Annotated in this window: 49 protein-coding genes and 1 pseudogene (1 of these 50 running past the window's edge); 29 read left to right on the forward strand and 21 right to left on the reverse strand. The window is 68.0% G+C overall.

Annotation, left to right across the window (positions count from 1 at the left end; genetic code table 11):
• Positions 1-1,365 (forward strand): replication initiation protein, encoded by a 1,365-nt coding sequence (locus WJ35_RS20065; RefSeq protein WP_010088935.1) that lies wholly within the window; start codon positions 1-3, stop codon positions 1,363-1,365.
• Between the two features lie 55 nt (positions 1,366-1,420).
• On the opposite strand, the gene WJ35_RS20070 is transcribed toward WJ35_RS20065, so the two are convergent.
• Together WJ35_RS20070 and parA are read right to left on the reverse strand one after the other, a co-directional pair.
• Positions 1,421-2,482 (reverse strand): ParB/RepB/Spo0J family partition protein, encoded by a 1,062-nt coding sequence (locus tag WJ35_RS20070; RefSeq protein WP_060231282.1) that lies wholly within the window; start codon positions 2,480-2,482, stop codon positions 1,421-1,423.
• Positions 2,483-2,505: 23 nt separating this feature from the next.
• Complete coding sequence (parA, locus tag WJ35_RS20075; RefSeq protein WP_010088933.1) at positions 2,506-3,168, reverse strand: ParA family partition ATPase; 663 nt, start codon at positions 3,166-3,168, stop codon at positions 2,506-2,508.
• Between the two features lie 1,064 nt (positions 3,169-4,232).
• Here parA and arsC point away from each other — a divergent pair.
• Positions 4,233-4,589 carry an arsenate reductase (glutaredoxin) gene (arsC, locus tag WJ35_RS20080; protein ID WP_069239828.1) on the forward strand — a complete coding sequence of 119 codons (357 nt, stop codon included), beginning with the start codon at positions 4,233-4,235 and terminating at the stop codon, positions 4,587-4,589.
• Positions 4,590-4,773: 184 nt separating this feature from the next.
• On the opposite strand, the gene WJ35_RS20085 is transcribed toward arsC, so the two are convergent.
• Positions 4,774-4,983, reverse strand: a complete 210-nt coding sequence (locus WJ35_RS20085; RefSeq protein WP_059476114.1) for a zf-HC2 domain-containing protein — start codon at positions 4,981-4,983, stop codon at positions 4,774-4,776.
• Positions 4,964-5,560, reverse strand: a complete 597-nt coding sequence (locus WJ35_RS20090) for an RNA polymerase factor sigma-70 (RefSeq protein WP_060231286.1) — start codon at positions 5,558-5,560, stop codon at positions 4,964-4,966. The genes WJ35_RS20085 and WJ35_RS20090 overlap by 20 nt, the downstream gene beginning before the upstream one ends.
• Before the next feature lie 358 nt (positions 5,561-5,918).
• Here WJ35_RS20090 and WJ35_RS20095 point away from each other — a divergent pair, with 358 nt between their 5' ends.
• Positions 5,919-6,473, forward strand: a complete 555-nt coding sequence (locus WJ35_RS20095) for an NADPH-dependent FMN reductase (protein WP_060231289.1) — start codon at positions 5,919-5,921, stop codon at positions 6,471-6,473.
• Between the two features lie 37 nt (positions 6,474-6,510).
• Here the strand turns inward: WJ35_RS20095 and WJ35_RS20100 are convergent, their stop codons facing one another.
• A complete protein-coding gene (locus tag WJ35_RS20100) occupies positions 6,511-8,766 on the reverse strand; it encodes a hybrid sensor histidine kinase/response regulator (RefSeq protein WP_069239829.1) in 2,256 nt (751 codons plus the stop codon).
• Positions 8,763-9,026 (reverse strand): hypothetical protein, encoded by a 264-nt coding sequence (locus WJ35_RS31445; RefSeq protein WP_155121950.1) that lies wholly within the window; start codon positions 9,024-9,026, stop codon positions 8,763-8,765. The genes WJ35_RS20100 and WJ35_RS31445 overlap by 4 nt, the downstream gene beginning before the upstream one ends.
• A gap of 219 nt (positions 9,027-9,245) precedes the next feature.
• Between WJ35_RS31445 and WJ35_RS20105 the strand changes: the two genes are divergently transcribed.
• From WJ35_RS20105 to WJ35_RS20115, 3 genes are read left to right on the forward strand one after another with little or no spacing between them, the layout of a single operon-like run.
• Positions 9,246-9,614 carry a response regulator gene (locus WJ35_RS20105; protein ID WP_042584733.1) on the forward strand — a complete coding sequence of 123 codons (369 nt, stop codon included), beginning with the start codon at positions 9,246-9,248 and terminating at the stop codon, positions 9,612-9,614.
• Entirely contained in the window at positions 9,607-10,296 is a 690-nt protein-coding gene (locus WJ35_RS20110) for a chemotaxis protein CheC (RefSeq protein WP_060231293.1), read from the forward strand. Before WJ35_RS20105 ends, WJ35_RS20110 begins: the two co-directional genes overlap by 8 nt.
• Positions 10,293-11,243 (forward strand): sensor domain-containing diguanylate cyclase, encoded by a 951-nt coding sequence (locus tag WJ35_RS20115; RefSeq protein ID WP_069239830.1) that lies wholly within the window; start codon positions 10,293-10,295, stop codon positions 11,241-11,243. The genes WJ35_RS20110 and WJ35_RS20115 overlap by 4 nt, the downstream gene beginning before the upstream one ends.
• A gap of 22 nt (positions 11,244-11,265) precedes the next feature.
• Here the strand turns inward: WJ35_RS20115 and WJ35_RS20120 are convergent, their stop codons facing one another.
• Positions 11,266-12,162 (reverse strand): alpha/beta fold hydrolase, encoded by an 897-nt coding sequence (locus tag WJ35_RS20120; RefSeq protein WP_060231295.1) that lies wholly within the window; start codon positions 12,160-12,162, stop codon positions 11,266-11,268.
• A gap of 196 nt (positions 12,163-12,358) precedes the next feature.
• On the opposite strand from WJ35_RS20120, the gene WJ35_RS20125 reads away from it, so the two are divergent.
• The 6 genes from WJ35_RS20125 (at position 12,359) to WJ35_RS20150 (ending at position 19,166) form a co-directional block, all read left to right on the forward strand.
• On the forward strand, positions 12,359-12,691 hold the full coding sequence (locus WJ35_RS20125; RefSeq protein ID WP_010088922.1) for a hypothetical protein: 333 nt from the start codon (positions 12,359-12,361) through the stop codon (positions 12,689-12,691).
• Between the two features lie 318 nt (positions 12,692-13,009).
• Positions 13,010-13,858: a presqualene diphosphate synthase HpnD gene (gene hpnD / locus WJ35_RS20130; protein WP_010090224.1), complete on the forward strand. Its 849-nt coding sequence runs from the start codon at positions 13,010-13,012 to the stop codon at positions 13,856-13,858.
• A gap of 4 nt (positions 13,859-13,862) precedes the next feature.
• Positions 13,863-15,119, forward strand: coding sequence for a hydroxysqualene dehydroxylase HpnE (hpnE, locus tag WJ35_RS20135; protein WP_059630196.1), 1,257 nt, complete (start codon positions 13,863-13,865; stop codon positions 15,117-15,119).
• A gap of 11 nt (positions 15,120-15,130) precedes the next feature.
• Complete coding sequence (shc, locus tag WJ35_RS20140; protein ID WP_060231297.1) at positions 15,131-17,104, forward strand: squalene--hopene cyclase; 1,974 nt, start codon at positions 15,131-15,133, stop codon at positions 17,102-17,104.
• Positions 17,105-17,158: 54 nt separating this feature from the next.
• Positions 17,159-17,815, forward strand: a complete 657-nt coding sequence (locus WJ35_RS20145) for a phosphorylase (protein ID WP_069240586.1) — start codon at positions 17,159-17,161, stop codon at positions 17,813-17,815.
• Between the two features lie 187 nt (positions 17,816-18,002).
• On the forward strand, positions 18,003-19,166 hold the full coding sequence (locus WJ35_RS20150) for a GGDEF domain-containing protein (protein WP_034193760.1): 1,164 nt from the start codon (positions 18,003-18,005) through the stop codon (positions 19,164-19,166).
• A 234-nt stretch (positions 19,167-19,400) separates the two neighbouring features.
• Here WJ35_RS20150 and WJ35_RS20155 read toward each other — a convergent pair whose 3' ends face one another.
• Together WJ35_RS20155 and WJ35_RS20160 are read right to left on the reverse strand one after the other, a co-directional pair.
• Positions 19,401-20,465 carry a VacJ family lipoprotein gene (locus WJ35_RS20155; protein ID WP_069239831.1) on the reverse strand — a complete coding sequence of 355 codons (1,065 nt, stop codon included), beginning with the start codon at positions 20,463-20,465 and terminating at the stop codon, positions 19,401-19,403.
• Positions 20,458-23,091, reverse strand: coding sequence for an MMPL family transporter (locus tag WJ35_RS20160; RefSeq protein ID WP_060231303.1), 2,634 nt, complete (start codon positions 23,089-23,091; stop codon positions 20,458-20,460). The genes WJ35_RS20155 and WJ35_RS20160 overlap by 8 nt, the downstream gene beginning before the upstream one ends.
• Positions 23,092-23,398: 307 nt before the next feature.
• Between WJ35_RS20160 and WJ35_RS20165 the strand changes: the two genes are divergently transcribed.
• Positions 23,399-23,995 (forward strand): MlaC/ttg2D family ABC transporter substrate-binding protein, encoded by a 597-nt coding sequence (locus WJ35_RS20165; RefSeq protein ID WP_010090215.1) that lies wholly within the window; start codon positions 23,399-23,401, stop codon positions 23,993-23,995.
• Positions 23,996-24,253: 258 nt separating this feature from the next.
• On the opposite strand, the gene WJ35_RS20170 is transcribed toward WJ35_RS20165, so the two are convergent.
• From WJ35_RS20170 to WJ35_RS30565, 5 genes are all read right to left on the reverse strand, one after another.
• Positions 24,254-24,937 carry a response regulator gene (locus tag WJ35_RS20170; protein ID WP_010090212.1) on the reverse strand — a complete coding sequence of 228 codons (684 nt, stop codon included), beginning with the start codon at positions 24,935-24,937 and terminating at the stop codon, positions 24,254-24,256.
• 40 nt (positions 24,938-24,977) lie between these two features.
• The gene (locus WJ35_RS20175) at positions 24,978-26,360 is read right to left on the reverse strand and encodes a cache domain-containing protein (RefSeq protein ID WP_060231393.1); all 1,383 of its coding nucleotides are present in this window, start codon (positions 26,358-26,360) and stop codon (positions 24,978-24,980) included.
• Between the two features lie 116 nt (positions 26,361-26,476).
• Entirely contained in the window at positions 26,477-28,039 is a 1,563-nt protein-coding gene (locus WJ35_RS20180) for a sensor domain-containing diguanylate cyclase (RefSeq protein WP_069239832.1), read from the reverse strand.
• A gap of 444 nt (positions 28,040-28,483) precedes the next feature.
• Positions 28,484-30,658, reverse strand: a complete 2,175-nt coding sequence (locus tag WJ35_RS20185; protein WP_069239833.1) for a malate synthase G — start codon at positions 30,656-30,658, stop codon at positions 28,484-28,486.
• Complete coding sequence (locus WJ35_RS30565) at positions 30,655-30,867, reverse strand: heme-binding protein (protein WP_080484398.1); 213 nt, start codon at positions 30,865-30,867, stop codon at positions 30,655-30,657. The genes WJ35_RS20185 and WJ35_RS30565 overlap by 4 nt, the downstream gene beginning before the upstream one ends.
• Positions 30,868-31,475: 608 nt before the next feature.
• Here WJ35_RS30565 and WJ35_RS20190 point away from each other — a divergent pair.
• The 4 genes from WJ35_RS20190 (at position 31,476) to WJ35_RS20205 (ending at position 35,926) form a co-directional block, all read left to right on the forward strand.
• Positions 31,476-32,957, forward strand: coding sequence for a nitronate monooxygenase (locus tag WJ35_RS20190; protein WP_069239834.1), 1,482 nt, complete (start codon positions 31,476-31,478; stop codon positions 32,955-32,957).
• A 68-nt stretch (positions 32,958-33,025) separates the two neighbouring features.
• Complete coding sequence (locus WJ35_RS20195) at positions 33,026-34,477, forward strand: DEAD/DEAH box helicase (RefSeq protein WP_069239835.1); 1,452 nt, start codon at positions 33,026-33,028, stop codon at positions 34,475-34,477.
• Positions 34,478-34,654: 177 nt separating this feature from the next.
• Positions 34,655-34,843 (forward strand): hypothetical protein, encoded by a 189-nt coding sequence (locus tag WJ35_RS20200; protein ID WP_014724274.1) that lies wholly within the window; start codon positions 34,655-34,657, stop codon positions 34,841-34,843.
• A gap of 402 nt (positions 34,844-35,245) precedes the next feature.
• Positions 35,246-35,926, forward strand: coding sequence for a hypothetical protein (locus WJ35_RS20205; RefSeq protein ID WP_155121951.1), 681 nt, complete (start codon positions 35,246-35,248; stop codon positions 35,924-35,926).
• A 262-nt stretch (positions 35,927-36,188) separates the two neighbouring features.
• Here WJ35_RS20205 and WJ35_RS20210 read toward each other — a convergent pair whose 3' ends face one another.
• Genes WJ35_RS20210 through WJ35_RS20230 form a run of 5 tightly spaced genes read right to left on the reverse strand, consistent with a single transcriptional unit; the run spans position 36,189 to position 42,531 of the window.
• Positions 36,189-37,040 (reverse strand): carbohydrate ABC transporter permease, encoded by an 852-nt coding sequence (locus WJ35_RS20210; protein WP_011881166.1) that lies wholly within the window; start codon positions 37,038-37,040, stop codon positions 36,189-36,191.
• Positions 37,041-37,060: 20 nt separating this feature from the next.
• Complete coding sequence (locus tag WJ35_RS20215) at positions 37,061-38,017, reverse strand: carbohydrate ABC transporter permease (RefSeq protein WP_059622416.1); 957 nt, start codon at positions 38,015-38,017, stop codon at positions 37,061-37,063.
• Between the two features lie 58 nt (positions 38,018-38,075).
• Entirely contained in the window at positions 38,076-39,335 is a 1,260-nt protein-coding gene (locus WJ35_RS20220) for an ABC transporter substrate-binding protein (protein ID WP_014724276.1), read from the reverse strand.
• A gap of 58 nt (positions 39,336-39,393) precedes the next feature.
• A complete protein-coding gene (locus WJ35_RS20225) occupies positions 39,394-41,373 on the reverse strand; it encodes a beta-galactosidase (protein WP_069239837.1) in 1,980 nt (659 codons plus the stop codon).
• A 9-nt stretch (positions 41,374-41,382) separates the two neighbouring features.
• The gene (locus WJ35_RS20230) at positions 41,383-42,531 is read right to left on the reverse strand and encodes an ABC transporter ATP-binding protein (protein WP_069239838.1); all 1,149 of its coding nucleotides are present in this window, start codon (positions 42,529-42,531) and stop codon (positions 41,383-41,385) included.
• A 190-nt stretch (positions 42,532-42,721) separates the two neighbouring features.
• On the opposite strand from WJ35_RS20230, the gene WJ35_RS20235 reads away from it, so the two are divergent.
• The 3 genes from WJ35_RS20235 to WJ35_RS20240 all read left to right on the forward strand — a co-directional run bounded on the left by WJ35_RS20235 (position 42,722) and on the right by WJ35_RS20240 (position 44,755).
• Complete coding sequence (locus WJ35_RS20235) at positions 42,722-43,756, forward strand: LacI family DNA-binding transcriptional regulator (protein ID WP_069239839.1); 1,035 nt, start codon at positions 42,722-42,724, stop codon at positions 43,754-43,756.
• A gap of 41 nt (positions 43,757-43,797) precedes the next feature.
• Positions 43,798-44,184, forward strand: coding sequence for a hypothetical protein (locus WJ35_RS31850; RefSeq protein WP_196222110.1), 387 nt, complete (start codon positions 43,798-43,800; stop codon positions 44,182-44,184).
• A 94-nt stretch (positions 44,185-44,278) separates the two neighbouring features.
• Positions 44,279-44,755, forward strand: coding sequence for an OsmC family protein (locus WJ35_RS20240; protein WP_034193745.1), 477 nt, complete (start codon positions 44,279-44,281; stop codon positions 44,753-44,755).
• A 92-nt stretch (positions 44,756-44,847) separates the two neighbouring features.
• On the opposite strand, the gene WJ35_RS20245 is transcribed toward WJ35_RS20240, so the two are convergent.
• Positions 44,848-45,798, reverse strand: a complete 951-nt coding sequence (locus WJ35_RS20245) for a LysR family transcriptional regulator (protein ID WP_069239840.1) — start codon at positions 45,796-45,798, stop codon at positions 44,848-44,850.
• 114 nt (positions 45,799-45,912) lie between these two features.
• Here WJ35_RS20245 and WJ35_RS20250 point away from each other — a divergent pair, with 114 nt between their 5' ends.
• The 8 genes and pseudogenes from WJ35_RS20250 (at position 45,913) to WJ35_RS20285 (ending at position 55,711) form a co-directional block, all read left to right on the forward strand.
• Positions 45,913-47,664, forward strand: a complete 1,752-nt coding sequence (locus WJ35_RS20250) for an IlvD/Edd family dehydratase (protein ID WP_060231318.1) — start codon at positions 45,913-45,915, stop codon at positions 47,662-47,664.
• A gap of 93 nt (positions 47,665-47,757) precedes the next feature.
• Positions 47,758-49,134: an MFS transporter gene (locus tag WJ35_RS20255; RefSeq protein ID WP_060231396.1), complete on the forward strand. Its 1,377-nt coding sequence runs from the start codon at positions 47,758-47,760 to the stop codon at positions 49,132-49,134.
• A gap of 28 nt (positions 49,135-49,162) precedes the next feature.
• Positions 49,163-50,092 carry a dihydrodipicolinate synthase family protein gene (locus tag WJ35_RS20260; protein ID WP_069239841.1) on the forward strand — a complete coding sequence of 310 codons (930 nt, stop codon included), beginning with the start codon at positions 49,163-49,165 and terminating at the stop codon, positions 50,090-50,092.
• Positions 50,093-50,116: 24 nt separating this feature from the next.
• Positions 50,117-51,046 (forward strand): Gfo/Idh/MocA family protein, encoded by a 930-nt coding sequence (locus WJ35_RS20265; protein WP_060231322.1) that lies wholly within the window; start codon positions 50,117-50,119, stop codon positions 51,044-51,046.
• 76 nt (positions 51,047-51,122) lie between these two features.
• Positions 51,123-52,127, forward strand: a complete 1,005-nt coding sequence (locus tag WJ35_RS20270) for an arabinose ABC transporter substrate-binding protein (RefSeq protein ID WP_060231324.1) — start codon at positions 51,123-51,125, stop codon at positions 52,125-52,127.
• 17 nt (positions 52,128-52,144) lie between these two features.
• A pseudogene (gene araG, locus WJ35_RS20275) lies at positions 52,145-53,678 on the forward strand (L-arabinose ABC transporter ATP-binding protein AraG).
• Positions 53,679-53,728: 50 nt separating this feature from the next.
• On the forward strand, positions 53,729-54,748 hold the full coding sequence (araH, locus tag WJ35_RS20280) for an L-arabinose ABC transporter permease AraH (RefSeq protein WP_060231329.1): 1,020 nt from the start codon (positions 53,729-53,731) through the stop codon (positions 54,746-54,748).
• Between the two features lie 63 nt (positions 54,749-54,811).
• Positions 54,812-55,711, forward strand: a complete 900-nt coding sequence (locus WJ35_RS20285) for an SMP-30/gluconolactonase/LRE family protein (RefSeq protein ID WP_069239842.1) — start codon at positions 54,812-54,814, stop codon at positions 55,709-55,711.
• A 25-nt stretch (positions 55,712-55,736) separates the two neighbouring features.
• Here WJ35_RS20285 and WJ35_RS20290 read toward each other — a convergent pair whose 3' ends face one another.
• The gene (locus WJ35_RS20290; protein WP_011881182.1) at positions 55,737-56,630 is read right to left on the reverse strand and encodes a 4-hydroxyphenyl-beta-ketoacyl-CoA hydrolase; all 894 of its coding nucleotides are present in this window, start codon (positions 56,628-56,630) and stop codon (positions 55,737-55,739) included.
• A 169-nt stretch (positions 56,631-56,799) separates the two neighbouring features.
• On the opposite strand from WJ35_RS20290, the gene WJ35_RS20295 reads away from it, so the two are divergent.
• Positions 56,800-56,834, forward strand: partial view of a p-hydroxycinnamoyl CoA hydratase/lyase gene (locus WJ35_RS20295; RefSeq protein WP_069239843.1) — the 5' portion only. 793 nt of this gene lie beyond the right edge of the window; the window shows 35 of its 828 coding nt (coding positions 1-35); it begins with the start codon at positions 56,800-56,802; its stop codon lies off the right edge, out of view.

Below are 56,834 nucleotides of genomic sequence, written 5' to 3' on the forward strand. Positions count from 1 at the left end.
ATGGCCACGAAGCGCGCCAAGAAAACCGATGTGGATGTGGTGAGTGCCAGCTCAGCCGAATTGCGAAAGGCCGTCGAGGCGATCGCCATTCAGCCGAAAAGCGGCAAGATCACCCTCCTGACTCGCAAGCTGTTCAATGTCCTGCTGGCCGTGGCCCAGCAAGCCGACGACTCGGGCGATACTTATCGCGCGCTGCTGTCGGATATCGTTGCCAACTCCGCATTCGATTCGAACGATACCGCGCTCGTGAAGGAACACCTGCGCCGCATGGTGTCGGTGCAGGTCGAGTGGAGCACCGGCACGTCGAGCCAGAAGCCCGGCCGCAAGTGGGGGATCTCGACGTTGATCGCGGATGCGGAAATTCTCGAAGACCCGGCCACGCGCCGCGTGTGGGTCGAATTCTCGTTCGCACCGAAGATCAAGAAGAAACTGCTCGATCCAGTCCAGTACGCGCGCCTGAGCCTCCAATTCCAGAGCCAGCTGCGCAGCAGCGCAGGCCTCGCGCTATACGAGATCTGCGTGCGCTACCTGACGAACCCGAGCCACCTGACGATGCGCGAGCCGTGGGAATGGTGGCGGCCGATCCTGTCGGGCACGCCGGACACCGAAGCCGGCGACGAAGCGAAGCGCGAATACAAGTACTTCAAGCGCGACTACCTGCGCCCCGCGATCGCGGAGGTCAACGCGGTCACGAACATCTTCGTCGAGCTGATCGAGCATCGTGAAGGGCGGCGGGTCGCGGAGATCCAGTTCCGCGTCACTGAACGCAAGCAACCGATGCTGGCGCTCGACGAGCATCCGAACGTGTTCGACAGCACGCTGGTCGACCGGATGGTGAAGCTCGGCATTCCGTTGAAGGAAGCGCAGACGCTGTACGCGGATAGCGAAGAAAACCGCATCCGTGCAGCGCTGCAGATGACCGAGCAGCGGATGCGCAGCACGTCGCTGCCGCCGGTGCGCAGCGCGGCTGCGCTGTTCAAGGATGCGCTGAAGAAGGGCTATGCGCCGCCGGTGGAGGCCGTCGACGCGTTGCCGGCCGGCACGACGCCGGGCAAGGCCGCCGCGGCGCAGCCGGACGATCTGAAGGCACGGCTGCTGAGCGAATATGCCGCGTATCGGCGCAAGGAGGCGAAGGCGCTGTACGACGAGCAGGGTGAAGCGGAGCGCGAGGTGGCGCGCGAGTCGTTCGAATCGGAAGCACTGCCGACGATGGGCTCGCATCTGCGCGACGATTGGCGCAAGCGCGGCCTCGACTCCAAGCTGACCGAGACCGCATTCTTCGACTGGCTGGCCCGGAAGACCTGGGGCGAGCCGACCGACGGCGACCTGCTTTCCTTTACGCTGAATCAATCCCGGGCAGCCTGAGCCGCCTGTCCTGCCTGCGGCGGCGCCGGCATCGCCGGGCGCCCGCCGCGTCTGATCAGTCCCACAACAGCATCCGCTCGAGCTGCTCGAGGATCGCGTCACGCTTTTCCTTCGGCAGCCCGCGCAGCCGCAATTCGATGCGGTCTTCCCCATACGACTTCAGATCACCCACCGACTTGCCGCCGAGCTTGATCTCGAGCCGTTGCGCATAGCGCTGACGGCTGGCGGGTTTCGGCGTCTCCTGAGCGGCCGCTCGGCCTTTCACGATGTCGGACACCTGGCGCGTGCTCAGGTCGTCCGACACGATCTTGTTGATCAGCCGCAGCGTCGCATCCGTGCCGCGCGCGTTGTGATAGCGCCCGACCTGATACGCCATGTTCGAACCGAAGCGATCGGGGCGTGCGACCATTTCCTGCATGATCGCTTCCGGCAGCTTGCCGATCGACAGCGCGACGGCGACCGTCGACTCGTCGAGCCCGAGATGTTCGGCCAGTTCCTTTTGACTCTGGAAGTGCTTGTCGTCGAGGAATCGGCGCCACACGACCGCGTTGTCGAACACGGTCTGCGAATCGCGCTGGACGTTCAGGTCGTAGCCGAGCTTGTAGCTCTGGATGCCGATCGGCAGATCAATCACGATCGCCTTGACCGATTCCTTGTTCGCTTCCTTCAGCGCACGCACGCGACGGCCGCCGTCGCTGACGAAATACATGCCCGGATTGTCGTAGTCGGGAATCACGTGAATTGCCTGCTGCTGCCCCTGCTTCGCGAGGTTGACCGCGAGTTCGGCAATCGACGATTTCAGATAGAAGTGCCGCGGGTTGAACGGGCTGTGCTTGATCGCCTTCAGCGAGAGTTCGATCACCTGTCCGGGCGCATAGCGATTCTCGAGACGCCACGCACGGTATTGGGACGATTCGTCCGTCGACGCATCGAGGGTGATGTCCGGCACCGGCGGTGTGACGCTGTCTTTCTTGGCTGATTTCGGTGCTGCAGGTGCGGGCGTTTCCGATTTGACGAGACCGTCGATCGCATTCAGCCGATCGAGGGCCGTGCGCTTTTCACTCGTCGTCATATCCGGTCGCGCCTGGAATCCTTTGGCGAATTGGGAAGGTTTCATGCGAGTCCTTTATGCGCATAAAGTCAGGGCAGCATCGCGACGATCTCGTCGGCGCATGCGCGAATTTCCGCGGCGGCGAGCTTCGCGCCGCGATCGTTCATCTGCAGGACGGTCTGACCGAGCGCCATCGCCTGCTTGTACGCTTCCCGCGTCGGGATTTGCGTCTTGAGCAACGGGAAGCCGAGCTCCTCGAGCGCCCGCTTGAGTTCGCGGGTCAGCATGCGCTTCTCTTCGGTCTTGTTCAGCAGGAATACGGCGCGCAGATCTTCGTTCATGACCTGCGCTTGCTGGATCAGCTTGACCAGGCCAACACTCGACCAGTAATCGGCCGGCGACGACGAAGTCGGGATGACGGCGATCGATGCTGCGAGCAGGACGACGCCGGAGACCTTCTCGGTGATCGACGGCGGGCAATCCACGACGATGATGTCGTAGTCGTTGATGAACTTCTTGATCTCGCGGTGGATCTGGCCGCCAGCTTCGGCAAGATTCACGACAGGGAAAGGGATGCCGGTTTCGCTGTCGCCCGATGCGCTGGACCAGTGGACCAGGGTGTTTTGACCATCGGCGTCGACGACGAGGACGCGCTTCCCTTTTTCGTGAAATGCAGCGCCGAGGTGCATGGCGATCGTGCTTTTGCCGACCCCGCCTTTTTGTTGAGTGACTGCAATGATTTCCGCGGCCAATTTTCACTCCTGTTTTTGGTCGTTGGAATTCTACAGGACGATACTTATATTTCAATGAAATTGTGGTTCCGAAGATGCGGGTTAGCCATTTGGCAGGTAGGTTTATGCGCATAAACGGCTGAGGCGACGGGCGGGTAGCCAAGAACGGAGGTTTGGGTCAACGATTCACGCGAATCGTGGGGTCGCCGGAGCGCATTTGGGAGGCGGGTTTATGCGCATAAACGGGCCGGGGCGACGGATGGATAGCCAAGGAGGATGTTCGCGCGCCAGCGATGCGAGCGAACGCTGCAGGTGCTGCGGGGTAGCGTGTTGCTGCCCGAATGGAGGGGGGCCGATTGCCGCCATCGGTACGGTGTTTCCGTAACTGCCAGGTTGCGTCCGGCGCCGCGCGCGAATGCGTGGGTTTGTGCGCATAAACTTCCGCGGCTCCTGGCGACGGCCGACGACGCGCCTTCGGTTCGAAGTAGGCAATGTACTGGCAAGTCATCGAGCCGCCCACGACGGCGGCTGCGGAACGACGACGACAGCAATGCTTGGATTGCTTTCACGGCTCGCCAAACCGCATACGCTTCCGGGCGTTTATGCGCATAAACCGGCGAGCGTGCTTGTCGTCAACGGTCGTTTCCCGGCGCGATATATAAATCGGCCGTCGCGTACGGCACTCCGGTCGCCGGGAGGACACGCTAGGCGGTTGCGCGTCACCCAATGGCTTGGATGACGTATCCGGCGAAGCGCCACACCTCGGCGCAGGGGCGCTCGATGCGCATAAGGCCGGCGTACGGCGCGCTGGCGCGTCATCGTTGGCACTCGCGCAATCATCGAGGCTCGTAGCAATTGCGCGCACCGTTCGCCACATTGGTCGCAACGACTAGGTGAGACACCCGCGGACAGCGCCCCCGCTTTCCGCTTTATGCGCATAAACCCATCGCACAAGCGCCCCCATCTCTCCAGGCAGACGTCTCGCCACGCGAAACGCGGCCTCCCATCCCCTACAGCCTGCCTGAAGCGCTTGCACCGAGACTAGCTACAATACGCCCCTTCCTCTCCCGCAGCCCTTCTGAACGATGATCACGATCTACCACAACCCCCGATGCTCGAAATCGCGCGAGACGCTGGCGCTTGTCGAGTCGTTGAATGTCGCTGGCATACCACTGAACGTCATCGAGTATCTGAAGACGCCGCCGACGGTCGAGGCATTGGAAACGCTGCATCGTCAGCTCGGCTGCGCCGTGCGCGACATGCTCCGCGACGGCGAGGAGCCGTACAAGACGTTGGACCTGGGCCGCGCAAACCTGACGGACGCGGAGGCTTATGAAGCCATCGCCGCGCATCCGGTGTTGCTGCAGCGGCCGATCGTCGTATATGGAGACAAGGCCGCCATTGGTCGTCCGCCCGAGTTGGTGCGCGCGCTTTTCGAATAATTTCTATAACGCATATTCGACATATCACATCAACCAGGCGCATAGACACCCGGTTGATGTGCAGCACGCACCGACTCCACCTGCTCGGGCACGGCACGGCCGCGACGCCTTCAACAACGGCGGCCACAACAGCCCCAAACCCACCACCACGTGCGCTTGTCGACAAAAACGACGACACGGCCCGTCACTCTTCCCCGCCATCCGGCGCACCGCCCTCGCCCCCCGCCGCCGCATGCGCGGCCACCCGCAGCACCGCGATCTGCCCGCGATAGGCCCTGCATCCGCTGCAGCCCGGCAGATGCATGCGCACGCGCATACGCTCATGAAGCGTCAACGGACGGTCGAGCGCATCCGACAACAGGCGCGTCACATCCTTACATTTCCCCGGTAGCATCTTCGGTCGTCAGCCCCTTTTCGCTCAGGCAGGTGCGCAAGCGCGTGCGCGCACGGTACAGCAGCACGCTGCAATGATTGGTCGTCAACGTCAACTCCGTGCAGATGTCGTCGATCTCGACATCGAGAAACTCGCGCATCATGAACACGCGTCCGATCTGCTCCGGAAGATGGTTCAGGCAGATCTCGAACAGCATCCAGAACTGCTGTTGCTGCAGCAGCGTCTCCGGTCGAGGCCACGGCCGCGGTTTCGCATGCGGGGCCCAGTGCCCGTTGTCCTTGAAGAGTTCGCGCTCGAGCACGGATTCGCCGTCGCGTTCCGCGTCGAGCGCGGACAGGTTCACCGTGCGCTGCCGCGCGCGCAGCACGTCGATCAGCTTGTTGCGCAGGATGCCGAACACCCAGGTCTTGTGCGCGGACAGGCCGGCGAAATCCCCCGCGTGCGTCCACGCGGCGGTCAGCGCTTCCTGCACCGCGTCCTCCGCCGCATCGGCGTCGCGCAGTTGCAGGCGCGCGAAACGCAGCAGGTCGTGCCGCAGTTGTGCAAGATAGGCGGGGTCGTCGTACGCGGACGGCATCGTCGGGAATCTCTCGGGAGGAAGCCGCGCGCGCCACAGGTCGCCGCGCCGCGCGGTGCGAGCAGCTTACTGGGCGTCGCGCCTGCCCGCAATGCGCAATATTGTTCATGAATTCGGCTGGCGGGCTGCGCTATGCTTGCCGACAGGTTGGCTTTGCGCAAACGTTGGTGCGCGACCGGTCATGTGTAACAGCCGCGCATGTCGACAAAGTTATCCACAATTTCTGTGGAAAACCTTGTGGAAAGTCGGCCGGATGGCCCCGTGGGGCGGCTCGCGGGCTGGCCTGCCTATAAACAGACCTTTGCTGCCCATCCTGAAGCAATCGATTCCATTCCACACCCACCGGAAGGAGATAGTCATGGCACATCGCATCGCGGTCATCGTCGGCAGCCTGCGACGCGGATCCTGGAACCGCGCGCTCGCACGCGCAGTGATCTCGCTCGCGCCGGCCGATCTTGCGTTCGAATTCGTCGAGATCGGCGAGTTGCCGCTGTACAGCCAGGACTACGACGCGGACTTCCCGGAAGTCGCCAAGCGTTTCAAGCAGGCGATCGAAGCGGCCGACGGCCTGCTGTTCGTCACGCCGGAATACAACCGGTCGATTCCCGGCGTGCTGAAGAACGCGCTCGACTGGGGCTCGCGCCCGTGGGGCGCGAACTCGTGGGCGGGCAAGCCGGGCGCGGTGCTCGGCACGTCGCCGGGCGCGACAGGCACGGCCCTGTCGCAGCAGCATCTGCGCAACGTGCTCGCGTATCTCGACGTCGCGACGCTCGGGCAGCCGGAAATGTTCATCAAGCACGACCCGACGCGCATCGATGACGAAGGCAGGATCGTCAGCGACGATACGCGCAAGTTCCTGCAGGGCTTCGTCGACCGCTACGCCGCGTGGGTGCGCCTGAACAAGGGGGCCTGAGGCCAGTGAAGCGCCGGCCGCGGGCCGGCGCGTTTCGTCAGGTGCCGGCCTCGTGCCGCGCATCGCGCGCGTCGCGGATGCCGTGCAGGATCTCGTCGAGCAGCGCGATGTCGAACGGCTTCGACAGCACGCGCACGTTCACGCCGCGCGTGCGGTCGAGTTCCTCCGCATACCCCGTCACGAGGATCACGGCCAGCTTCTCCGGCCGCCGCCCGATCGCTTCGGCGAGATCGATGCCATTCAGGCGGCCGGGCATGTGGATGTCCGAAATCACGAGATCGAAGCCGTCGTCCGCCGGCGCCGCTTCGACGAGACTCAGCGCGTCGTCGGCGGTCGCCGCGTAGGTCACGCGGTGACCCAGCAGCGTGAGCAGCGCCTCCGTTCCGGCGGCGACTTCGCTGTTGTCCTCGACGAGCAGCACGTGCAGGCCCGCCGGCGGGCTCGCGTCCTGCGCCGGCACGACGACGGGGGCCGGCGGCCGGGCGGCGGTCACTTCCAGCGGGTTCGCGCGCGGCAGATAGAGCCGCACCGAGGTGCCTGCGCCCACCGCGCTGTCGATCGTCGCGAGTCCGCCCGAACGCTCGCAGAACGCGAACACCTGCGGCAGCCCGAGCCCCGTGCCCATCCCGTGCGGCTTCGTCGTGAACAGCGGCTCGAACGCGCGCGCGAGCACGTCGGGCGCCATGCCCGAGCCCGTATCGTCGAGCGAGATCTGCACGAAATCGCCGGTCAGCGGAAAGCCGTCCTCGCGGCGCAGCGTCACGTTGCGCGCGCCGACGGTGAAGCGGCCGCCGATCGGCATCGCGTCGCGCGCATTGACGGCGAGGTTGATGACCGCGAGCTCGAGCTCCGCCACGTCCACGCGGATCGGCCATACGCCTGGCTCGATCGCGACGGTCAGCGACGACTTCGAGCCGAGCGACGTCTTCAGCAGTTCGCGGCAGGTGCCGACCCACTGCCCCACGTCGATCGTCTCGTTGTGCAGCGGCTGCTTGCGCGCGACGCCGAGCAGCTGGCGCGTCAGCGACTGCCCGTTCTTCAGCGCCCGCTCGATCGCGCCGAGTTCCGTGTCGAGCTGCTGGACGCCGCGGTGCCGCGCGATCTGCACGTTGGTCGAGATGATCATCAGCAGGTTGTTGAAGTCGTGCGCGACGCTGCCGACGAGGTTGCCGAGCGCCTGCATCTTGCGCGACTGCCGGTACGCGGATTCGATCGACCGCCGCATCGACGCTTCCGCCTGCCAGCGGTCCCACGCGGCCTCTTCCGCCTTGAGCCGCTTGAGCGACAGCCAGATCACGCACCACAGCGCGAACGACGGCGCGAACATCGACACGAACAGCACGGTGAGATGCTCGTACCACTCGCGCCAGATCGCCGACGTGCGATACGCGCACGACACGTATACCGGATAGCTGCCGACCTGCCGGTACGCGACGATCTCGCTGCCGGCGTCGTCGTGCCCGACCCGCACGACGCCCGCGCGCGGATCGTTGTGCGGATTGCCGAAGGTGGCCGTGCGATCGGTGTGCGCGAGCGACGGCGGCGGCGGATACGACGCGAGCACCGCGCCGTCGGCGCGCGCGAGCGCCATCGTCATCGGCGTCTTCGCGCCGCCGATCAGCTCGCGGTAGAACGCATTGAAATACGACGACTTCAGCGCGATCGACACCATCCCGGCGAACGAGCCGTCGCTGTGCCGCCGCGCGACGCCGGTGTTGAACACGGGCGTGTCCGCGAGCCGCCTCGGCCCCTGCATCACGCGCGAGATGTGCTCGATGACCTTGCCGTCGCGGATGCCGAGAAAGTCGTCGCGATTCGCGATCGACGTGTGCGGCGCCGGATAGTAAAGGCTGTTCGCGAGCAGCTTGCCGCTCGCGCCGAAGATCGACACGGCCGCGACCTGCGGGTAGCCGCCGCCGATCTCGTTGAGCGCGTCGTGGATGTCGGATTCGTCCTTGCGCACCGCCGCGTCGTCCATGTCCTGCACGAGATCGGCGATGCGCGCGTCGAGCGTCTCGCTCAGGTCGAACACCTTGAGCGCGTGCTCCTCGGCGACGCGCACGGTGCGCATCGTCACGTCGCTCGCGGCGGCTTCCCGCGACTTCAGGTCGTTGTACGCCATCACCGCGACGTAGATGCACGGCAGCACGATCGCGGCGATCAGCAGCACGATCAGCGTCACGCGGCGGACCGCGAAATCGTGTTCGGGCGCGCCGGACGGATAGGCCCCGTCGTCCTGCCAGTCGTCGGCGGAAGCGTGGTGGCGGGAATCGGCGGGCCGGTCGGACGTCATGGATGGGAACGGGTGAAGCTCAGGCGGAGTTGCCTGCCATCATAAACGAGTTGCGCCCAGGGCTCGCGCCGGGCGGCGCGCGCCGTCCTGACGTTTCCGACAGGGGGAATTTGTCGGATTGAAAACGCGACGAATCCGGAAGCGCAAACGTACACAAAGAAAAATTTTGCGTCCTTGGCGTAAAAATGGTCGAAGCTGTTTTCGGAATGCGGCGCGATCGGATCGATTTTGTCTGAATCAGCAAAAATGGCGAGTTGCACCGCCCCGGTTTTACCCAGAGAATCGCGCCTTGCTTTCCATGACAGATAGATACGCGCCTGCCGATGCCAGCGCGCAGCCCGCCGCGGGCGAGAGTTGCCGCGGCATCCGGCGCAGGGGTGCCCGGCGGCTGCACGCGTTCGCTCACACGGCGCCTAAAGAAACACGGCGCGCGGTCGTTAACGCGAGAGAGACCATTCCGTAATTCGCTCCGCCCCGCCATGTCCTTGCCGATTGTGATTGCCGACGATTCGCTACTCGCTCGCAAGCTGCTGACAAAGGCGCTGCCGGGGGACTGGGACGTGGACATCGCATATGCGGCGAACGGCCGAGAGGCACTTGCGCTCTATCGTGACGGCAAAGCTTCCGTGATGTTTCTCGACCTGACGATGCCGGACATGAACGGCTATCAGGTTCTCGAAACACTGCGTCACGAAGATCTGAATACGTTCGTGATCGTGGTATCGGCCGACATCCAGCCGCAGGCGCGCGAGCGCGTGCGCGAGCTGGGTGCGATCGCGTTCGTCGCGAAGCCCGTGACGTCGGAGGCGTTGCTGCCCATTCTCAGGGAGTATGGGTTGTATGCCTGACTCGGTGTTCACGGCGGAGCAACGCGACGCGTTGCAGGAAATCGCCAATCTTGCGATGGGCCGCGCTGCCGCACGGCTCGCGTCGCTGCTCGGCCGGTTCATCGAGCTGTCGGTGCCGCGCGTGCGCGTCGTGCATGCGTCCGATGCGGGCAAGGCGCTGCGCGAGATGACGGGCATTCACGACAACGTGACCGCCGTGCGCCAGGGGTTCCGCTCCGACATCAAGGGCGAGGCGCTCGTGCTGTGCCGCACCGCGAACGTCAACCGGCTCGCGGCGCTCGTCGACCACTCGTTCGGCGACGCCGCGGCGGGCGAGTGCGCACGCGACGATGACGACGAAGTTGACGCAGCCGGCGACGAGACTGCCGCGCGCGGCGAGACGTCATCCCAGGACGAACTCGTGTTCGACGTCGCGAACGTGCTGATGGGCGCGTGCGTGTCGTCGATCCTCGACGAGCTCGGCCGCACGCCGGTGTTCTTCCCGCCCGGGCTGCTGGGCGCGAACGTGTCGTTCGACGACGTGTTCCAGCCCACCGTGCTCGCGTGGAGCGTCGCGCTGCTGCTCGAAGTGAACCTCGGCCTCGAGGACGACGCCTTCCGCGCCCATTTCGTGATGCTGATGGCCGAGGATTCGATCCGCCTGATGGGCGATGCGCTCGACGCGTTGCTTTCCGCGCTATGACCGCCCCCGCTGCCCCGACCGCTTCGCTGAGCGACCTTGTAATCGAACGGGTCGGCTTCGGCCTGTTCGTGCTCGACCGCGCGATGAACGTGCTGATGTGGAACCGCTTCATGCAGGACCACAGCGGCGTGCCCCCCGCCGACGACGTGATCGGCCGCAACCTGTTCGACTGCTTTCCGGACCTGCCGCGCGCGTGGCTCGCGCGCAAGCTCGAGAGCGTGTTCCAGCTCGGCAGCTTTGCGTTCAGCTCGTGGGAGCAGCGGCCGTACCTGTTCCGCTTCGAGCATGACCGGCCGATCACGGGCGGCGTCGACTTCATGCAGCAGGACTGCACGTTCATGCCGCTCACGCGCGGGCGCGAAGTCGAGGCCGTGTGCGTGACGATATCGGACGTCACGCACGTGAGCGTGATGCAGCGCGAACGCGAGGAAGCGGTGGCGAAGCTGCGCGAGCACGCGAACTGCGACGGGCTGACCGGCATCGCGAACCGGCGCTTCTTCGAGGAGCGGCTGCGCGACGAGTTCGCGCGCTGGCAGCGCTATGGCGGCAACCTGTCGGTGCTGCTGTTCGATCTCGATCACTTCAAGACGATCAACGACCGGTTCGGCCACGCGGTCGGCGACGCCGTGCTGCGCGAGATGGCGCTGCGCGTCGCCGGGATCGTGCGCGCGCAGGATACCTTCTGCCGCTTCGGCGGCGAGGAATTCGCGCTGCTGCTGCCGTGCACGGATCTCGCCGAAGCGATGCTGGTGGCGGAGAAGGTGCGATGCGCGATCGGCGTCACGCCGGTCGATGCCGAGGGCGTGCGCGTGCCGGTGACGGCAAGCGTCGGCGGCGCGAGCGCGATGCCTGGGCGCGCATCCTGCGACGTGCTCGTCAACGAGGCCGACGCCGCGCTGTATCGCGCGAAGCGGCTCGGCCGCGACCGCTCGGTCGCGTTCGGCTGAGCGCGGCGGCGCTGCGCGCCGCTCAGCTTTTCGCGATGTCCGCCAGCACGCCGGCCAGCACCGCCGGCTGCGACACGAACGGCGAATGGCTGCTGTCGAGCTGATGCACGTGCGTCGGGTTGTCCGGCGTGAACGCATCGGCTTCGTCGATGAAGCGCTGCTGCAGCGCGGGCAGCATCACGTGGTCCTGCAGGCACTTGATGTAGTGGCGGTCGAGCGCGCCCCAGCGCGCGGCGGTCGTCGGGATCGCCGTCGCGAACGGCGCGGCCGGCACGTCGCAGCTCATCAGGTTCGCGACCGCCTCGTATTCGGCCTGCGGGACGTCGTCGCACAGCGCGCGCCTGGCCGCCGCGCGATACGCGGCGTCGTCGCTGCGCGGATCGATGCGCAGCGCGCCGGTCGTGCGCGGGCTCGCGAGCATCAGCTGGCCGAGCAGCTCGCCCTGGTTTTCCGGCGCGCGCACGTAGTCGAGGCTGGGCACGCCCGACGCGGGCATGAACGCCGCGAGGTAGACGATCTTCGCGATCTTCTCGGGCATCCGTTCGGCGGCCGCCGTGATCGCGATGCCGCCCATGCTGTGCCCGACGAGGACGACCTTGCCGTGGCCGAGCGCATACGCGTCGTCGACCGCCTGCATCACCTGCGACGCGTAGTCGTCGAGCGTCGTGTTCGCGACCGGCGACGGCTCGGCGCCGAACGCTTCGCGATCGAGCGGCCGCTGGAAGTACGATGCGGGAAAGCGGGCGTTGATCCCGTGCGCGGGCAGGTCGCGCGCGATCGACAGATGGCCGCGTGCGGCCAGCGCGGCCATCACGTGCGCGTAGCACCACGCGCCGTGCCATGCGCCGTGCACGAACACGAAAACCGGGTGGGCGGACTGCGGGGATGCGGGCGGCACGGCTGTCACGTTCGTCTCCATGAGTTCGGAATGCGTTGTCCGGATAAAGCGTCATCTTAGACGAACCGACGCGGGCCCAAGCGGCGGCGGCCGGTCGCACCGGATCGGCCGCCGGCCATGTGTCCCCGAATGTGTCGCGGAGACGACATTTCGTTCATATCTGATTTAAATTCGCGGCAGATCGCGCTAATTTGATGCTTTGCCCCGATCGCGCCCCATGAACGTCGACTATCTCTTTTACCGGAAGCCGGACAAGCCCGGCCCCTATTCCCTCGACGACCTGGGCGACGTCGCGCCGCCGATCGGCCCGAGCGACGCGGTGCGCGCGGGAATCGCGCGCGTCTTCGAGCAGATCGACTGGCGCGAATCGGCCGACGTGCCGGGCGCATGGTTCGGCACGGGTGGCCCGGTGTTCCAGTTCACCGCCGATCCGGACGGCCGCGTGACGAGCTTCATGGGCTCACGGCTCGAGCGGCGCGCGATGCTTCAGCTGACGCGCGAAATGGGGCTCATCGCGCTCGATCTGCAGCGCGACATCGTCTACGGCTAGGCCTGAAGCGCCTGTAGAGGCCTTCGACCAGGCATCCCCGGCCCGCGCAGGGGCCGTCCGGCCGAGGACAGCCAGGCGCGCACGGCGGGCCGCGGAGCCCGGCGCCGCGCGTCCGGGCGCCGCCGCGCCGCACGCCGGCCGCACCGCCATCGATGTTCAAAGATTGCTATACTTTCGCCCAATTCCGGCTTCCGGCCGGCAATTCATGCTTGTCTGCGTCGATCGTTCGCACATCTCGCACGCATTTGACGCCCTTACCATCCCAGCCGGGCATGGCTTCTTCAATCGCCCCGCGTGGGCGTCTCCGTGGAGCTCGTCTTGGCCGCTTCCAATCTCGTCGTGGACGAACAAGAAATCGACGCCGCTGCCGTCACATCGGGCAGTTCTTTTTATCTTGCGATGCGCATCCTGCCGGCGACGCAGCGCGATGCGATGTTCCAGGTGTATGCGTTCTGCCGCGCGGTCGACGACATCGCCGACAGCGACCTGCCGCGCGCCGAGCGCGCCGCCGGCCTCGAGCGCTGGCGCGCGGACATCGACGCGTGCTTCGCCGGCCGGCCGCCGCGCCATCTCGCGGCGCTCACGCGCGAGATCCACGCGTTCAACCTGCAGCGCGACGATTTCCACGCAATGATCGACGGCATGGCGATGGACGCCGCCGAAGACATCTGCGCGCCCGACGAGCCGACGCTCGACCTGTATTGCGATCGCGTCGCGAGCGCGGCCGGCCGCCTGTCGGTGAGGATATTCGGGATGCCCGAAGCGGAAGGCATCGCGCTGTCGCACCATCTCGGCCGCGCGCTGCAGCTGACCAACATCCTGCGCGACATCGACGACGACGCGGCGATCAACCGCTGCTACCTGCCGCGCGAGCTGCTCGCGCGCGAAGGGATCGCGATCACCGATCCGGCGACGATCGCGCGCGCGCCGGCCTTGCCGCGCGTCTGCGCGACGCTCGTCGAGCGCGCGATCGAGCATTTCCGGCAGGCGGACGCGGTGATGGACAAGTGTGCGCGGGCGCAAGTGAAGGCGCCGCGCATCATGTCGGGCGCATACCGCTGCATCCTCGATGCGGCGGTCGCACGCGGCTTCGATGCCCCTCGCCTGCCGATCCGCAAGCCGAAGGCGCGCATGCTGATGATCGCCGCGCGCTACGCGCTGTTCTGAGGCGATGCCCAGAACCGTCCACGTGATCGGGGCAGGACTCGCGGGGCTGTCGGCCGCCGTCGAGCTGCAACGTCGTGGGCGCCGCATCGTGCTGCACGATGCGCACGCGCAGGCGGGCGGGCGTTGCCGTTCGTGGTTCGACGCCACGCTGAACGCGACGCTCGACACCGGACTGCATCTGGTGTTCGCGGGGCAGCCCGCGACGCAACGCTACCTGCGCACGATCGGCGCGGCCGATCAGCTGGACGGGCCGGCGCTGCCGGAATTCCCGGTCGTCGACGTCGGCGCGCAGCAGCGCTGGACGCTGCGTTTCGGCAGCCGCCGCTGGCCGTCGTGGCTGTTCGACGCCGCGTCGCGGGCGCCGGGCACGACGCCGCTGGATTACCTGTCGCTCGTGCCGCTCGCGTTCGCGCGCACGGGCCGCTCGCTCGCGCAAACGATGCGTTGCGACGGCGTGCTGTGGGATCGTTGGCTGCGGCCGTATTTCCTCGGCGCGCTGAACGTCGAGCCGCGCCATGCGACGGCGGAGCTCGCGCGGGCGGTCGTGCTCGGCACGCTCGCGGCCGGCGGGCCGGCGTGCCGCCCGCTCGTCGCGCGCCACGGGCTCGGCAGCGCATTCGTCGATCCCGCGCTGCGGATGCTGCAGCATGGCGGCGCGTCGATCCGGCTGCGCTCGCGGCTCGACGCGCTCGAATTCGGCGCGAACGGCCATGCGGTCGACGCGCTGATGATCGACGGCGCCCGGGTCGATCTCGCACCGGGCGACGCGGTCGTGCTGGCGGTGCCGCCCGACGTCGCGCAGCCGCTCGTGCCCGACCTGACCGCGCCGGATACGTATAGCGCGGTCGTCACCGCGTACTTCGCGGCCGAGCCGCCGCCGGGCTGCGCGGTGTACACGACCGTCGTCAACGGCGTCGCAGTCGATGCGGTGCGGGCCGCCGAAGGCCAGCTCGCGGCAACGATCCGCGACGCGGGCCGCTGGCTCGACACGCCGCGCGACACGCTCGCGCGAACCATCTGGCAGGACGTCGCGCGCGTGACGGGCGCGTCCGTGGATGCCATGCCCGCGTGGCAGCTCGTCATCGAGCCGCGCGCGGGGTTTGCGGCGGTGCCGTCGCAGGAAATGAAACGTCCGGCTGCGCGTACGCGCTGGACCAATCTCGCGCTGGCGGGCGACTGGATTGCCACCGGCCTGCCCGCCACGATCGAGGGTGCGATCCGCTCCGGCCAGAAGGCCGCGGACGTGCTCCAGCAACAATAAGAGAGGGACCGATGAACGATCTCACCGATATGCCAACCCTGGCCGCCGACTCCGCGGCAGCCGACCTCGACGCCGCCGTCGCACGCGCGACCGACGCGCTGCTGGCCGCCCAGCAAGCCGACGGGCACTGGGTCTACGAACTCGAAGCGGATTCGACGATTCCGGCCGAGTACATCCTGCTTGTCCACTATCTCGGCGAAACGCCGAACCTCGAGCTCGAACGGAAGATCGGCCGCTATCTGCGCCGCATCCAGCAGCCGGACGGCGGCTGGCCGCTGTTCACCGACGGCGCGCCGAACATCAGCGCGAGCGTGAAGGCGTACTTCGCGCTGAAGGTGATCGGCGACGACGAGAACGCCGAGCACATGCAGCGTGCGCGCAAGGCGATCCACGCGATGGGCGGCGCGGAGATGTCGAACGTGTTCACGCGCATCCAGCTCGCGCTGTACGGTGCGATTCCGTGGCGCGCGGTGCCGATGATGCCGGTCGAGATCATGCTGCTGCCGCAGTGGTTTCCGTTCCACCTGTCGAAGGTGTCGTACTGGGCACGCACGGTGATCGTGCCGCTGCTCGTGCTGAACGCGAAGCGGCCGATCGCGAAGAACCCGCGCGGCGTGCGCATCGACGAGCTGTTCATCGATCCGCCCGTCAACGCGGGGCTGCTGCCGCGCCAGGGCCACCAGAGCGCCGGCTGGTTCGCGTTCTTCCGCGTCGTCGATCACGCGCTGCGCGCGGTCGACGGCCTGTTCCCGAGCTACACGCGCGAACGCGCGATCCGCCAGGCGGTTGCATTCGTCGACGAGCGCCTGAACGGCGAGGACGGTCTCGGCGCGATCTATCCGGCGATGGCCAACGCGGTGATGATGTACGACGCGCTCGGCTATCCGGAAGACCATCCGAACCGCGCGATCGCGCGCCGTTCGGTCGAGAAGCTGCTCGTCGTGCACGACGACGAAGCGTACTGCCAGCCGTGCCTGTCGCCGGTGTGGGATACGTCGCTCGCGGCGCACGCGCTGCTCGAGACGGGCGACCCGCGCGCGGAAGACGCCGTGGTGCGCGGCCTCGAATGGCTGCGTCCGCTGCAGATCCTCGACGTGCGCGGCGACTGGATCTCGCGCCGCCCGAACGTGCGGCCCGGCGGCTGGGCGTTCCAGTATGCGAACCCGCATTACCCGGACGTCGACGATACGGCGGTCGTCGTGATGGCGATGGACCGCGTCGAGAAGCTCCGGCATTCGGACGCGTATCGCGAGTCGATCTCGCGCGCGCGCGAGTGGGTCGTCGGCATGCAGAGCAGCGACGGCGGCTGGGGCGCGTTCGAGCCGGAAAACACGCAGTACTACCTGAACAACATCCCGTTCTCCGATCACGGCGCGCTGCTCGATCCGCCGACCGCGGACGTGTCGGGCCGCTGCCTGTCGATGCTGTCGCAGCTCGGCGAGACGGCCGCGAACAGCGAAGCGGCGCGCCGCTCGCTCGACTACATGCTGAAGGAGCAGGAACCGGACGGCAGCTGGTACGGCCGCTGGGGGATGAACTACGTGTACGGCACGTGGACCGCGCTGTGCTCGCTGAACGCGGCCGGCCTCGGCCCGGACGATCCGCGCGTGAAGCGCGGCGCGCAGTGGCTGCTGTCGGTCCAGAACAAGGACGGCGGCTGGGGCGAGGACGGCGACAGCTACAAGCTCGACTATCGCGGCTACGAGCAGGCGCCGAGCACGTCGTCGCAGACGGCCTGGGCGCTGCTCGGCCTGATGGCGGCCGGCGAGGTGAACCATCCGGCGGTCGCGCGCGGGATCGACTACCTGATCGCCGAGCAGAAGGAACACGGGCTGTGGGACGAGACGCGCTTCACGGCGACCGGCTTCCCGCGCGTGTTCTACCTGCGCTACCACGGCTACCGCAAGTTCTTCCCGCTGTGGGCGCTTGCGCGCTACCGCAACCTGAAGCGCGCCAACGCGACGCGCGTGACGGTCGGGATGTAACGCGTGACGGCGTCGAAGCACAACGGCACGCTGCCCGTCATCGCGGTGACGGGGATGGCGTTCGAGGCGCGCATCGCGGGCGGCGACGGCGTCGAGGCGGTGTTCGCCGCGCGCGCCGACCGGCTCGAGCGTGCGCTGACCGAAGCGACCGCGCGCGGCTGCGCGGGCATCGTCAGCTTCGGCACTGCGGGCGGGCTTGCGCCCGACCTCGCGCCGGGCGCGCTCGTGATCGCCGACGCGATCGACGGGCCGTTCGGCCGCGTGCAGACGGACGTCGGCTGGAGCGCGCGGCTCGTCGGCGCGCTGCATGACACGCCGGTGTGGCCGCGCGTGAAACGCGGCGTGATGGCGGCCGTCGGCGCGCCGGTCGTGAGCGAAGAAGACAAGGCGTCGCTGTATCGCGCGAAAGGCGCGCTGGCCGTCGACATGGAATCGCACATCGCCGCGGCCTTCGCGGCGGCGCGCGGCGTGCCGTTCGCGGTGTGCCGCGCGATCGTCGATCCGGCGTGGCGCACGTTGCCGAGCGCCGCGACGGCCGGGCTGCGCGACGACGGCAGCACCGCGATCCTGCCGATCCTGCGCGAGCTCATCAAGCAACCTTCCCAGCTCGGCCCGCTGCTGCAGGTCGCGGGCGATGCGCGCGCGGCGCGCATGACGCTGATCCAGGCGCGGCATGCGTTCGAGCGTGCGGGCGCGATGCGGATGGTCTGAGCGGCGCGCGCCGCGTTTCGTTTCTCGTGCCGCTGCGTTGCCTGATTTCGCGCACGCGCACACGAGCGTCGTTCGCGGAAAATCGAGCGTCGGGATTGCGGCTGCCGCGATGAGCAGCACATCGTCGTCGAGATTCGCGCCGCGTTCCGCGGTAATCTGGCGAACCCCGATTTGGTCTACGACTGACATGCTCGATCCTGCCATGGCTATCGCCACGTCCGCACTCATGAGCGCGGTGCTGCTGGTGCTGCTCGGTTCGCTGCTCCGATCGGGGATACCGGGCGTGCTCGAATGGTTCGCCGCCAATGTCGCGACCGTCGTCGCTCTGCCGCTGTTCCTGATGCGGTTCAGGATTCCGGATACCCTGTCCGTCGTTGCTGCAAACATGCTGATGGCATGGGCGGCCGTCGCCTACTATGCCGGCTGTGCCCGTTTTCTGGGGCGTCCGGCCCACTGGCCGGTGCTGATGGTCTCCCTTCTGCCGCTGGGAATCGCGCTCGTCTACTGGCGCTATGCGGTCGACAGCATTCCGCTTCGTGTACTCGTCACCACGCTGTTCACTGCTGCGGTTTGCATCGCGGTCGCGCTTCTGGTGCTCCGGCACCGCCCGTCCGGACGATCGGCCTATTCCTATCGCGTGACCGCCGCGATGGCATTCCTCTTCGCGTTATGCCAGATCGCGCGCGGGATCTATTTCATGACGCTGGACGAAGCGTCGAGCCCGCTGATGTTCGCCTCCACCGGCAACGTGATCTTGCTGGTCGCGGCCGCGGCGATCATGCCGACGCTATCGATGTCCTCGATGATGATGGTGCACGACGTACTGCTCGCCGACGCGCGCGAGGCCGCGAACCGCGACTTCCTCACCGGCGCGCTTTCGCGCAAGGGCTTTGAAGCCGTTGCACACGTCCAGTTGGCGGAAGCGGGCAGGCAGGGTTCGCCGACCGCGCTGCTGATCGTCGATCTCGATCATTTCAAGGCGATCAACGATACGCTCGGCCATGCTGGCGGGGACGCCGTGCTGCGCGAATTCGTCCGCGTGACGCAGATGCAACTGAGGCGTGGCGACGTGCTTGGCCGCATGGGCGGCGAAGAATTTGCCGTGCTGCTGCCGGCAACGGCGCTGGACGACGCGCGGGCCATCGCGGAGCGGCTGCGCCATGCAGTCGCTGCCCAGCCCATGACGACCGCCGCCGGGCCGTGTCGATACAGCATCAGTTGCGGCGTGGCCGGCTGGCGAGCGGGCGAAACCCTGGACCACCTGAGCGCGAGAGCGGACGCAGCCCTCTACGAGGCGAAGCGCTCGGGACGCAACCGGGTGTGCCTTCACGGGGACCTCGCCATCGTGTAACGGCGAGCGGTTGCGCTGCGCGTCGGGCACGCGTGCGGGGGCTTCTACACGGCTTCGTGACGGCGACCTGGTAGCGATCTCGCGGGCTTGCTCGAACGGATCGCGCCATACCGCGTCAACCATGCTGCCGCCCAAAAAACAAAACCCCATGTTCCGAGAAACATGGGGTTCGTCGACGGTTCGAGCGCTGCATGATGCAGCGCTCGCCGGCATTGCGGCCGGCGCGGTGCCGCGTTACTGCGCGGCAGGCGCGCTCGCGGGGAGCGTCGGCATTGCCGGCGCGATCGGTGCGCCGTTGGCGGCCGGCGCAGTCGTTGCGCCGGTCGACGCCGATGCAGGCGTTGCCGGCGCCGCAGCGGGTGCTGCAGACACAGCAGGCACGGCGGACGCGGCAGGCACGGCAGAAGCCGCCGCCGCGCTCGCAGGCATCGCACTGCCCGCCCCCGGATCGTCATATTGCGGCAAGCCGGCCGCGGCCGGCGCATTGTTCGGCGCTGCACCCGCTGCGCCGCCCGCGTCGCCCGGATCTTCGTAATTCGGCAGCCCCGGCGCGGACGGCGCGGCCGCCGGCGCCGCGCCCGATTCATCGGGCTGCGCGTAGTTCGGCGCTTCGGCCGACGCCGATTCGCCGTGGAACGTGAGCGACTTGCGCTGCTGCAGGTACGCGTCGCGCACGAACGAATACGGATCGAGCGCCGCCTGCTTCAGCAGGTCGGTCGCGCCGAGCAGGTCCGAACGCGCGCTCACGAACTGCATCACGTACATCGGATTGCGCGCGGCCGGCTCGATGTAGTTGAGCAGGTTGAAGCGCACGTCGACCGCGCGGCCGACGCCGTCGCGGAACGTGCTCGGCCCGAACACCGGCAGAACGAGATACGGGCCGGACGGCATGCCCCAGCGCGCGAGCGTCAGGCCGAAATCCTGGTGATGCTTCGGCAGCCCCGCGGGCGTCGCGATGTCGATCAGGCCGCCGACGCCGAACAGCGAGTTCATCGCGACGCGCATCAGGTCCTGCGTCGCATCGGTGATCCGCAGCTGCAGCAGGTTGTTCGCGATGTTGCCGAGGTCGCCGAGGTTCGAGAAGAAGTTGCTGATCGCCGTGCGCACCGGCGTCGGCGTGACCTTCTGATAGCCCTTCGCGATCGGCACCGCGATGTTCCGGTCGACGGTGTCGTTGAACGTGTACACCGCGCGGTTCATCGGCTCGAGCGGATCGGACGGATTGCGGTTGGGGCCGGTCGCGCAGCCGCTCAGCAGCGCGCCAGCGGCGACGGTGGCCGCAATGGTTCTTTTATTCATTGATTCCTTGCGATTGGTTCTGCGCGCGCTTCACGCGCGGTTTGCCCATGAGTACCGGCTGGAACACCACGGCGCCGATCAGCGTGCACGTCAGCGCGAGCGCGAGCAGCTTGCCCATGCTGGACGTGCCGGGGTGATGCGACAGCCACAGGCTGCCGAATGCGGTGGCCGTGGTCGCGGCGCTGAACAGCACCGCATGCGTGAGGCTCGAATGCAGCAGGCCGGTCTGCCCGGCGCGCCACGCCATCACGAAATACACCTTGAACGCGACGCCGACGCCGAGCATCAGCGGCAGCGCGATGATGTTGGCGAAGTTGAGCGACATGCCGAACACGACGCACAGCTCGAGCGTCACGATGCCCGACACGAGCAGCGGCACCAGCGTGCGCAGCACGTCGCCGAAACGGCGCAGCGTGATCCACAGCAGGATCGTGATCGACACGGTCGACCACAGCGCCGCATGCAGGAACGCATTGATGATGGTGTCGGCCGAATGCAGGATCGAGATCGGCCCGCCGATCGCGCCCGGCTCGGCGGCCTTCACGGCCGTCGCGAAGCGGCGCAGCATCGTGTCGTCGCCCGGATCGACGCCCTTCGGCACCTTCGGCGAGATCTGCACGAGCGCATGGCCGTCCGGCGCGACCCAGTCGCGCACGAGCTGCGGCGGCAGCGTGTCGCGCGTGATCTCCTGCGGCTGGAGCAGCGTCGCGAGCTGGCTGAGCGCGGTGCGCAGCGTATCGGAGAACGCGCGCTCGGCGCGGTCGCGCGTCGCGGCGTCGGCGGCCGCGAGCTTCGCGAGCGACGCCGACAGGTGCTGCGCGGCCGCCGCGCCCGGGCCCGGATGATCCTCGGCCGCGTAGCCCAGCAGGTCCGACACGCGCTTGAGCGCGGCGACGCGCTGCGCGTCGGTCGCGGGCGGCGCGGCGGGCTGCGTCAGCGCGGGCATCAGCTCGCTCGCGGCGGCGGCGATCGACGCGCGCTTGGCCGGCTGGTCGGCCGGGATGAAGGTCGACAGCGTCGTCGTGCGGCCGACTTCGGGCAGCGCGTCGAGACGCTTCGCGGCCGCGTCGGCTTCGGCGAGCGACGGCGCGAGCAGCGTGACGTCGTTGACCGACGCCTCCGGCGAATCCTTCAGCGCGAGCAGGGTCGCCATCGATTCGCTGTACGGGTCCTTCAGGTGCAGCGGGTTGAAATCGAAGTGCAGGAACTTGAGCAGCGGCAGCGCGCCGATCACGACCGCGAGCGTGCCGATCAGGATCGGCTTGCGGTGCACGTCGAGGAACTCGTCGACCGGCGCGAGCATCGGAAAGCCCGGCGACTTCGATTCGCCCGGCGGCGCGAACAGGCGCAGCAGCGCGGGCAGCAGCGTGACGGTGGTGGCCAGCGCGACGAACATGCCGACGCCCGCGATCAGGCCGAGCTCGGACACGCCGCGATACGCGGTCGGGATGAACGAGAAGAAGCTGGCCGCGACCGCCGTGGTCGCGAGCGCGAGCGGCATGCCCATCGAGTGCGCGGCGCCGATCAGCGCGTGGTCGATGCGCGGGTCGCGGAAGCGCTCCTCGCGGTACTTCACGCCGTACTGGATCGAGAAATCGACGCCGAGGCCGACGAACAGCACCATGAACGCGACCGAGATCATGTTCAGCGAGCCGACCATCATCAGGCCGAGCGCGGCGGTGACGGCGAGGCCGACGAACAGCGTGACGATCACCGAGCCGATCATCCGCTTCGAGCGCAGCGCGAGCCACAGGATGACGAGCACCGCGAGCAGTGTGAGGGCGCCGTTGAGCGCCGCGCCGTCCTGCACCGACGCGAATTCGTCGTCGGCAAGCGGCTGCTCGCCGGTCAGCCGCACGACCGCGCCGAAGCGCTTCTCGAGGTCGAGCGCCCGTGCGGTGTCGCGGATCGTCCGGCTCGCTTCCTCGCCGGCCTTCAGCGCGCCGTAGTTGACCACCGGCTGCACGGTGACGAACGCGCGCGCAGGCTGCTTCGCGGCGTCGTTGTCGACGAGCGCGCGCCACGAGAACGCGGCGGGCTTGCCGGCCAGCACGTCGTCGACCGTCGCGGCGCTGCGCGACAGCAGCTTGGCCATCGCCGGCAGCTTCACCTGGCCGGTCAGGAGCGGCTGGCCGAGCGTCGTCGACAGCGTGGTCGCGAGCCCGGTCAGGCTCGGGTTCTTCGCGAGCTCGTTGACGAGCGGACGCGCGCGCGCGAGTTGCGACGTGGTGTCCGCGACTTCCTGCGGCGGCAGGAACAGCAGCCCGTTGTGCTCGAAGAACGGGCCGCCGCCGGGCTCGGCGACCTGGCCGATGCGGCCGGCTTCGGCCTGCTTCTGCAGCGCGGCCGTCAGCGCATGCGCGGCGGCGGTCGCGAATTCGGGCGCGGGGGCTTCGACGACCGCGAGGATCGTGCCGTCGCGTTGCGGGAACGCGCGGTCGATGCCCTTGCCGAGCGCCGCCCATTGAGGCTCGGCGTCGACGAGCTTGCTGATGTCCGTACTGATCTTGAAGTGACGCGCGACGTAGACGCCGCTCATGGCGGCGATGATCAGGGACAGCACGACGACCCAGACCGGGCGTCGGACCGACCACGCGACGAGTCGAATGATGAGAGATGTCACCATGAGGCGGTGGGGTGGGGCTCGAAAAGGCAAAGTGCCCAAGTATACCGGCGCGGCGCGGCGGCGGTCGTGACGTTGGGTGATGTGGGGCCGGAAGATTCCTTTCCTGTCGGAGGGGGAATCGGCGCCGCGCGGTGTCCTCGCCATAAGTAAGCGTATGCTTACTTTCCGCTGGACCCGCGCCTGTGACAATCCGGCGTGAAAGGTAACAGTCGGTCACGGCGCGGCAGGCGTGCGTCAGGCCCGGTATACTTGCGTCGACCGGACGGCGCTGCGCCGTCCGTCTTTCCTTAGCGAGTGCGATATCCGTATGAAACGTCATCTGTTTGCTTTTCTCGCCGCGGCCACCGTGTCGATTTCCGCTTTCGCGCAGAGTGCGCCGGTCGACGTGGTTCGCAATGCGGTCGAGGGCACCGTCAATGCGATGAAGGCCGATCCGGTCGCACGCGGCGGCGACATGGCGAAGGTCACGCAGGTGGTCGAGGCGCGCTTCCTGCCCGCGACGAATTTCGAGCGCACGACCCGCATCGCGGTCGGCGACGCGTGGAAGCAGGCGACGCCGCAACAGCAGCAAGAGCTGTACAAGCAGTTCAAGCTGCTGATGACGCGCACCTACGCCGCGTCGCTCGCGCAGCTCGGCAACCAGGACGCGAAGTTCTCGTTCAAGGCGGGCGGCGCGTCGGGCGCCGACGCGCTCGTGCAGTCGACGGTGACGACGCCGGGCGACAGCCAGTCGGTCGGCTACCGGCTCGGCAAGATCGGCAACGACTGGAAGATCTACGACATCGACATGTCGGGCGCGTGGCTGATCCAGGTCTACCAGGGGCAGTTCAAGAGCCAGCTCGCGCAAGGCGGCATCGACGGGCTGATCGCGTTCCTGCAGAAGCACAACGCGCGGACGAACTGAGCGACGCGCTCGGTCGGTCCGTATGAATCAAGGGCGCTCCAGGGCGCCCTTTTTCATTGGCGTGCGGCCGAAATCCAGCTGGCGTGCGCAAGCGGTCGACGGGGTGATATACGTCGCGTGAACGGGGCGATGCCGTGGCGGGCCATCCGCTCGGCAGGCGACGACCTCCTTTTGCGGTCGCCGCCGCCGCACATGGCCACTGCGCGACGGTGGAACTGCCACGCGACGCACGCGCGCGCCCTGCCCTGCCCAGCCCCGCTACCGCCGCCGATGCTCGACCGCGAACTTGATCAGCTCGGCCTGTCCTTCGATGTCGAGCTTGCGTTTCAGGTTGAGCCGGTGCGTCTCGACGGTGCGCACCGACAGCCCGGTCTGCTGCGCGATCTGCTTGCTCGACAGGCCTTCGGCGAGCGCATCGAGGATGTCGCGTTCGCGCGGCGTCAGGCGATCGAGCGGCGACGCCGCCGCGCTGGCGTGGATCATCCGCGCGGCGAGCCCTTCGCTGAAGAACGTGTGGCCCGCGAGCACCGCGCCGATCGCGCGGACGATCTCGCTCGCCGGCGAATCCTTCAGCAGGTAGCCGCTCGCGCCGGCGCGCACGGCCTGCGTCACGTATTCGACGTTGTCGTGCATCGACAGCATCAGCACGCGGATGCCGGGAAAGCGCTCGTGGAACACGCCGGCGAGCGCGATGCCGTTCATGCCGTTCATGCCGACGTCCATCAGCGCGAGATCGGGTTCGAGCGATTCGGCAAGCGCCAGCGCCTCGTCGGCGTTGCCGGCCTCGCCGACGACCGACAGGTCGGCCGCTTCGAGCCGCATCCGCAGGCCGTCGCGCACGAGCGGATGGTCGTCGACGAGCAGAAGGCGGGCGACCGGCTGGGCGACCGGCTGGGCGACGGGGTCGGCGGGGAGCCTTGCGGGGGTGTCCGGGGCGCTCATGGGCGATGGGTCTCCTTGAATCGAGTGGCGGCGCGCGCGGTCAGGCCGGTGAAGTCAGCGGCACGCGCGCGGCCACCACGGTGTGGCCGACCTGCGACGTGATCGTCAGCGCGCCGCCGAGCGCGTCGAGGCGTTCGCGCATGTTGCGCAGGCCGATGCCGCCGCGCGCGTCGGCCTGCGAGCGCTCGGCGTCGAACCCGCAGCCGTTGTCGGCGATGCTCAGCGTGACCGCGTGCGTCGCGACGTCGAGCGTCACCGCGGCGCGCGATGCCTGCGCATGATGCACGATGTTGCTGAGCGCTTCCTGCGCGATCCGGAACAGCGCGGTGTTGACCGCGGCGGGCAGCGGCCGCGCGCCGCTGTGCGCGACCTGCGTGTAGCCGATGTCGACGCCGCTTTCCGCGCCGAGCTCGCGCACGAGCTGGTCGAGCGCGGCCGCGAGCCCGAGATCGTCGAGCATCGCCGGCCGCAGCGCGTGCGAGATGCGCCGCACTTCGCGCAGCGTGTCGCCGAGCCGGACGACGCCGGACGCGAGCGCCTGCTCGGCCTCGGGCACGCGCGTCGCGCCGCGCTCGAAGCGCGCGAGCGCCGATTCGAGCATCAGCTTCGCCGACACCATCATCTGGCTGATGCCGTCGTGCAGCTCGCGCGACAGCCGCGCGCGCTCCTGTTCCTGCGATTCGACGACGCGCTGCGCAAGCTGCTTGAGCTTTGCATCCGCGCTGCGCGATTCGCTGACGTTCAGCACCAGCGCGCAGACGGCGATCGCCGCCGCGCCGGCCAGCGCGATCACGGTCAGCCAGCTCATCGTGCGCTCGATGTTCGCGGACGCGCGCGCGTCGATCCTCTGCAGCGCGTTGTCGACGTCGTCGAGGTAGATGCCCGTGCCGACCATCCAGCCCCAGCGCTCGAGCGCGACGACGTAGCCGAGCTTCGGCGCGGCCCGCCCGGTCGACGGGCGCTGCCAGACGTAGCGGACGTAGCCGCCGCCGTGCGACGCGGCGTTGATCAGCTGCTGGATCGTCAGGCTGCCCTGCGGGTCGCGCATCGTCCAGAAATTGTGGCCGACCCGCTCGGGCTCGCGCGGATGCATCAGCGAATTGCCGTGCAGGTCGTACACGAAGAAATAGCCGTCGGGGCCGAAATCCATTTTCTGCAGCATCGCGAGCGCCTGCGTGCGCAGCAGCGCGTCGTCGCGCGCATTGCTGCCGCTCGCTTCGTAGAGCGGCATGATCGCGCTCGTCGCCAGGTCGACGTAATGCTTGAGCTCGACTTCCTTGCTCGACAGGTACGCGGACTGGATCGTCGCATGCTGGGTGCGCGCGAGCGACGTCGCCTGGTGGCGCACCCCGAAGCCGATGCCGGCGATCGCGACGAGAAACGGCACGATGGCCAGAAGGAAGATCTTTGCCTTGAGTCTCATGGTGGTCCGAAGCGGGCGCGGCGGTGCGCACGCGTGCTGCGCGCGGCGGCGCGGCGAGCCGACATTGTCGGCGATTTTGCGGTGCGCGGCGACGGTCGGTGCCGGCCGGCCGCCGCTCAGGCGCGGCGCGGTGCGCGCTCGCCGTCGGCCGCCGTGTGCACGACGACCTGGTTGCGCCCGCTCGCCTTCGCGCGAAACAGCGCGTCGTCGGCGCGCTTCAGCGCGGCCTGGATGGTGTCGCCGCGTTCCGGATAGCAGGTCGTCACGCCGATGCTGGCGGTCAGCCGGCCGAACTCGCTGGCGTCGTGCCGGATGCCGAGCTCGTGGATGCTCGCGCGGATCGTCTCGGCGACCGCGGCCGCGCCGCTCGCGTCCACGCCCGGCAGGATCACGACGAATTCCTCGCCGCCGTAGCGCGCCGCGTAGTCGGCCGGGCGGCGCAGGCAGCCGGCGAGGCAGCGTCCGACCGCGGCGAGCGCGTCGTCGCCGGCCTGATGGCCTTGCGTGTCGTTGTAGCGCTTGAAGTAGTCGACGTCGACGAACAGCAGCGACAGCGCATGCTGCGAGCGCGCGGCGCGGCGCCATTCGCGCTCGAGCGTGAGGTCGAGCATGCGGCGGTTGTCGAGGCCGGTGAGGCCGTCGGTGCGCGCGAGCGCCCGCAGCTCGGCTTCCGCGCGATGGCGCCTGCGCAGCTGCACGTCGAGCAGCAGCGACAGGCCGACGAAGCCGAGCGCGAGCAGCACCATCGCGGACCCGATCGGAATCGCGCGGTCGTACCACGCGGCGTAGATGTCCGATTCGGCCTCGGCGACCATGATGATCAGCGGCAGGTTGTCGAGGTGCCGGAACACGTACAGGCGCCGCACGCCGTCGATCGACGCGGTGTCGGCGAAGCTGCCGTCGTGCGCGCTCATGAAATGCTTGAACGTGCTGGCCTTGCTGATGTCGCGGCCGATGATCTTCGGGTCGTACGGCTTGCGCATCAGCATCCGGCCGTTCGTCGCGATCAGCGACATCGCGCCGCGCTCGCCGAGCGTGAGGCGCGCGAACAGGTCCTGGAAATATTCGAGCCGGATCGACATCACGGCGACGCCGCCGAACGAGCCGTCAGGCTGCGAGATGCGGCGGCTGAGCGCGATGCTCGGCGAGCCGTTGCGCAGCCGCGAATGGTAAGGGTCGCTCACGTACAGCCCGACGTCCGGATGATCGCGATGGACGGCGAAATACGCTTCGTTGGCGAAGTTGAACTTGCGCGGGATGTCGGTCTTGCCGTCGACCGCGATGTCGCCGTTCGCGTCGAGCACGTAGATGCCGCCGAGGTATTTGGCCGTGGTCGCGCGGTCGAACAGCACCTGGCGACGCACCCGCATCGGCAGATTCGCGACTGCCGGGTCGTTCGCGCCGTCGACGACCGCCTGCAGCGACAGCGAATAGATCTCGATGTTGCGCTCGATGTCCCACGCGGCCATCAGCGCGAGGTTCTGCAGCGTGGTGCGCGCGCGCTCGCGCGCGTCGATCCGGCCCTCGTAGAGCACGATGCCGCACAGCAGGAGCAGGATCAGCGCGATCAGCAGTCCCGAGTAGAAAATCAGGTGCGGAAGCAGCGCACGGCGCACGCGAGCGACGACGCGGCCGGTCCGGCGGGATTCGCGGGGCACTGCGTAGTCGGTTTCAGCCATGGCGCATGGAACGATGGGCATCGCGGCCGGACGGCGAGCCGATGCGATTATTCGTGTGACACGTAGCTGGCGGTCCGATACGCGCCCCCGGGGCGCCCGCGCTGACGGACCATCGAAAGACGAATGCCGATCGTCGGCAATCGCATCCGGGCGAACCGATCAGATCGCGTTCGCGGATGGGTTTATTCGTGAATCGAAGGTCGTACGAATCGTGCCGCAGATGGGTCCGAGTATAACGCGCGCATCAAGTGGCGCTGAATATGTCGCGCACCGTTGATTCGGATCAAATTGGGGTTTTAACCTCTACTTGCAAATTGCGCGCGGAAGGCAATTGGGTGACCGATTGCGCGGACGCGAGCCGCGATATTCATATTGAAAAACGGGCGGCCGAAATCGGCCACCCGTCTCGTCAAAACGCATGCGGGAAATCCCGCGTGCGGCTGCTTACGCGCTTTGCTGTTGCGCCTTGAACGCGAGCCGGAACTGGTGCAGCAGCGGCTCGGTGTAGCCGCTCGGTTGCGCGGTGCCCTGCAGCGCGAGCGCGCACGCGGCCTTGAACGCATACGACGCATCGAAGTCGGGCGCCATCGGCCGGTAGTTCGCGTCGCCGGCGTTCTGCTGGTCGACGACGCGCGCCATCCGCTTGAACACGCCGAGCACGAAGTCCTCGGTGATCACGCCATGGCGCAGCCAGTTCGCGATGTGCTGGCTCGAGATGCGCAGCGTCGCGCGGTCTTCCATCAGGGCGACGTTGTTGATGTCGGGCACCTTCGAGCAGCCGACGCCCTGTTCGACCCAGCGCACGACGTAGCCGAGGATGCCCTGCGCGTTGTTCTCGACCTCGCGCAGGATCTCGGCTTCGCTCCATTCGGCGCGCTCGACGACCGGGATCGTCAGCAGCCCTTCGAGCAGCGCGTCGCGCTCGCCCGCGTACGGGATCTTCTCGAGTTCCTGCTGGACGGCCTGCACGTCGACCAGGTGATAGTGCAGCGCATGCAGCGTCGCGGCGGTCGGCGACGGCACCCACGCGGTGTTCGCGCCCGCGCGCGGATGGCCGATCTTCTGCTCGAGCATCGCGTGCATCAGGTCCGGCATCGCCCACATGCCCTTGCCGATCTGCGCGCGGCCGCGCAGCCCGGCGGCGAGGCCGGCGAGCACGTTGTTGCGTTCGTACGCGGTGATCCACGCCGACGTCTTCATGTCGCCCTTGCGGATCATCGGGCCCGCTTCCATCGACGAGTGCATCTCGTCGCCGGTGCGGTCGAGGAAGCCCGTGTTGATGAACGCGACACGCGCGGCGGTGGCCGCGATGCACGCGGCGAGGTTCACGCTGGTGCGGCGCTCCTCGTCCATGATGCCCATCTTCAGCGTGTTGCGCGGCAGGCCGTACAGGTCTTCGATGCGCGCGAACAGCGTGTCGGAGAACGCGACTTCCACGGGGCCGTGCATCTTCGGCTTCACGATGTAGATCGAGCCCGTGCGCGAGTTGCGCTTCGACTTCAGGTCGTGCAGCGCGCACAGCGTCGTGACGACGCCGTCGAGGATGCCTTCCGGAATCTCGTGGCCGTCGCGGTCGAGCACCGCGCCGTTGGTCATCAGGTGGCCGACGTTGCGGATGAACAGCAGCGAGCGGCCGTGCAGCGTCAGCGTGCCGCCGGCGGGCGTCGTGTAGTCGCGGTCGGCGTTCAGGCGGCGCGTGAAGGTCTTGCCGCCCTTCGACACTTCCTCGACGAGCGTGCCCTGCATCAGGCCGAGCCAGTTTCGGTAGAGCTGCACCTTGTCGTCCGCATCGACCGCGGCCACCGAATCCTCGCAGTCGATGATCGTGCTGACCGCCGCCTCGAGCACGACGTCCTTCACGTTCGCGACGTCGGCGCGGCCGATCGGCGCCGACGCGTCGATCTGGATCTCGATGTGCAGGCCGTTGTGCTTCAGCAGGATCGCCGACGGCGCGTCGGGCGCGCCCTGGTAGCCGGCGAATTGTTCCGGCTGCGCGAGATGCGTGACGCCCGCGTTGGTCTCGACCGCGAGCTGGCCGTCCTGCACGCGGTAGCGCAGCGCGTCGCGGTGCGAGCCGCGCGCGAGCGGCGCTGCGTTGTCGAGCACGCCGCGCGCATAGTCGATCACGCGCTGGCCGCGCGTAGGGTTGTAGGCCGCGGTGCGTTCCGCGCCGTTGTCCTCGGGCAGCGCATCGGTGCCGTACAGCGCGTCATACAGGCTGCCCCAGCGCGCGTTCGCGGCGTTCAGCGCATAGCGCGGAATCGACAGCGGCACGACGAGCTGCGGGCCGGCTTGCTGCGCGATTTCGCTGTCGACGTTCTCGGTGGCGGCCGCGACGTTCGCGGGCGCGGGCACCAGGTAGCCGATCTGCTCGAGGAACGCGCGATACGCGGCATGGTCGCGCACCGGGCCGGGGTGCGCGCGGTGCCACGTATCGAGTTCCTGCTGCAGGCGGTCGCGTTCCGCGAGCAGTTCGCGGTTGCGCGGCGCGAGGTCGTGCACCAGCGCGGAGAAGCCGCGCCAGAATGCCGCCTTGTCGATGCCGGTGCCCGGCAGCGCTTCGTTTTCGATGAACTGGCTCAGTGCATCCGCGACTTGCAGTCCGTCATGGTCGATCATCGTGAGTCCTCCCGGGGAATGGAAAACGCGCGCGGATCAGGCCGCGACGCTTTGTATGCCGCGCGGGCGAGCCGTGCATCCGGTCCGGACTCTACGCCGGACACACCGATCGCGCCCGCAATACGGCCGCCCGCCGTGACCGGCGCGCCGCCTTCGGGCAAGCCCGCGCGCGGCGCGCCCGGAAACGCGGTGCGGCCACTGTGGATCATATCCCCATACGCGCGCGTAGCGCCCCGGGCGGCGTCAAGCCCAGGCGCGATCGTGCCCGGCGGCGCGTCAAGATCCGGTATGCGCTGACGTGCTACTGTCGTCGATCGTGCCGCCGGTGGGTGCAGCGCCTGCCTCCGCCGGTGCGCAGACCGGGGGCGAGGCCGATCGTGGCCTTCGGGCTGGCCGGCGCGACATCAGCGCGCTTCATCGCCGCATGCGGCTGTGGAGGCGGAACGATCTCTGGCTTGCGCGGTTCTACAATGCGGTGACGGCGCATCCCTTCGGTCAGGGCCGGCAGCGCTGCTGCGCGAGCATGTCCGAGTGTGCGTTGGCTGCACCTGTGAGCGCGACGAATCGCAGCGCGTCATGCGGTCGACAGCTGCCGCTGTCGTGATCAACATGATTCGCATCGAGCGGGCCGATGCGCCGCCGCCGCTGTAGCGACGAATATCGGGAAATACCGGTTGCCGCCGCAGCCGAACGGTCGGATATGTCACAATGTGAGCAATTCGATGTGCGGTTCGCCACGCTCCGTTTCGCTGTCGCGCAATGCGCACTGCGGGCGGTCGGCCGTGGTGCGCCGCCGATCCAGAAAGGAGGACGCTGCATGTCGATTCCGACGCGTGGCGACGGGCTCGACGCCCGCGCCGTAGAGATTCTGCATCGCCCCGTGTGCGACCTGCTCGGCTGTGCCTGGCCGATCGTGCTCGCGGGCATGGGCGGTGTCGCGCGGGCCGAGCTGGCGAGTGCGGTGAGCGCCGCCGGCGGGTTCGGTTTTCTCGGGATGGTGCGTGAGCCGGTCGCGTTGATCCGGCGCGAGGTCGAGCGGGTTCGCGCGGCCACCGCGCAACCGTTCGGCGTGAACCTGATTCCGGCGTCGACGCCGCGCGAACTGCTCGACGCGCAGCTCGATGCGTGCATCGAATTGCGGGTGCCGGTCGTCGCGCTGTTCTGGGACGTGATGCCGGACGTCGTGCGGCGCCTGCGCGATGCGGGCGTGCGCGTGGTTCATCAGGTCGGCTCGGTCGACGACGCGCAGGCGGCCGACGCGGCCGGCGCGCACGCGCTGATCGTCCAGGGGCACGAGGCCGGCGGGCATGTGCGCGGCGATCGGCCGCTCGTCGAGCTGTTGCCACAGGTGGTGCGCGCGACGCGCTTGCCGGTGCTGGCCGCGGGCGGGATCGCCGACGGCGCCGACGTGGCCGCCGCCATGGCGCTCGGCGCGCAGGGCGCGGTGATCGGCACCGCGTTCATCGCGACGCACGAGTCGTTCGCGCATCCGTATCACCAGCAGCGGATCGTCGAAGGGCGCGACGGCGACACGCTGCTGACCGACGTCTTTCACATCAACTGGCCGCGCGGCGCGCGCGTGCGCGTGTTGCCGTCGAGCGTCACGCGCGGCGAGCGCGGCGATCCGTTCGGCGACGCGCGCGTGGTGATCGGCGACGAGGAAGGGCGGCCGATCTATCTGTTCAGCACCGATTCTCCGCTGCGCACGATGACCGGCGATTTCGAGGCGATGGCGCTGTATGCGGGCACGGGCGTCGGCCGTATCCGGGCGATCGAGCCGGCCGGCGACGTGCTGCGCCGGATCGCGCTCGATGCGGCGGCGCGCCTCGGCCAAGGCACCGGCGCGGCGCGCCCGGCCGACGCGGACGCCGACCGCAGCGCGTTGCTGGCCGCGCTCGACGAACTGCTGGAAGCGGAGCGCGCGGGCGCGCGCGTCGCGTCCGGGACGGCGGCCGAGATCGACCACGATCCCGATCTCCACCGGCTGGTCGCGGGCATCCGCCTGGACGAGGCGCACTGGTGCAGCGTGCTCGTCGACGCGATCAGGTCGCTGAACGCGACGCCGACCCGCAAGACCGGCGCGTTCTACGAAAAGGCGATGGCGATCGACGACCTTTCCGAGCGGATGGCGTTCCTGAACCGCGGCCAGCGCTGGGTCGTGCGCAAGCTGCAGGCGCTGCTGCCGACGCTGGACAACCCCGAGATCCATCACGCGCTGACGTTGATGCTCGTGTCGCACGAGAAGAACGTCGGCGCGGTCGACATGCGGCTGCGGAAGACGGGCGCGGGCCGCGCGTAGGAATGCGCGCAGCCGCGGGCCGGCGGCGCGGTAACCGCTAGAATTGCGGTTTTAGCCGGAATACGCCCATGTCTTTTGCCTCGCTTGGCCTGATCGATCCCTTGCTGCGCAACGTGCAGGATCTCGACTACCAGACACCTACGCCGGTGCAGGTCAAGGCGATTCCCGCTGTGCTCAGTGGCAAGGACGTCATGGCCGCGGCACAGACCGGCACCGGCAAAACGGCGGGTTTTGCGCTCCCGCTGTTGCAACGGCTGGTGCAGCACGGCCCGGCGGTGTCCAGCAACCGCGCGCGCGTTCTGGTGCTGGTGCCCACGCGTGAACTGGCTGAACAAGTGCTGCAAAGCTTTATCGACTACGGCAAAGGCCTCGACTTGCGATTGCTGGCCGCCTACGGCGGTGTGAGCATCAACCCGCAGATGATGAAGTTGCGCAAAGGCGTGGATGTGCTCGTTGCCACGCCGGGCCGTTTGCTGGATCTCAATCGCCAGAACGCGGTGCAGTTCGATCAAGTCCAAACGCTGGTGCTGGATGAAGCCGACCGCATGCTGGATCTGGGCTTTGCGCGCGAACTCGACGCCGTCTTTGCCGCGTTGCCCGCTCAGCGCCAGACTCTGCTGTTCTCCGCCACGTTTAGCGATGATATCCGCGCCATGGCGGCGGGCATTCTGCGCGGCCCGGTCAAGATCAGCGTCAGCCCGCCCAATGCCACGGCCGGCAAGATCAAGCAGTGGGTGGTGCCGGTGGATAAAAGGAACAAGCCTGACCTCTTCATGCACCTTGTGGCTGAGAACGACTGGAAGCACGCGCTGGTGTTCGTCAAAACCCGCAAAGGCGTGGATTACCTGGCGGCCATGCTGGATGAAGCGGGCTATGCGGTCGACACGATCCACGGCGACAAACCGCAACCCGCGCGCCTGCGTGCGCTGGAGCGCTTCAAGACGGGCGAAGTCCATATGCTGGTAGCCACCGATGTGGCTGCGCGCGGGCTGGACATCGACGACCTGCCGCTGGTGATCAACGTTGATCTGCCGATCGTGGCGCAAGACTATGTGCACCGCATCGGCCGTACCGGCCGCGCGGGAGCCAGCGGCGTGGCAGTGTCCCTGGTGTGCGCCGATGAAGCGCCGCAACTGGCCGCGATTGAAGCGCTGATCCGGCAAACGCTGCCCCGTGAAGAAGAGCCGGGTTTTGAAGCCGAACACCGCGTGCCGCAAACCAGCGCAACGGGCCAGATCATCAAGAAACCCAAAAAGCCCAAGAAGCCCAAAGTGTTGCAGGCCGCGCCGGCCGCCAAGCCGATGCCGGGCAAGCAGGCGCGGCCGCGGAGTGGGGAAGGGAGCGGCAAGCCGGGGGCGAAGCGCGCGGGCGGCGCGGGTGCGGCAAGCGGGAAAGGCGCGAAAAGCGTGATCAGCGGCAGCCCGTTCAGCGTGCAGAAGCCGCGCGGTAAATCGGGCGGCAAGCCGGGCGGTGGTTCGGCCTCGGCGGGCAAAGCGACGGGTGGGCGCGGCAAAGGCTGAGCCTGTTGCTGATCCGCGTTCGGGCGAAGGCTCGTACGCGTTGCGGCGGGTACATACGGGCGCAAGGTTCTTCCAGGCAGCGGCGGCAAGCCGGCTGGCCGGCCTGCCGTCGAAGTTGCGAACCGGACCATGACAGCTAGACTGGAAGTTCCCCCCATGCAAACCATCGAGGGCCACATGGCGAACATCTACGTGGTTAAAACCGGCGAGCAATTCCTCTGCACCGGCGAGGACGGCGACATCGGCCTCGCGCCCGTGATCGAGGACGCCATGTCCTTTTTGTCCTACGACGAAGCACTCGCGGCGGCGAACGAACACGCCGAACCGGGGTTCGAAATCCTGTCCGTCGATATGACGCGTCGCTGATGCGGATGTCGATGGTGAGCGGCCGGTGATGGCGGTGCGGTGTGGTGTTGTTTGGGCGGGCCACGGTGATGCCCGCTAGCGCAGGCCGTCGAGTGCCCCGGGATGCTACCGATGCGGACGCCAAATTCATGCCGGGACATTCCAGCCGCCACCCAGCGCGCGGACAAGCATGTACCCAGCGAATTGCGATGCGCTATGCCATCGCAGTCGAGTCACGCGCGGCGCGTTTCCGTAGCTGCGCCGAGGTGTATCGCAGAGGCGTGTCGCGCCGTCGGGGATGCTGATACCTCCCGCCGTCCTCGACTGGTGGCACCGCCGCATTAACTTGGTCCGTATGCGTGCATCGCTCTTCAAGCTGCGCTGCAACAGTAAAATAAGTCGCCGCCATCGCTGGGAGGAACAATGATTTTTCATTCGCTTGGTGGCGTTGTATCGAACCTGCGCTCAACGCGCGCCCACTATCAACGATCTAAATTTGGTGATTTCGAAGATGTGGCTAGGGAAGTCGCGCCTTTGATGCTTGCGGCGATCGGCGATGATGCGATGGCGCTAAACAGTGCGATAGCAAATGATTCCGATAGGGCACGCCCGAAGTTGCCTGAAGGGTATTGGATCGAGATGGAGATGGCCGGGAAGCTAATGCGTGGATGGTTTGAGACGGTTCCCTTCAAGGATGGGGATAAAGTTGCAGTTGTCTTTAAAGGCGAGGGCCATCTGGTCGCAGTAAATAATCCCGAGCAGCGGGTTGTCGTGTTCGCGCCGGGCCTGCCCGAAGTGTTGAAAAATGGCTTTGGCAAGATGGTTTTCTACATGTTTTTGATAGTGAATACGATACTATTTTTTGGCGCGTTGATATTATTTTCATTCGCGATAAATTCGTGGAATGAACTGCGTTTGGTGATCTGCATGTTGTTTGTGGCGACTATTTCCATCAGCACACTGTTTTTTCTTGCGACCTTAAGGGATGAATTGTTCGGAGTTTTGAGGACGAAAAAAATCATGAAATTGCTGGGATTATCGGATTTTTATCGTGGAATGAGAGGGGACTCCGATGGTGTAAGAAGTCATGGCTTCCATTACTGACGTAGCATCGGGATGTACGGACAATTTCAAGAATGTGTGTACGGTCGGCCGCAGACATGAGTAGCAATTGGCTAGCGTGGCTTCGTGATAGCGCTCAACAGTTACTCTGGTGTCCTCGGTCGAAAATCGATAACGTTCCCCGGATCGCCAGAAAAAAGCCCGCCGAAGCGGGCAACCTCTCGATGAAGAGGACGAACTCCTGATCTGCGACCGCCACCGCGCACCGCGCACCGCGCACCGCGCACCGCGCACCGCGCCACCCTCACCCCTTCGTCGCCCCGAACGTCAGCCCCGCGACGAAGTGCTTCTGCATCGCGAAGAACATCGCGACCGACGGCAACGCCGCGAGGATCGACCCGGCCGACACGAGGTTCCACGACGTCGTCCATTGCCCCTTCAGCGCCGCGACGCCCGCCGTGATCGGCGCGGCCTCGTCGCCTTGCGTGAGGCACAGCGCCCAGAAGTAGTCGTTCCACACGAACGTGAACACCAGAATCGCGAGCGCAGCCAACGCTGGCCGGATCAACGGCAAAACGATCCGCCAGAACACCGTCCACTCGCCCGCGCCTTCGATGCGCGCTGCCTCGATCAGCTCGAACGGCAGCTGCTTGATGAAGTTGCGCAGAAACAGCGTGCAAAAGCCCGTCTGAAACGCGACGTGAAACAGGATCAGCGCCTCGACCGTATTGAACACCCCGAGCCGCAGCGACAGATCGCGCACCGGAATCATCAGCACCTGCACCGGCACGAAATTTCCCGCGACGAACGTGCCGAACAATGCGGTATTGCCGCGAAACCGATACGTCGCGAGCGCGAAGCCGGCCATCGCCGCGAGCGCGATCGAACCGAGCACCGACGGCACCGTGATCTGCACGCTGTTCCAGAAGTAATGCAGCATCGGCGACGTGGTCAGCGCATCGCGATAGTTCTCGATCATCGAGAAATGCCGCGGCCAGCCCCAGTAGTGGCCTTCGACCAGCTCCTCGGTCGAGCGCACCGACGTGACGAACACGGCGATCATCGGCAGCAGCCAGATCACGAGCGCGACGGGCAGCGACAGCTTGTACAGCCGGCGCGATACCGGCTTCCACTGGGCAACGGGTGTCGGAAACATGATGAGTGAACTCCCGAAAGTCACTGCTCGTTGCGCAGCATGCGGCGCAACTGGAACACGATGTAGACGAGCATGATCGCGAACAGCACGACCGCGATCGACGCGGAATAGCCGAGCCGGTAGTACTTGATCGCCTGGTCGTACATGTAATACGCGAGCACGGTCGAACTCTCGAACGGGCCGCCGCCCGTCATCACCGAGATCAGGTCGAAGCTGCGCAGCGCGCCGATCACCGTGACGACGATCGCCATGAACGTGGTCGGCCGCAACTGCGGCAGCACGACGTGCCACAGCAGCGCGAAGCCGCGCGCGCCTTCCATGCGCGCCGCTTCGATCTGCTCGGGGTTCACCGACGTGAGGCCGGTGAGGTACAGGATCATGCAGTACGCGGTCTGCGGCCACAGTGCGGCGAGCACGATGCCGAACGTCGCGTAGCGCGCATCGCCGAGCACCGGAATGCCGTGCCCGGCGATCAGCGCGAGCAGCCCGAAGGTCGGATCGTAGAACCACGAGAAGATCAGCCCGACGACCACGCCCGACAGCACGAACGGCGCGAAGAACAGCGACTTCACGAGCCGGATGCCGGCCACGGCCTGATTCAGGTACAGCGCCAGCGCGAGGCCGAGCGGCGGCGCGAGCATGAACATCGCGAGCCAGATCACGTTGTTGCGCAGCGCGGTGTAGAACGTCGGCGCGTGCAGCAGCTCGGCGTAGTTCGCGAGGCCGACGAAGGTGCGCTCGGTCATCCCGTCCCAGTTGCACAGGCTCAACCACAGCGTCGACAGGATCGGCCAGATCACATAGACGGCCACCATCGCGCAGGCCGGCGCGAGAAACAGCCAGGCGGCGCGCCGCTGCCGCCGCGCGGCAGGCGACGGGCGGCGCGCGGGCAGCGCGGCGCTCGGCCCGCGCGCCGGCGGTGCGGCGGCCGCGCCGGCAGGCGTTCGAACGGATCGGGACGTGGTCGGACTGGACACGGCAAGCCTCCTGAAACAACGGATGCGGCGGCGCGGGGCCGCCGCACGGGTCGCACGGTTACTTCTTGTAGATCCGCTTGCGGGTCTGCTCGAGCTGCGCGAGCACGCTGTCGAGCTGCGCGGGATTCGAGACGAACTGCTGCATCGCCTTCATCCCTTCGTCGGCCATTTCCTTCGTCATGTCGCGATCGTAGAACTGCGCGACGCCGCCCTTGGTGTCGGCGAGGATGCGGAAGCCGATCCGCGAGATCGGATCGGCCGGCTCCGGCGACTTGCTGTTCGCCGACAGCGAGCCGAGCCCTTCCGCGAGCTTCGCGCCCATCTCCGGCGTCTCGACGAACGCGAGGAACGTATGCGCATCGGCCTTGTTCTTCGCCTTGGTCGGGATGTGCAGCGATTCGACCGGGCCGTCCTCGGCGGTCGGCACCTTCGGGTCGATGATGGGGAAGCGGTAATAGCCCATCTCCTGCTTGACGTTCGGCGGAAAGCCCGCCGCGATGAAGGTGCCCATCAGCATCATCGCGGCCTTGCCCTGGAACAGGAACGGCTGCGCGCCGTCGAGATCGTAGGACAGCGCGTTGTCGATGAAGTAGCCCGCGTCGATCAGCGACTTCCACGTCGTGTAGACCTTCTTCACGCGCGCGTCGGTGTACGGCACGTCGCCGGCCATCAGCTGCTGGTGGAACGCGTTGCCGTTCAGGCGCAGGTCCAGATAGTCGAACCAGCCGGCGAGCGTCCATGCGTCGCGGCCGCCCACCGCGATCGGCGTGATGCCGGCCGCCTTCAGCTTCTTGCACGCATCGAGAAACTGGTCCCAGGTCTTCGGCTCGTCGGCGATGCCGACCTTGCCGAACAGGTCCTTGCGATAAAAGAGGCCCCACGAGTAGTAGACGGTCGGCGCCGCGTACTGCTTGCCGTTGTACGACGATGCGCTGCGCGTCGACGCGTACATCGCATCCCAGCCGTTCTTCTTCCAGTCGCCGCTCAGGTCCTCGAACAGCCCGCGCCGCGCGTAGTACGCCATCCGTTCGCCTGCGTGCCAATTGACGACGTCGGGCGCGACGGTGGTGAGCCATGCGGGAAGCTGCACCTTGTACGCTTCCTCGTCGACGTAGGTGGGCTTCACGTCGATGTCCGGATGCGCCTTGTGGAACGCGTCGATGGTCGACTGCCAGACCGCGCGCTGGCTCGCGCCCTTGAACGCGATGTTGATCGTCAGCGTGCCGGCGTCGGCGGGCGCCGCGGCGCCGAGCGAGGCGAACGCGATGGCGGCGGCGCTCGCCAGCCGGGCGGCGACGCGAAGGGGGCGATGTGTCATGTCTGTCTCCATTCCTGTATGTCGTTGTGCGTGACCGGCGCGTGCGCCGGGGGCGATGCTACGGACGGCTTCGATACACGGCGACGCCTTGCGGCTCGACCTGCGCGGCGCCGACCACGAACGCGGACGGCGCCACCGCATCGATCGTGTGCGGTGTGCTGCCGTAGTTGAACACGTAGGTCAGGCCGCCGCGCCGGCTCACGCGCACGTCGTCGCCAAGCGGCGTCGGCGTGAGGCCCGCTTCGGCCGCGACGTCGGCGAACCCGCGCAACGTGGTCGCATCGTCGAACAGCGCGGCCCAATAGTGAAACGCGCCGTGCGACACCCACGCGGGATGGCCGTCGGCGAAGCGCGCGTGCACGACGCTGCGCGCGTCGTCGTGCAGCTCGACGAGGTCGCGCCAGTGGCGCGCGTCGCCGCTCAACGGCGAGCCGTCGCGCAGCGCGCCGTCGATGCGCTCGGTCACGTTCGGGCGCAGCGATTCGACGCGCCACACGCGCAACGGCAGGAGCGACGCGAGCGGGCCGGGCGGCAGCGCCGGCGGAATCTGCAGGTCGACGGTCTTCGATCCGGTGCGCGGGCCGAACACGGCATGCGCGCCCGAGGCGGCGAGCCGCGCCGCGAAGTCGTCCGGCACGACGGGCAGCGGCGGCACGACGACGAGCCGGTAGCCGTCGAGCGGCGCGTGCGCCGAGACGATGTCGACGTCGAGGCCGAGCGCGCGCAGCGCCGAGTAATACTCGAACGCGAAGCGCGGGTAGTGGAAATCGGCGCCCTGCGGCTGGACTTCGAGCAGCCACTTCGCTTCGTAGTCGAACACGAGCGCGACGGGGGCGCGCACCGCACCGTCGGCATCGGCGTCGAGCACGGCGGCGATTTCGCCCGCGACCCGCTGCGCTTCGCGGCCGCCTTCGTCGAGCCGATCGTCGGGCGTGTGCAGGCCCGCGTGCATCTGCTCCTGCGCGAACGGCGCCTGCCGCCAGCGGAAATACGACACGCAGCCGGCGCCGTGCGCGAACGCTTCCCAGCTCCAGAGACGCACCATCCCCGGCAGCGGCGCCGGGTTCCAGTGCGCCCAGTTCACCGGGCCCGGCTGCTGCTCCATCACCCAGAACGGCTGCTTCGACATGCCGCGATACAGGTCGTGATTGAACGATGCGAAGTCCGGGTGGCCGGTGCGCAGCCAGCGCGCCTTCACGTCGGGCGCGAACCACAGCTCCTCCAGCGCGCCGAGCGGATAGCTGTCCCAGGTCGCGACGTCGAGGTCGCGCGCGACCGCATAGTGGTCGAACTCGGTGAACAGCTGCATGAAGTTGTGCGCGACGGGGCGGCCCGGCGAATGCGCGCGGATCGCGTCGACCTGCATCCGGTGATAGCGCGCCAGCTCGTCGGACGCGAAGCGGCGGTAGTCGAGGCGATGCGACGGATGCGCTTCGGTCACGGTGCCCACCGGCGCATCGACCTCGTCGAAATGCCGGTACTCCATGCTCCAGAACACGGTGCCCCACGCGCGGTTCAGCGCGTCGATCGTGCCGTAGCGCGCCTTCAGCCAGGCGCGAAAACGCAGGAGCGCGGCCGGCGAGTAGCTGACGACGGTCTGGTGGCAGCCGAGCTCGTTGTCGGTCTGCCAGTAGCGCACGGCCGGATGGCGGCCGTAGCGTTCGGCCACCGCGGTGCAGATCCGGCGCGACGCTTCCAGATAGGTCGGCGACGAGAAGTCGTAATGGCGGCGCGAGCCGAACCTGCGCGGCAGGCCGTCGGCGCCGATAGCGAGGATGTCGGGATGACGATCGACGAGCCATTTCGGCGGCGTCGCCGTCGGCGTGCACATCACGATCTCGAGGCCGGCCGCGCCGAGCGCGTCGATCGCGCGGTCGAGCCAGCCCCACGCGTATTCTCCCGGCGACGGCTCGATGCGGCTCCATGCGAACTCGCCGATCCGCACCTGCACGATGCCGAGCGCCTTCATGCGGCGGGCGTCGTCGGCCCACATCGATTCCGGCCAGTGTTCCGGGTAGTAACAGACTCCGAGGCGCATGCCCGATCCTTATGCGTAATGGTGGACGGGAAGGTCGGCGCACGCGGGCACCGCGCGGCCGTCTTCGTTGAACAGATGACACGCGGCGGCCGCTGCGTGCACGTGCACGCGCTCGCCGGCGTGCACGGCCGCGTCGCCGGGCACTTTCGCGATCAGCGGCGCGCCGCCGGGCTGATCGAGATGCACGTAGGTCTGCTCGCCGAGACGCTCGACCAGCGCGACGTCGCGCGCGAGCGTCGTCGCGTCGGGCGCGGCGCCGAGCGTCAGATGTTCGGGGCGGATGCCGAGCGTGACGGCTGCGCCCGGCGCGAGCGCGGAGCCGTCGCGCGGCAGCGTGAACGATTCGCCGGAGGCCACGAGCGTGACGGTCGTGCGCCGCGCGTCGCAGGCGACGACGACGGCCGGCAGGAAGTTCATCGCGGGCGACCCGATGAAGCCGGCGACGAACCGGCTCGCCGGGCGGTGATACAGGTCGAGCGGCGTGCCGATCTGCGCGATGCTGCCGTGCCGCGCGGTGTCGGCGCCCGTGTGCAGCAGCACGATCTTGTCGGCGAGCGTCATCGCCTCGGTCTGGTCGTGGGTCACGTAGACGACGCTCGCGCGCTCGAACTGCCGATGCAGCTTCGCGATCTCGATGCGCGTCTGGCCGCGCAATGCCGCGTCGAGGTTCGACAGCGGTTCGTCGAACAGGAACACGCCGGGCTCGCGCACGATCGCGCGGCCGATCGCGACGCGCTGCCGCTGGCCGCCGGACAGCGCCTTCGGCTTGCGCTCGAGCAGCGTGTCGAGCTGCAGGATCCGCGCGGCGTCGCGCACCTTGCGGTCGATCTCGGCCTTCGGCACGCGCGCGAGCTTCAAGCCGAACGCCATGTTTTCGTAGACGGTCATGTGCGGATACAGCGCGTAGCTCTGGAACACCATCGCGACGCCGCGCTCGGCGGCCGGCACGTCGTCGACGCGGCGGCCGTCGATCGACAGCTCGCCGTCGCTCAGATCCTCGAGGCCGGCGACGATCCGCAGCAACGTCGACTTGCCGCAGCCCGACGGGCCGATGAACACGCAGAACTCATGCGCGCCGATGTCCAGATCGACGTCGCGTATGACCGGCGCGTGCTCGCCATAAGCCTTCTGCACGCGACGCATCGAGATGCTCGCCATTGTCTCCGCTCCATGTTTTAATGCGCTTCGATCGATGCTTAAGCGCTTAATCATCGCGATCAAAAAAATAGGCGATTGCGATCGCGGCCGAGTCGCGCTCGACGGTCGAGCGGCAGGGTGTGCGGCGATAGTGCGCTGCTTCGGGTAGCGAAGCAAATACTGGATTCACCTCTCATATAGTGGGCAAATCATGGCGACACTCGACGAAGTGGCGCGTCGCGCCGGCGTGACGGCCGCGACGGTGTCGAACGTGCTGCGCGATCGCGGGCGGGTCGGCGAAGCGACGCGCGCGCGGGTGCTCGAGGCCGTGCAGGCGCTCGGCTACCGGCCGCATCTGGCGGCGCGCGCGCTGGCCGAAGGGCGCGCGCCGACGGTCGCGCTGATGGTGTCGAGCATCGCGAACCCGTTCTATCCGGAGTTCGCGCTGGCGGTCGAGCGCGCGGTGCGGCGCAACGGGCAGTTCCTGATCGTCTGCAACACGAATGAAGATCCGTTGCAGGGGCGTGCGTACCTCGACCAGATCGCCGGCACGATTTCCGAGGGCATCCTCGTGACCAACGCGAACCTGCACCTGCCGGATCTGGTCGACGTCGCGCGGCGCGGCGTGCCGGTCGTACCGTGCCTGTGGGAGCGGCCAGACGCGCCGCCCGAAGGGTTGCCGTGCGTGGCGGTGAATTTCCGCGAGGCGGGGCGGATCGCGACGCGGCATCTACTCGAACTCGGGCACAAGACCATCGGCGTGATCGTCGGCGGCTCGGCGAGCGGCGTGCACGCGGCGCGCTACGACGGTTTCGTCGACGTGATGCGCGAAGCGGGGCTCGACGCGTCGATCGTCGCGGCCGAGCCCGATTCGATCGAAGGCGGCGTGCGCGCGGCCGGCCGGCTGCTCGATGCGCATCCCGAGTTGACCGCGCTGGTCGCGACCAACGATCTGCCCGCGATCGGCGCGCTGCACGCGGCGGCCGATCGCGGCCACCGCGTGCCCGACGATCTGTCGATCGTCGGCATCACCGACATCCATCTGGCCAGCGACACGCGTCCTACGTTGACCACGGTCGCGATCCCGACCGCCGAGGCCGCGGGGCTCGCGGTCGAACTGCTCAACGCGTTGCGCGAGGCCGGCGGCCGGATCGACGATGCCGCGCGCGTGCGGACGGCGTCGTTGCCGCGGCTGGTGGTGCGCGGCACGACCGGTGCGGTGCCGGGGAGGCGGGTGGATGGGTAGGGGGTGGGTGAAGTCGATGGCTGAAGCCGAAGCCGAAGCCGATGACGGAAGCCGATGCCGAAGCCGATGCCGAAGCCGAAGCCGAAGCCGAAGCCGAAGCCGAAGCCGAAGCCGATGCCGAAGCCGAAGCCGAAGCCGATGCCGAAGCCGATGCCGAAGCCCATGGCCGAAGCCCGAAGCCCGAAGCCCGAAGCCCGAAGCCCGAAGCCCGAAGCCCGAAGCCCGAAGCCCGAAGCCCGAAGCCCGAAGCCCGAAGCCCGAAGCCCGACGCACGACGCACGACGCACGACGCACGACGCACGACGCGCGAGTGCCGCGGTATGCCCGCGCTTCGGGCGCTTCGGGAAACGGGCCAGACGGCCAGACCGCGCACGCCATCGGCCCGCCCGCGCTATGGCTGCTCACGAAGCCTAAACCCGCCGTCGTGACCGACCGCGTGACCAACCGCGCACCCGCCCGCCGAATCACCCGCCTTCCGGTGTCACAATGGCGGCCTCACGTTCCGTCACCGAGGAGATCGAAATGGCGCATGGCGAACACAAGTACCGCGTGGCTGTGGAGTGGACCGGCAACCGCGGCAGCGGCACGTCCGGGTATCGCGAATACGGCCGCGATCACGTGATTCGCGCTGGTTCGAAGCCCGACATTCCGGGCTCGTCCGATCCTGCGTTCCGCGGCGACGCGCAGCGCTGGAACCCCGAGGATCTGCTGGTGGCGTCGGCGTCGGCGTGCCACAAGCTCTGGTATCTGCATCTCTGCGCGGAGGCCGGCGTCCGCGTGCTCGCGTATCTCGACGACGCGCACGGAACGATGCTCGACGGCCCCGACCACGGCTGTTTCAGCGAAATCGTGCTGCATCCGCATGTGACGATCCGCGCGGGCGACGATCGCGAGCTGGCGGCGCGTCTGCATCACGATGCGCATGCGAAGTGCTATATCGCGAACTCGGTCGACTTTCCGATCCGCTGCGAACCGGTGATCGAGTCCGCGGCCGCGTAACGCGTAACGCGTAACGGCGGCGCGCGACACGGCAAGCCTGCCACCCGTGCCCGCCGACCTGCCCGCCATCCCCGCCAACCCGCTCCCCCACCTCAGAGCGCGACACCATACACGTCGCGCGCCGCTGCCCGAAGCGCATCGGCCATCACCGCGACGGCCGGCGAATGCAACCGGTCGGTGCGCGTGATGATCCCGAAATCGTCCATCCGGCAATCCATCTCCAGCGGCAGCACCGTGACGATTCCGTGTCGCGCGTAGTACCGCGCGACGTCCTCCGCGAGCACCGCGATCATGTCGCTCTGCTCGATCAGCTGCGTGATGAACAGCAGCGCGGCCGTCTCGACGACGTTCGCGGGCGGCGCGAGGCTCGCGCGCTGGAACACGAGCTCGAAGCGATGGCGCAGCACGCTGCCGGCCGGCGGCATCACCCACGCGGCGCGCTGCACGTCGGCAAGCGACAGCGGCGCCTGCGCGAGCAGCGGATGGCCGGGCCGCACGACCGCGGCGACCGGCTCGCCGGTCAGCGGCTCGTAGCGCAGGTGCAGCTTGTCGTGTTCGGCGGACAGCCGGCCGAGCACGATGTCGAGCTTGTCCTGCGCGAGGTGTTCGAGCAGCGCGTTGCTCGTGTCGATCTCGACTGACACGCGCACGTTCGCATGCGTGCCCTTCACCGCGGCGACGGCCGGCGGCACGAGCCGCAGCCCCGGCGACGTGATCGCGCCCACCGCCACGTGCCCGAGATGGCCGGCCTTCAGCGCGGCCAGTTCCTCGCGCGCCTGGTCGAGGCTGCCGAGCGCCGCGCGCGCGTGGCGGATCAGCGCGTCGCCGTACAGCGTCGGCCGCATCCCGCGCGGCAGGCGCTCGAACAGCACCGCGCCGATCGATTCCTCGAGCTCGCGCAGCAGCTTCGACGCGGCCGGCTGCGTCATGTTCAGCGCGGCCGCCGCGCGATGAATGCTGCCTTCGTCGGCGAGCGCGACGACCAGCAGGAGCTGGCGGGTCTTCAGGCGGCTGCGGTTCCCCCACGGGCTGGCTTCGGGCATCGTACGGGTTTATATCGATATCGGAATCGATATCGTAATCGCCCAAAACGTCATTAGCGAGTTATCAAAATTCTGCCTAGACTGCGCCGGTATCCCGTCACCACAGGACTGACGATGTCGGCAACAAAACCCAGGCTGCGCTCCACCCAATGGTTCGGCACGAACGACAAGAACGGCTTCATGTACCGGAGCTGGATGAAGAACCAGGGCATTCCCGATCACGAGTTCGACGGCCGGCCGATCATCGGCATCTGCAACACGTGGTCCGAACTGACGCCGTGCAACGCGCATTTCCGCAAGCTCGCCGAGCACGTGAAGCGCGGGATCTCCGAAGCCGGCGGGTTCCCGGTCGAGTTCCCGGTGTTCTCGAACGGCGAATCGAACCTGCGGCCGTCGGCGATGCTCACGCGCAATCTGGCGTCGATGGACGTCGAGGAAGCGATCCGCGGCAACCCGATCGACGCGGTCGTGCTGCTGGCCGGCTGCGACAAGACGACCCCCGCGCTGCTGATGGGCGCGGCGAGCTGCGACGTGCCGGCGATCGTCGTGTCGGGCGGGCCGATGCTGAACGGCAAGCTCGAAGGCAAGAACATCGGCTCGGGCACGGCCGTGTGGCAGCTGCACGAATCGCTGAAGGCCGGCGAAATCGACCTGCATCACTTCCTGTCGGCCGAAGCCGGCATGTCGCGCTCGGCCGGCACCTGCAACACGATGGGCACCGCGTCGACGATGGCGTGCATGGCCGAGGCGCTCGGCGTCGCGCTGCCGCACAACGCGGCGATTCCGGCCGTCGATTCGCGCCGCTACGTGCTCGCGCACATGTCCGGCATCCGCATCGTCGAGATGGCGCTCGACGGGCTCGTGCTGTCGAAGATCCTGACGCGCGCCGCGTTCGAGAACGCGATCCGCGCGAACGCGGCGATCGGCGGCTCGACCAATGCGGTGATCCACCTGAAGGCGATCGCGGGCCGCATCGGCGTGCCGCTCGAACTCGAGGACTGGATGCGCATCGGCCGCGATACGCCGACGATCGTCGACCTGATGCCGTCGGGACGCTTCCTGATGGAGGAGTTCTATTACGCGGGCGGCCTGCCGGCCGTGCTGCGCCGGCTCGGCGAAGGCGGCCTGCTGCCGAACCCGGACGCGCTGACGGTCAACGGCAAGTCGCTGTGGGACAACGTGCGCGAAGCGCCGAACTACGACGACGAGGTGATCCGTCCGCTCGACCGCCCGCTGATCGCGGACGGCGGGATCCGCATCCTGCGCGGCAATCTCGCGCCGCGCGGCGCGGTGCTGAAGCCGTCGGCGGCGAGTCCCGAGTTGCTGAAGCATCGCGGCCGCGCGGTGGTGTTCGAGAACCTCGATCACTACAAGGCGACGATCAACGACGAAGCGCTCGACGTCGATGCGAGCTCGGTGCTCGTGCTGAAGAACTGCGGGCCGCGCGGCTATCCGGGGATGGCCGAGGTCGGCAACATGGGGCTGCCGCCGAAGCTGCTGCGCCAGGGCGTGAAGGACATGGTGCGGATCTCGGATGCGCGGATGAGCGGCACCGCGTACGGCACGGTGGTGCTGCACGTCGCGCCGGAAGCGGCCGCGGGCGGCCCGCTCGCCGCCGTGCGCAACGGCGACTGGATCGAGCTCGACTGCGAGGCCGGCACGCTGCATCTCGACATTACGGATGACGAACTGCAGCGCCGCCTGTCGGACGTCGATCCGACCGCGGCGCCGGGCGTGGCCGGCCAGCTCGGCAAGGGCGGCTACGCGCGGCTGTACATCGATCACGTGCTGCAGGCCGACGAGGGGTGCGACCTCGACTTCCTGGTCGGCACGCGCGGCGCGGACGTGCCGAGCCATTCGCATTGAGCAGGGTGCGGCGCGGTGCGCGGCGCGACACGCGGCACGGATGAAGCAGGACGAACCGGCGACGACGCCGGCGCAGCCCACCACGGAGACACGATGACGACGACGCAGCACCCGTCCGCGACCCCGGCCGCGGCTCGATTCGGCCCGTCGGCCGCCGTCGACGAACGGCAACTGGTGCGCATGCTCACGCGCAAGCTGGTGCCGTTCCTCGCGCTGATCTACGTGGTGGCCTATGTCGACCGCACGGTCGTCGGCTTCGCGAAGCTGCACATGAACGCGGCCGTCGGCCTGAGCGACGCGGCATACGGGCTCGGCGCGGGCCTGTTCTTCGTGGGCTATTTCCTGTGCGAGGTGCCGAGCAATCTGGCGCTCGGCCGCTTCGGCGCGCGGGTATGGTTCGCGCGAATCCTCGCGACGTGGGGCGCGATCACGATGGCGATGGCGCTCGTGCGCGGGCCGGCCAGCTTCTACACGCTGCGCTTCCTGCTCGGCGCGGCCGAGGCCGGCCTGTATCCGGGCATCCTGTATTTCCTCACGCAGTGGTTTCCGATGCGCGACCGCGCGCGCGTGATCGGCCTGCTCGTGCTCGCGCAGCCGCTCGCGGGCATCGTGACGGGCCCGCTCGCGGGGCTGCTGCTGGCCACGCACGGGCTGTTCGGGCTGTCGAACTGGCAGCTGCTGTTCGTCGCGAGCGGCCTGCCGGCCGTGCTGCTCGCGTGGCCGACGCTACGGCTGCTGCCCGATTCGCCGGACCGTGCGCGCTGGCTGAGCGACGACGAACGGTGCTGGATCGCGCGCCAGCTTGCCGCCGATCGCGAGGCCTACCGCCCCGACGTGCACCGCAATCCGCTCGCCGCGCTGGCCGACCGGCGCGTGCTGCTGCTCGCGGCCCTGTTCCTGCCGTTCCCGCTGTGCATCTACGGGCTGTCGCTGTGGCTGCCGACGATCATTCACGCGTTCGGCGCGGGCGACGCGGCCACCGGCCTGCTGTCCGCCGTGCCGTACCTGTTCGCGGTGATCGGGCTGCTGATCGTGCCGCGCCATTCGGATCGTACGGGCGACCGCTACCGGCACATCGTCGTCGTGTCGGCCGCGGCCGCGCTGACGATGGCCGCGAGCGCATGGGCGCGGCAGCCCGCGCTGCAGTTCCTGTTCATCTGTCTCACGGCATTCTCGCTTTACTCGATCCAGGCCGTCATATGGACGCTTCCCGGCGAATTCCTGACCGGGACGGGCGCGGCGGTCGGCATCGCGGCGATCAACTCGCTCGCGAATCTCGGCGGCTATGTCGGGCCGTACGGCATCGGCCTGATCAAACAGGCGACCGGCAGCCTTGCTGCCGGCCTGTATTTCCTTGCGGCGACGCTGCTGTTCGCGGTGCTGATCACGTTCGTGGTCCGCGCGGCGCTGCGCGCGCCGCAGCCGGCCGCGGGCGCGCTCGCCCGCGAATCGCGACCTTTTTCCGGCTGACCGCCGTTTCGAACGCAGGACCCGAATCATGACCACGAGCCGTCCGCCGCGCCATCGCGGCATTTTCCCGGTCGTTCCGACGACCTTCACCGATACCGGCGAGCTCGACCTCGCGAGCCAGAAGCGCGCGGTCGACTTCATGATCGACGCGGGCTCGGACGGGCTGTGCATCCTCGCGAACTTCTCCGAGCAATTCGCGATCACCGACGAGGAACGCGACGTGCTCACGCGCACGATCCTCGAACACGTCGCCGGCCGCGTGCCGGTGATCGTCACGACGTCGCACTACAGCACGCAGGTATGCGCGGCGCGCAGCCTGCGCGCGCAGCAGCTCGGCGCGGCGATGGTGATGGCGATGCCGCCGTATCACGGCGCGACGTTCCGCGTGCCGGAAGCGCGAATCTTCGATTTCTATGCGCGCGTGTCGGATGCGATCGACATTCCGATCATGATCCAGGACGCACCGGCGAGCGGCACCGCGCTGTCCGCGCCGTTCCTTGCGCGGATGGCGCGGGAGATCGAGCAGGTCGCGTATTTCAAGATCGAGACGCCCGGCGCCGCGAACAAGCTGCGCGAGCTGATCCGGCTCGGCGGCGACGCGATCGAAGGGCCGTGGGACGGCGAGGAGGCGATCACGCTGCTCGCCGACCTGCACGCGGGCGCGACCGGCGCGATGACGGGCGGCGGCTATCCGGACGGCATCCGGCCGATCCTCGACGCGTGGCGCGAAGGGCGCCACGACGACGCGTACGCGCGCTACCAGGCGTGGCTGCCGCTGATCAATCACGAGAACCGCCAGTCCGGGATCCTCACCGCGAAGGCGCTGATGCGCGAAGGCGGCGTGATCGCGTGCGAGCGGCCGCGGCATCCGATGCCGGAGTTGGATCCGGACACGCGCGCGGAGTTGCTCGCGATCGCGCGCCGGCTCGATCCGCTCGTGCTGCGCTGGGCGCACTGAGCGACTGGCGAAGGAGGAACGCAGATGAGCAAGGTGATTTCGCTGGGCGTGATCGGGATCGGCAAGATCGCGCGCGACCAGCATTTGCCGGCGATCGCCGCCGAGCCGGGCTTCGTGTTGACCGCCTGCGCGAGCCGCCACGCGGAAGTCGACGGCGTGCGCAACTACCCGGACCTGCGCGCGCTGCTGGCCGCCGAGCGCGAGCTCGATGCGGTGTCGCTGTGCGCGCCGCCCCAGGTGCGCTATGCGCAGGCGCGCGCCGCGCTCGAAGCCGGCAAGCACGTGATGCTCGAGAAGCCGCCGGGCGCGACGCTCGGCGAAGTGGCCGCGCTGGACGCGCTCGCGCGCGAACGCGGCCTCACACTGTTCGCGACCTGGCATTCGCGCAGCGCGAGCGCGGTGGAGCCGGCGCGCGCATGGCTCGCGACACGCACCATCCGCGCGGTGCTGGTGCGCTGGAAGGAATACGTGCGGCGCTGGCACCCCGGGCAGCAGTGGATCTGGGAGCCCGGCGGCCTCGGCGTGTTCGACCCCGGCATCAACGCGCTGTCGATCGTCACGCGAATCCTGCCGCGCGAGCTCGTGCTGCGCGAGGCGACGCTCTACGTGCCGAGCGACGTGCAGACGCCGATCGCGGCAGAACTCGATTGCGCCGATACGGACGGCGTGCCCGTGCGTGCGGAATTCGACTGGCGGCACGGTCCCGTCGAGCAATGGGAGATCGCGGTCGACACGTCGGATGGCGTGCTCGCGATCAGCCGCGGCGGCGCGCAATTGTCGATCGACGGCGAGCCGGTCGAGATCGGGCCGCAGCGCGAGTATCCGGCGCTGTATGCGCACTTCCGCACGCTGATCGCGCGCGGCGAAAGCGACGTCGACGTACGGCCGTTGCGGCTCGTCGCCGATGCGTACCTGTTCGGGCGGCGCGTCGGGACCGACGCGTTCGGCCGCTGACATCGTGCCGGCGCGTTCCACCGCGACTGGGCACGACGGATGTTGAGGACCCAAGCCAATACAAGGAGACACTTGCATGAACCGCACGATTCGCCGACACACCCTGCGCGCGCTGCTGGCCGCGCTTTGCATCGCGCCGCTCGGGATGCAGGGCGCAGCCCATGCCGACGCGCCGCTGAAGATCGGCTTCCTGGTGAAGATGCCGGAGCAGGCATGGTTCATCAACGAGCAGAATGCGGCCGCCACGCTCGGCCAGAAGGGGAACTTCACGGTCGTGAAGATCGGCACGCCCGACGGCGAGAAGACGCTCGCGGCGATCGACAACCTCGGCTCGCAGGGCGCGCAGGGCTTCGTGATCTGCGCGCCCGACGTGCGGCTCGGGCCGGCGATCGCGGCGCGCGCGAAACGCTACAACATGAAGTTCGTGACCGTCGACGACCAGCTCGTCGATTCGTCGGGCAAGCCGCTCGCGAACGTCCCGCATCTCGGGATGTCGGCGATCAAGATCGGCAACCAGGTCGGCCAGGCGATCGCCGACGAGATGAAGCGGCGCGGCTGGAAGCCGGAAGAGGTCGGCGCGCTGCGCGTGACCAACTACGAGCTGCCGACCGCGAAGCTGCGCACCGACGGCGCGACGCAGGCGCTGCTCGCGAACGGCTTCCGCAAGGAGAACATCTTCGACGCGCCGCAGAAGACGACCGACGACGAAGGCGGCTTCAGCGCCGCCGCGCCGGTGCTCGCGCGGCATCCGAGCGTGAAGAAGTGGGTGGTCTACGCGCTGAACGAGGAGACCGTGCTCGGCGCGGTGCGCGCGACCGAGCAATTGCACATCCCGGCCGCGGACGTGATCGGCGTCGGCATCAACGGCGCGGGCGAGGCGTTCGCCGAATTCCAGAAGAAGGAGCCGACCGGCTTCTACGGCACGATCGCAGTCAGCTCGACGAACCACGGCAAGGACAGCGCGCAGAACCTCGTCGACTGGATCCGCAACGGCAAGACGCCGCCCGCCGACACGCAGACGAGCGGCAAGCTGATGACGCGCGGCAACTGGCAGGCCGTGCGCGCCGAGCTGGGCATCTGAGCGGCGGCGAGGGCGCGATGACGACGGACACGATCATGCGGACCGACGCCGTGACCACCCGCGATGCGCTGCTGGCGCTCGACGGCATCACCGTGAGCTTCCCGGGCGTGCGCGCGCTCGACGCGGTGTCGCTGTCGGTGCGCGCGGGCGAGGTGCACGGGCTGATGGGCGAGAACGGCGCGGGAAAGTCGACGCTGCTGAAGGTGCTGTCGGGCGTGAACCAGCCGCAGGCCGGCACGCTGACGCTGAACGGCGTCGCGCAGCGTTTCGCGTCGCCGCGCGCGGCGCTGGAGGCCGGCATCGCGATCATCTACCAGGAGCTGCATCTGGTGCCCGAGCTGACGGTCGCGGAAAACCTGATGCTCGGGCAGCTGCCGAGCCGGCTCGGCGTGGTCGACGCGCGCACGCTGGTCGCGCGGGCGGCGCGCGAGCGAGCTCGAACGGCTCGGCGAGCGCATCGACCCGAACACGCCGGTCAAGCACCTGTCGATCGGGCAGCGCCAGATGATCGAGATCGGCAAGGCGCTGATGCGCGACGCGCGCGTGATCGCGTTCGACGAGCCGACCAGCTCGCTGTCCGCGCGCGAGACCGCGCAGCTGTTCCGGATCATCCATGCGCTGCGCGCGGACGGCCGCGCGATCATCTACGTCACGCACCGGATGGAGGAGGTCTACACGCTGTGCGACCGCGTGACGGTGTTTCGCGACGGCCGGCGCATCGAGACCTTCGAATCGGTCGACGGGCTTGAACGCGACCGGCTGATCGGCAGCATGGTCGGCCGCTCGATCGCGGACGTGTACGGCTACCGGCCGCGCGCGGCGGGCGACGTGCTGATCGAGGCGAACGGGCTGATGGGGCCCGGGCTGTCCGAGCCCGTGTCGTTCAGCGCGTGCCGAGGCGAGATCGTCGGGTTCTTCGGGCTCGTCGGCGCGGGGCGTTCGGAGCTGATGAAGCTGCTGGCCGGCGCGGCGCGCCCGAGCGCGGGCCACGTCGCGCTGCACGGGCGGCGTGTCGCGTTCGCGAGCCCGCGCGACGCGGTGCGCGCCGGCGTCGCGCTGTGCCCGGAGGACCGCAAGCAGGACGGCATCGTCGCGATCGCGTCGGTGGCCGACAACCTGAACATCAGCGCGCGCCGGCATTTCAGCCCCGCGCGCGTGCTGCTCGCGCCGCGCAAGGAGCGCGAGCTCGCGCGGCGCTACATCGAGCGCCTCGCGATCAAGACCCGCGACGGCGACACGCCGATCGGCGCGCTGTCGGGCGGCAACCAGCAGAAGGTCGTGCTGGCGCGCTGGCTCGCGGAGCGCATCGACGTGTTCCTGATGGACGAGCCGACGCGCGGCATCGACGTCGGCGCGCGCGCGGAAATCTACAACCTGTTCTACGAACTCGCGGAGGCGGGGCGCACGGTGATCCTCGTGTCGAGCGATCTCGCCGAGGTGATCGGCGTGTCGGACCGCATCGTCGTGATGAAGGAAGGGCGGATCGCCGGCTGCGTGGCGAAGGCGCAGGCGAGCCCCGATGCGCTGATCAGGCTCGCGCTGCCGCGCTAGCGGCGCGAAAACAGGACCGAAGCGAAACGTGAACGGAAACGAGTAACGACATGAGCCAAGCCATGCAACCTCAAGGCACTTCCCCTTCCCCCGACACGCCTGCGCCGGCGGCACGTGCGCGCGGCGGCGCGTGGGACCTGATCAACCGCTCCGGCATCGTGATGGTGTTCGTCGTGCTGTTCGCGACGCTGTCGCTGACCGTGCCGGACTTCCTTACGCCCCGCAACATCCAGGGCCTGCTGCTGTCGGTCACGCTGATCGGCTCGATCGCCGTGACGATGATGTTCGTGCTCGCGCTCGGCGAAGTCGACCTGTCGGTCGCGTCGATCGTCGCGTTCTCGGGCGTCGTCGCGTCGACGCTGATCACCGCGACGCACAGCGTGCTGCTCGGCATCGTCGCCGGTGTGCTCGCGGGCGGCGCGGTCGGGCTCGTCAACGGCGTGCTGATCGCGCGCTGGCGGATCAACTCGCTGATCGTCACGCTCGCGATGATGGAGGTCGTGCGCGGCCTCGCGTTCATCACGTCGAACGGCGACGCGGTGATGATCTCCGAGGAGCGCTTCTTCGAGCTCGGATCGGGCGCGTTCCTCGGCATCTCCTACCCGATCTGGAGCAACATCGTCGGCTTCGTCGTGTTCGGCTTCCTGCTGCGCAAGACGGTGTTCGGCAAGAACGTGCTGGCCGTCGGCGGCAACGGCGAGGCGGCGCTGCTCGCGGGGCTGCCGGTGACGCGCATCAAGGTCACGGTGTTCGTGCTGCAGGGGCTCGTCACCGGTTTCGCGGGCGTGATGCTCGCGTCGCGGATGAGCCTCGGCGATCCGAAGACGTCGGTCGGCCTCGAGCTCGGCGTGATCTCCGCGTGCGTGCTCGGCGGCGTGTCGCTGACGGGCGGCGTCGCGACGATCTCCGGCGTGCTCGTCGGCGTGCTGATCATGGGGTCCGTGCAGGACGCGATGAGCCTGCTGAACGTGCCGACGTTTTACCAATATCTGATACGGGGCGGCATTCTGTTGCTCGCGGTGCTGTTCGACCAGTATCGTCGCAATCAGCGGCGCGCGATGCGGGTCTGACGGCGGGGCCGGATGCTGTCGGGGCGGCTGCGCGCGAATACAGGCAGACATTCTGGAGACAGCATGCAACAGCAGATTCAGGCGGCGCGGGCGGCGCTGCTGGTGGACAGCCGCAACACGCTCGGCGAGGGCGCGACGTGGTGCGATGCGACCGACACGCTGTACTGGGTCGACATCGAACGCGCGCGGCTGTGGCGGTGCCGCGCGGACGGCACGGGCGCGGCGAGCTGGCCGATGCCCGAGCGGCTCGCGTGCTTCGCGCTGACGGACGAGCCGGACGTGCTGCTCGTCGGGCTCGCGACGCATCTCGCGTTCTTCGACTTGCGCACGGAGACGTTCACGCGGATCGTCGACGTCGAGCCTGGGCTGCCGACGCGGCTCAACGACGGCCGCTGCGATCCGCACGGCGCGTTCGTGTTCGGGATGAAGGACGAAGGCGGAGAGCCGCCGCGCGCGGTCGGCGGTTTCTATCGGCTCAATGCAGACCTCGCACTCGAACGGCTCACGTTGCCGCCGGCGGCAATCGCGAACAGTATCGCGTTTTCGCCGGACGGCTCGAGGATGTATTTCTGCGATTCGCTCGTGCGCGAAATCCTCGTTTGCGACTACGGCGGCGCCGGCACGTCCGGCGTGCGGTCGTTCGCGCGCCTGACCGATGCGGACGGCGACCCGGACGGCTCGACGATCGATCGCGACGGCGGGCTGTGGAACGCGCAGTGGGGCGGAAGGCGGGTGGTGCGTTACGGGCCGGACGGTGTCGAAACGGAGCGCGTCGACGTGCCGACCGCGCAGCCGAGCTGCGCGGCGCTCGACGGCGCGGGGCGCCTGTACGTGACGAGCGCGCGCGTCGGGCTCGACGACGCGGCGCTCGCCGACGATGCCGCAGCCGGCGGCGTGTTCGTCGCCGTGACCCGCTACGCGGGGCTGCCGACCGCGCGCTTCGGGGGCAAGCGCGCGCGCTGAGCGCGGCCGGGCGCGGCGTGCCGCGTCACGCCTGCGCCGCTTCCTGACGCAGCGCCAGCAGCGCGACCGCGTTGTCCTTCAGGATCAGCGGATGCACGTCGGGCCGGAACCCGGCGCCGTGAAAGTCTTCCAGCCAGCGGTCCGGCCGGATCAGCGGGAAATCGGACGCGAACAGCACCTTGTGCCTGAGCAACGTGTTCGCGTATTTGACGAGTTCCGGCGAGAAATACTTCGGCGACCAGCCGGACAGGTCGATGTACACGTTCGGCTTGTGCAGCGCGATCGACAGCGCCTGTTCCTGCCACGGCCACGACGGGTGCGCGATCACGATCTTCATGTCGGGGAAGTCGGCGGCGACGTCGTCGAGATGGATCGGTTCGGAATACTTCAGACGCAGCCCGCCGCCGCCGCGCATCCCCGACCCCATTCCCGAATGCCCGCTGTGGAACACGGCCGGCAGCCCGTATTCGGCGATCACCTCGTAGACCGGATACGCGAGCCGGTCGTTCGGAAAGCATCCCTGCATCGTCGGATGGAACTTGAAGCCGCGCACGCCGTGTTCCTCGATCAGCCGGCGCGCCTCGCGCGCGCCGAGGCGGCCCTTGTGCGGGTCGATGCTCGCGAACGCGATCATCACGTCCGCGTTGTCCTGCGCGAATTGCGCGATCTCCTCGTTCGGAATGCGCCGCCGCCCGATGTTGCTCTCGCAATCGACGGTGAACATCACGAAGCCGATCCGGCGCTCGCGGTAATACGCGATCGTCTCCGGAATCGTCGGCCGGCGGCCCTGCTTCAGCACCGTGCCGAAATACTTGTCGGCCGCGTCGTCGAACGCCTTCGCGAACAGGTCCGGCGGCTGGCAGCACGACACTTCGGCGTGCACGTGCGTGTCGATGGCGATCAGGTTGTCGATGTCCAAGCGTGTCTCCTCATGTCGTGAGCGGCCGGCCGGCGCCGCGCCAAAACCGCCTTGCGCGCCCGTTTAGGGGTTTGTCCCGAGCCGCTTCCATTCTACTTTACATATCAGGTTACCTGATAGTAAATTGGTTGCGAGTCGCACGGGGCGGCACTGTCATTGGAGAACGAAGATGGGTTACGAAGGGCGCTGGAAAACGGTGAAGGT

Source organism: Burkholderia ubonensis (assembly GCF_001718695.1).
Lineage (GTDB): Bacteria > Pseudomonadota > Gammaproteobacteria > Burkholderiales > Burkholderiaceae > Burkholderia > Burkholderia ubonensis_B.

What these genes read in the sequence shown, in the direction of transcription:
- WJ35_RS20065 (WP_010088935.1), top strand. Translation starts at nt 1, where the DNA reads ATGGCCACGAAGCGCGCCAAGAAAACCGATGTGGATGTGGTGAGTGCC.
- WJ35_RS20070 (WP_060231282.1), bottom strand. Translation starts at nt 2,482, where the DNA reads ATGAAACCTTCCCAATTCGCCAAAGGATTCCAGGCGCGACCGGATATG.
- arsC (WP_069239828.1), top strand. Translation starts at nt 4,233, where the DNA reads ATGATCACGATCTACCACAACCCCCGATGCTCGAAATCGCGCGAGACG.
- WJ35_RS20085 (WP_059476114.1), bottom strand. Translation starts at nt 4,983, where the DNA reads ATGCTACCGGGGAAATGTAAGGATGTGACGCGCCTGTTGTCGGATGCG.
- WJ35_RS20090 (WP_060231286.1), bottom strand. Translation starts at nt 5,560, where the DNA reads ATGCCGTCCGCGTACGACGACCCCGCCTATCTTGCACAACTGCGGCAC.
- WJ35_RS20095 (WP_060231289.1), top strand. Translation starts at nt 5,919, where the DNA reads ATGGCACATCGCATCGCGGTCATCGTCGGCAGCCTGCGACGCGGATCC.
- WJ35_RS20100 (WP_069239829.1), bottom strand. Translation starts at nt 8,766, where the DNA reads ATGACGTCCGACCGGCCCGCCGATTCCCGCCACCACGCTTCCGCCGAC.
- WJ35_RS20105 (WP_042584733.1), top strand. Translation starts at nt 9,246, where the DNA reads ATGTCCTTGCCGATTGTGATTGCCGACGATTCGCTACTCGCTCGCAAG.
- WJ35_RS20110 (WP_060231293.1), top strand. Translation starts at nt 9,607, where the DNA reads ATGCCTGACTCGGTGTTCACGGCGGAGCAACGCGACGCGTTGCAGGAA.
- WJ35_RS20115 (WP_069239830.1), top strand. Translation starts at nt 10,293, where the DNA reads ATGACCGCCCCCGCTGCCCCGACCGCTTCGCTGAGCGACCTTGTAATC.
- WJ35_RS20120 (WP_060231295.1), bottom strand. Translation starts at nt 12,162, where the DNA reads ATGGAGACGAACGTGACAGCCGTGCCGCCCGCATCCCCGCAGTCCGCC.
- WJ35_RS20125 (WP_010088922.1), top strand. Translation starts at nt 12,359, where the DNA reads ATGAACGTCGACTATCTCTTTTACCGGAAGCCGGACAAGCCCGGCCCC.
- hpnE (WP_059630196.1), top strand. Translation starts at nt 13,863, where the DNA reads ATGCCCAGAACCGTCCACGTGATCGGGGCAGGACTCGCGGGGCTGTCG.
- shc (WP_060231297.1), top strand. Translation starts at nt 15,131, where the DNA reads ATGAACGATCTCACCGATATGCCAACCCTGGCCGCCGACTCCGCGGCA.
- WJ35_RS20145 (WP_069240586.1), top strand. Translation starts at nt 17,159, where the DNA reads ATGGCGTTCGAGGCGCGCATCGCGGGCGGCGACGGCGTCGAGGCGGTG.
- WJ35_RS20150 (WP_034193760.1), top strand. Translation starts at nt 18,003, where the DNA reads ATGCTCGATCCTGCCATGGCTATCGCCACGTCCGCACTCATGAGCGCG.
- WJ35_RS20155 (WP_069239831.1), bottom strand. Translation starts at nt 20,465, where the DNA reads ATGAATAAAAGAACCATTGCGGCCACCGTCGCCGCTGGCGCGCTGCTG.
- WJ35_RS20160 (WP_060231303.1), bottom strand. Translation starts at nt 23,091, where the DNA reads ATGGTGACATCTCTCATCATTCGACTCGTCGCGTGGTCGGTCCGACGC.
- WJ35_RS20165 (WP_010090215.1), top strand. Translation starts at nt 23,399, where the DNA reads ATGAAACGTCATCTGTTTGCTTTTCTCGCCGCGGCCACCGTGTCGATT.
- WJ35_RS20170 (WP_010090212.1), bottom strand. Translation starts at nt 24,937, where the DNA reads ATGAGCGCCCCGGACACCCCCGCAAGGCTCCCCGCCGACCCCGTCGCC.
- WJ35_RS20175 (WP_060231393.1), bottom strand. Translation starts at nt 26,360, where the DNA reads ATGAGACTCAAGGCAAAGATCTTCCTTCTGGCCATCGTGCCGTTTCTC.
- WJ35_RS20180 (WP_069239832.1), bottom strand. Translation starts at nt 28,039, where the DNA reads ATGGCTGAAACCGACTACGCAGTGCCCCGCGAATCCCGCCGGACCGGC.
- WJ35_RS20185 (WP_069239833.1), bottom strand. Translation starts at nt 30,658, where the DNA reads ATGATCGACCATGACGGACTGCAAGTCGCGGATGCACTGAGCCAGTTC.
- WJ35_RS30565 (WP_080484398.1), bottom strand. Translation starts at nt 30,867, where the DNA reads ATGATCCACAGTGGCCGCACCGCGTTTCCGGGCGCGCCGCGCGCGGGC.
- WJ35_RS20190 (WP_069239834.1), top strand. Translation starts at nt 31,476, where the DNA reads ATGTCGATTCCGACGCGTGGCGACGGGCTCGACGCCCGCGCCGTAGAG.
- WJ35_RS20195 (WP_069239835.1), top strand. Translation starts at nt 33,026, where the DNA reads ATGTCTTTTGCCTCGCTTGGCCTGATCGATCCCTTGCTGCGCAACGTG.
- WJ35_RS20200 (WP_014724274.1), top strand. Translation starts at nt 34,655, where the DNA reads ATGGCGAACATCTACGTGGTTAAAACCGGCGAGCAATTCCTCTGCACC.
- WJ35_RS20205 (WP_155121951.1), top strand. Translation starts at nt 35,246, where the DNA reads ATGATTTTTCATTCGCTTGGTGGCGTTGTATCGAACCTGCGCTCAACG.
- WJ35_RS20210 (WP_011881166.1), bottom strand. Translation starts at nt 37,040, where the DNA reads ATGTTTCCGACACCCGTTGCCCAGTGGAAGCCGGTATCGCGCCGGCTG.
- WJ35_RS20220 (WP_014724276.1), bottom strand. Translation starts at nt 39,335, where the DNA reads ATGACACATCGCCCCCTTCGCGTCGCCGCCCGGCTGGCGAGCGCCGCC.
- WJ35_RS20225 (WP_069239837.1), bottom strand. Translation starts at nt 41,373, where the DNA reads ATGCGCCTCGGAGTCTGTTACTACCCGGAACACTGGCCGGAATCGATG.
- WJ35_RS20230 (WP_069239838.1), bottom strand. Translation starts at nt 42,531, where the DNA reads ATGGCGAGCATCTCGATGCGTCGCGTGCAGAAGGCTTATGGCGAGCAC.
- WJ35_RS20235 (WP_069239839.1), top strand. Translation starts at nt 42,722, where the DNA reads ATGGCGACACTCGACGAAGTGGCGCGTCGCGCCGGCGTGACGGCCGCG.
- WJ35_RS31850 (WP_196222110.1), top strand. Translation starts at nt 43,798, where the DNA reads ATGACGGAAGCCGATGCCGAAGCCGATGCCGAAGCCGAAGCCGAAGCC.
- WJ35_RS20240 (WP_034193745.1), top strand. Translation starts at nt 44,279, where the DNA reads ATGGCGCATGGCGAACACAAGTACCGCGTGGCTGTGGAGTGGACCGGC.
- WJ35_RS20245 (WP_069239840.1), bottom strand. Translation starts at nt 45,798, where the DNA reads ATGCCCGAAGCCAGCCCGTGGGGGAACCGCAGCCGCCTGAAGACCCGC.
- WJ35_RS20250 (WP_060231318.1), top strand. Translation starts at nt 45,913, where the DNA reads ATGTCGGCAACAAAACCCAGGCTGCGCTCCACCCAATGGTTCGGCACG.
- WJ35_RS20255 (WP_060231396.1), top strand. Translation starts at nt 47,758, where the DNA reads ATGACGACGACGCAGCACCCGTCCGCGACCCCGGCCGCGGCTCGATTC.
- WJ35_RS20260 (WP_069239841.1), top strand. Translation starts at nt 49,163, where the DNA reads ATGACCACGAGCCGTCCGCCGCGCCATCGCGGCATTTTCCCGGTCGTT.
- WJ35_RS20265 (WP_060231322.1), top strand. Translation starts at nt 50,117, where the DNA reads ATGAGCAAGGTGATTTCGCTGGGCGTGATCGGGATCGGCAAGATCGCG.
- WJ35_RS20270 (WP_060231324.1), top strand. Translation starts at nt 51,123, where the DNA reads ATGAACCGCACGATTCGCCGACACACCCTGCGCGCGCTGCTGGCCGCG.
- araH (WP_060231329.1), top strand. Translation starts at nt 53,729, where the DNA reads ATGAGCCAAGCCATGCAACCTCAAGGCACTTCCCCTTCCCCCGACACG.
- WJ35_RS20285 (WP_069239842.1), top strand. Translation starts at nt 54,812, where the DNA reads ATGCAACAGCAGATTCAGGCGGCGCGGGCGGCGCTGCTGGTGGACAGC.